We start from the raw sequence: 46,313 nt of genomic DNA, 5'->3' as shown, positions 1-46,313 counted from the left end.
TGATATGATAAGAATTCAAGAATAAAGTTTCAAGAACTGTTTTCGAGAATCGCAATGCCTTGATTTCCCGTGCCGCGCCAGAGGGTTGAGCGGGCTTGTCGCAAACCTACGTTTTCAAGAAGAAGGAAACCGCATGCCCCGCCGTTCGATCCTCTCCGCCGCCGAGCGCGAAAGCCTGCTGGCGTTGCCGGACACCAAGGATGAGTTGATCCGTCACTACACGTTCAGCGAAAGCGACCTCTCCATCATCCGGCAGCGGCGCGGCCCGGCCAATCGGCTGGGCTTCGCGGTGCAGCTCTGCTACCTGCGCTTTCCCGGCGTCATCCTTGGCGCTGATGAGCCACCGTTCCCGCCATTGCTGAGACTGGTCGCCAACCAGCTCAAGGTCGGCATCGAAAGCTGGGACGAGTACGGGCAGCGTGAGCAGACCCGACGCGAGCACCTGGTCGAGCTGCAAACGGTGTTCGGCTTCCAGCCGTTCACGATTGGCCACTACCGGCAGGCTGTCCAGTTGCTGACCGAGCTGGCCATGCAAACCGACAAGGGCATCGTGCTGGCCAGAGCCTTGATCGAGCACCTGCGGCGGCAGTCGGTCATTGTGCCCGCCCTCAACGCCGTCGAGCGGGCGAGCGCCGAAGCGATTACCCGCGCCAACCGGCGTCTCTACGACGCCTTGGCTGAGCCGCTGACGGACGTGCATCGCCGTCGCCTCGACGATCTGCTCAAGCGCCGCGACAACGGCAAGACGACGTGGCTGGCCTGGCTGCGGCAATCCCCGGTCAAACCGAACTCGCGGCACATGCTGGAACACATCGAACGCCTCAAGGCGTGGCAGGCGCTCGACCTGCCCTCCGGCATCGAGCGGCTGGTTCACCAGAACCGGCTGCTCAAGATCGCCCGCGAGGGCGGCCAGATGACGCCCGCCGACCTGGCGAAGTTCGAGCCGCAGCGGCGTTACGCGACCCTGGTGGCGCTCGCCATCGAGGGCATGGCCACCGTCACCGACGAAATCATCGACCTGCATGACCGCATCCTGGGCAAGCTGTTCAATGCCGCCAAGAACAAGCATCAGCAGCAGTTCCAGGCATCCGGCAAGGCGATCAATGCCAAGGTGCGGCTGTTCGGGCGCATCGGCCAGGCGCTGATCGAGGCCAAGCAAGCGGGCCGCGATCCGTTCGCCGCCATCGAGGCCGTCATGTCCTGGGATGCTTTCGCCGAGAGCGTCACCGAAGCGCAGCGGCTCGCGCAACCCGAGGACTTCGATTTCCTGCACCGCATCGGCGAGAGCTACGCCACGCTGCGCCGCTACGCGCCGGAATTTCTCGACGTGCTCAAGTTGCGGGCCGCGCCCGCCGCCAAGGACGTACTCGACGCCATCGAGGTGCTGCGCAGCATGAACAGCGACAACGCCCGCAAGGTGCCCACCGACGCGCCGACCGAGTTCATCAAGCCGCGCTGGCAGAAGCTGGTGATGACCGACACCGGCATCGACCGGCGCTACTACGAACTGTGCGCGCTGTCGGAGCTGAAGAACGCGCTGCGCTCCGGCGACATCTGGGTGCAAGGCTCGCGCCAGTTCAAGGACTTCGAGGACTACCTGGTGCCGCCCGCGAAATTCGCCAGCCTCAAGCAGGCCAGCGAATTGCCGCTGGCCGTGGCCACCGATTGCGACCAGTACCTGCATGACCGGCTGACGCTGCTGGAAACGCAGCTCGCCACCGTCAACCGCATGGCGCTGGCCAACGAGCTGCCGGACGCCATCATCACGGAGTCGGGCCTGAAGATCACGCCGCTCGATGCGGCGGTGCCCGATACCGCACAGGCCCTGATCGACCAGACGGCGATGATCCTACCGCACGTCAAGATCACCGAATTGCTGCTGGAGGTAGACGAATGGACGGGCTTCACCCGGCACTTCGCCCACCTGAAGTCAGGCGACCTGGCCAAGGACAAAAACCTGTTGCTGACCACGATCCTCGCCGACGCGATCAACCTGGGCCTGACCAAGATGGCGGAATCGTGCCCCGGCACGACCTACGCCAAGCTGGCCTGGCTGCAAGCCTGGCACATCCGCGACGAAACCTACGGGGCGGCACTGGCCGAGCTGGTCAACGCGCAGTTCCGACATCCCTTCGCCGAGCATTGGGGCGACGGCACCACGTCATCGTCGGACGGCCAGAACTTCCGCACCGGCAGCAAGGCCGAGAGCACCGGCCACATCAATCCGAAATACGGCAGCAGCCCAGGGCGGACGTTCTACACCCATATCTCCGACCAGTACGCGCCGTTCCACACCAAGGTCGTGAACGTCGGCGTGCGCGACTCGACCTACGTGCTCGACGGCCTGCTGTATCACGAATCCGACCTGCGGATCGAGGAGCACTACACCGACACGGCAGGGTTCACGGACCACGTCTTCGCGTTGATGCACCTGCTGGGCTTCCGCTTCGCCCCGCGCATTCGTGACCTGGGCGACACCAAGCTCTACATCCCGAAGGGCGATGCCACCTACGAGGCGTTGAAACCGATGATCGGCGGCACGCTCAACATCAAGCACGTCCGCGCCCATTGGGATGAAATCCTGCGGATGGCCACCTCGATCAAGCAGGGCACGGCGACGGCCTCGCTGATGCTCAGGAAGCTTGGCAGCTACCCGCGCCAGAACGGCCTGGCCGTCGCCCTGCGTGAGCTGGGACGCATCGAGCGCACACTGTTCATCCTGGACTGGCTGCAAAGCGTCGAGCTGCGCCGCCGCGTGCATGCCGGGCTGAACAAAGGCGAGGCGCGCAACGCGCTGGCCCGCGCCGTGTTCTTCAACCGCCTGGGGGAAATCCGCGACCGCAGCTTCGAGCAGCAGCGCTACCGGGCCAGCGGCCTCAACCTGGTGACGGCGGCCATCGTGCTATGGAACACGGTCTATCTGGAGCGGGCCGCGAACGCCTTGCGTGGCCACGGTCAAGCCGTCGATGACGGCCTGTTGCAGTACCTGTCGCCGCTCGGCTGGGAGCACATCAACCTGACCGGCGATTACCTCTGGCGCAGCAGCGCCAAGATCGGCGCGGGCAAGTTCAGGCCGCTACGGCCGCTGCAACCGGCTTAGCGTGCTTTATTTTCCGTTTTCTGAGACGACCCCACCATGGGCGACAAGGTCTCGGCCAAGCAGGCGATGATCGAATCAGGCGTGCCCTGCGTGCCGGGATCGCCCGAGGCGCTCGGCGACGATGATGACAAGACCCGGGCGCTGGCCGCAGCCATCGGCTACCCCGTAATCATCAAGGCCGCGGGTGGCGGCGGCGGGCGCGGTATGCGCGTGGTGGACGACGAGGCCGCGCTGCTGCAGTCCATCGCCATGACCAAGGCCGAGGCGAACGCCGCGTTCGGCAATGCGGCGGTCTACATGGAAAAGTACCTGCTCGCGCCACGCCACATCGAGATCCAGATTCTCGCCGACACGCATGGCAACGCCGTCTGGCTCGGCGAACGTGACTGCTCCATGCAGCGACGTCATCAGAAGATCATCGAGGAGTCCCCGGCACCGGGCATCGACTCGGTGCGTCTCGCCGAAGTCGGAGAGCGCTGCGCGCGCGCCTGCGAGCGCATGGGCTATGTCGGCGCAGGCACCTTTGAATTTCTGTTCGAGAACGGCGAGTTCTACTTCATCGAGATGAACACCCGCGTTCAGGTCGAGCACCCGGTCACCGAATGGATCACCGGCATCGATATCGTCGAGATGCAACTGCGCATCGCGGCGGGCGAGCCGCTGCCATGGTCGCAGACCGAGATCGTCTGCCAGGGCCATGCCATCGAATGCCGCATCAACGCCGAAGACCCGCACAGCTTCAAACCGTCCCCCGGAGTGCTGCGCGAATGGATCGCCCCCAGCGGCCCCGGCGTGCGTGTCGACTCGCACATGTACAGCGGCTACGAGATCCCGCCGTTCTACGACTCGCTGGTCGGCAAGCTCATCACCTACGGCCCGTCGCGCGAAGACGCAATGGCCCGCATGCGCGTAGCGCTCGGCGAGCTCGTCGCCGATGGAATACAGACCAACGTGCCACTGCATCAGCAACTGATGCAGGACCCCGCATTCATGGAAGGCGGCACCAGCATCCACTATCTGGAGCGTTGGCTGGCGGACCGGGTTTGATCTGACCTGACCGGGAGTGCTTGTCATGATGGGACGGTGTTTCTGCCGTCCCGTCGATCGATATGCCAGAGCGCCGGTTTCACGTTGCGCAGCATGCCCTGATTGTTGGATACGATTTTGATTATGTTAATTCGTTATTGTGGGGAAACAAGCGAACCCTGAGTTTCTCTCCGTCACGCAAGGAACCACAAGGCACGGCACCGTCTTCGGGGAGCGGCATCACTTTCTCAACCGCTTCTTCGGCGGAATGACGGGAGCCTTTGCGCGCAGCCGGCCGCTGCGTGGCAGCGCTTCGGATCCTGGACTTTGAGCCGAAGCGGCCTCCGTCTGCAGTCGCTGCAACTGATCCTTGGCTTTCAGCAAGTCCTTCAGCAGTCCCGCTTTTTCTTCCTGCGTGGCGAGCAGTCGGTCGTCCATCGACCTGACTCGTTCTTCTGAATCCGCGAGCTGACGCGCCGCCTGTTTCTCTTGTGCGTCCAGCAGCGCCTCCACGGCTTTGGTGGCCTGGCGGGCGCGGTCGATTTCCGACAGCAGGCGACGCTCCTGGGACTTGGCTCGCTCCTCGATGCGTTCGCGTTCCTTGCGGTGTTCTTCGTCCTTGACCTGGGTGAACTGGCGCATGGCATCCATCGCGATGCGCTGCTTGGAGAGGTCCGAGCGCAGCAGTTCGGCCTCGTCGGTCTTGGCCTGAAGCATGTGCTTGACTTCCTCGAGCTGGCGCCCAAGCTGCAGGATCTGCTGGTCCTTGGCGAACATGGCAGCCTCGAGTGCCGAAGCGCGCTCAGCGAAGCGCTGTTTCTCGACGGCGAACTGCTCCTGCTGCGCCTGCAGTTCCATGGCCTCCTGTGCCAGCGCCAGTTTCTGCTCGGCCACGCCCGCCTGCGCCCGCTCGCCCGCGAGTTGCTCCGCACGCCCCCACAGCGCCTTGGCGGCTCGCATGACCGGTGCAGGCAACTGACCGGAGACAACTTCTTCAGCGTAGCCGGATGCAATGTCGATCGATGCGGAGGACCCGCCCAGTCCGGATTTCAGGCGCTTCCCGAGTGTCGCGTACCAACTGTCGAGCATCGGCCCCACGGTATTGGGCGAGCCACGGCCCAATTGCAGGCGAATGCGCTCGATGGTCGGGCGCTCGCCGCGCTCAAGAACCGCATCGGCGGCGGCGCAGACGTCCTCCAGCTGAACCCCGCGCGGTCCTCTTACGCTGCTCGGTTGCAATTCCATGGCGCTTCCTTTTTGACTACGATAATTGAATGTTATCGGAATATATTATTATAATTCGTATTATATCTTATGTGATACATGCGTTATTAAATTAATCATGGCTCGGTGCGCGCCGGATGGCCCATCTCTCGCGGTGCTCAATGAAAATCTCGACTTCCATTGAGCACCGCGCCCAGGCGCCCGAGCAGCGGGGTGAGGTCTTTCACTCGCTCGACGATCAGGTGCCGCGTGGCATGTTGCGGGGCGCTCTCGTTCGGGCGGCTGCATTGCCATAGACCTTCCACCGCGAGCAGGCGGGCGCGCAGCAGTGTGTCGCGCCATTTCTCGAGCATCGACGGCCAGACGACCACGTTGACCGTGCCGGTTTCGTCTTCGAGCGAGACGAACATCGTGCCCTTGGCCGTGCCGGGGCGCTGGCGCACGGTGACGATGCCTGCGGCGCGCACGCGGCGGCCGTTAGGCATGTCCAGCAGTTGGGCTGCGGTGCGGATCTTCCAGCGGTCCAGTCGTGCGCGCAGCAGGGTCAGCGGATGGTTTCGCAGCGTGAGGCCGGTGGCGCTGTAGTCGAAAAGGATCGCCTCGCCTTCCTTGGCCTGCGGCAGTTCGAGGCGGTCTTCGTGCGTGGGCGTCTCGCGCAGCAAGGGCGGTGCGCGCCATTGGGCTGCGGCCTCCCACATCTGCTGGCGGCGGTGGCCCGAGAGGCTGGTGAGCGCGTCGGCCGCAGCGAGCGCCTGCAGGTCGTGGCGGTCCAGCTGCGCGCGAAGGGCCAAGTCCTGCGTGCTTTCAAACGGCGCTTGCGCGCGCGCCTGCAGCAGACGCTGCGCCGCCGAAGTCTCCAGATGCGCCACGAGGTGCAGACCCAGCCGCACGGCAGGCTGCGGCTGCGCCACGCCGCGCATGGGTTGCAGCGGCGCTTCGAGCGTGCTGAGCCGGTCGCTGCGCGTGACGTCCACCGGCAGCACGCGCACGCCGTGCCTGCGCGCGTCCTGCACGAGCTGCGACGGGGTGTAGAAGCCCATCGGCTGCGAGTTGAGCAGCGCGGCCAGAAAGCATGCGGGCTCGTGTCGCTTGAACCATGCGCTGGCATAGGCGAGCATGGCAAAGCTGTAGGCGTGGCTTTCGGGAAATCCGTATTCGCCAAAACCCAGCATCTGCTGGAAGATCTGTTCGGCGAAGGCTTCGCGGTAGCCGTTTTTCACCATGCCGCCAATCACGCGATCACGGAAGTGATGGACGCCGCCGTGGCGCTTCCACGCTGCCATCGAGCGGCGCAGCGCATCGGCCTCGGCGGGGGAAAAACCGGCGGCCGCCATGGCGATCTGCATGACCTGCTCCTGAAAGATGGGGATGCCGAGCGTGCGTTCGAGTGCGGGTTTGAGCGCCGGCTTTTCGAGTCTCAGCTCCTGACCTTTTCGCTGGCGTTCTCTGGCAAGGAGATACGGATGCACCATGCCACCCTGAATCGGACCGGGCCGCACGATGGCGACTTCGACCACCAGGTCGTAGAACGTGCGCGGCAGCAGGCGCGGCAGCATGCTCATCTGCGCGCGGCTCTCGATCTGGAAGGTGCCGATGGTGTCCGCCGCGCAGATCATGTCGTAGGTGGCGGAGTCCTCACGCGGAATCTCGCTGAGCAGCGTCCATGGCCGCTCGCGGATCGCGTTGCGCATGTCCAGACAGCGGCGCAGTGCGGTGAGCATGCCGAGCGCCAGCACATCCACCTTGAGCAGATTCAGCGCGTCGAGATCATCCTTGTCCCATTGGATGATCGTCCGCTTTGCCATGCTGGCGGGCTCCACCGGAACCAGCCGCGTGAGCTTGTCCTGCGTGAGCACGAAGCCGCCCACATGCTGGCTCAGGTGGCGCGGAAAGCCGTGCAGCTCTCTCGTCAGCCTGAACCACCAATGCGCCGTATGCGCGCTGATGTCCTCGCCCACGTCCCGGGCCAGACCCAGCAGGCGATCTTCGGCCGCCGCGTCGTCAAACCAGTGATGGTCTTTTGCGAAGGCGTCGACCAGTGCCGGCGCCACGCCCAGCGCCTTGCCGACATCCCGCAGGGCGCTGCGCAGTCGGTAGGTGATGACGACGGCGGTGATCGCCGCACGGTCATGACCGTATTTGTCGTAGATGTACTGGATGACTTCTTCGCGCCGTTCGTGCTCGAAGTCGACGTCGATGTCCGGCGGCTCCTTGCGTTCCTTGCTGATGAAGCGCTCGAACAGCAGAGTGCCCACCTCCGGATTCACGGCCGTGATGCCCAGGAAATAGCAGATGACGGAATTGGCCGCAGAGCCACGCCCCTGGCAGAGAATCCCCAGTTTGCGTGCCTGCCGCACGATGTCGTGCACGGTGAGAAAGTACATCTCATAGCCCTGCTCCGAGATCAGATCGAGCTCCTTGTGGATCTGTCCCCTGAGCCATTCGGGCATGCCGCCATTCGGGTATTTTTCCCGCACGCCTTCCCATGCCAGTTCGCCAAGCCTCTGCATCGCAGTCTTGCCGGAGGGAACCGTCTCCAACGGGTAGTTGTAGCGAATCTGATCCAACTTGAAATGGCAACGGCCTGCCATCGCCACCGTCGCTGCCAGCAGGCGCGGCGCGTAAATCCTGGCCAACTGCGCACGGGAGCGCAGACGGCGCTCGCCATTGGATTCCAACGCGTGACCACATTCCGCCACACTGCAGTTCATGCCCACTGCGGTGATCACGTCCAGCAGCGGTTTGCGCATGCGCGAATGCATGAGCACACCGCCCGCAGCGACCAACGGCACATTCAATTGCGCGCCCGCCTGCTGCAGCATCTGCAGCCAAAGGCTGTCGCCCGAGCCCTTGTGCAGCTCCACTGCAATCGAGAAATCACAGCCCAGCATCGCCCGGGCGCTCTCCAATGCCTGCACAAGACAAGCCACGCCCTCATCCTCCTTCATGAAGGCAGCGCGATGCGGCGCAATCAGCAATTCGCAGCCATGCAGCAACCGCCAGGGAGACTCGGACGTCAGCCGATAGGAACCCTTGAGCGCCGCCCCGCGCGCGGCCGTGATGAATTCACACAGATCCCCCCAACCTTGCAGATCGCGCGCAATCGCGACGATGCACAGGTCGCCGAACTGGAACTCGCTGCCGTAGAGCAAGGGCAGCTCAAAGTCCCGCAGTGCTTCGCCTCGTTCCTGGGCCTCCTTGCGCTTTGCCGCCTGATGCCGCACGGCCAGCCATGCGCGCACCACGCCCGCCACCGAGCACTCATCCGTGATGGCCAGCGCCGCATAGCCCAGTTGCTCTGCGCGCTCGACCAGCTCGCCGGGATGCGAGGCCCCGCGCTGAAAGCTGAAATTGCTCAGGCAATGCAGCTCCGCATAGCCCGGCAGGGCAAGCGTTGGCGGCGCGGTTTCAGTGATCTTCCGAGCCATGGCGTTCATCCGTAGAACCCGTGCAGATACCAGTCGTGCGTGCCGGTCTCCCGAAAGATCCAGACCCAGCCTGCAGCGGCGTTGTGGGCGACGAAGTAGTCGCGGCTGCAGTATCCCGGCCTGGCCTGCCGGCCAACGCGCCCCTCCTTCGGCAATGCCTCTTCGGCCTCCCACCAGCCGCTTTCCAGACGTTCTGGCCCGGCCTTCAGACTCAGCGCCAGCCCCTGCAGACAAGGCCGATGTCGCTGGGTTGTGAGCAACTGAGGCTCGGGCAAAAGCCAGGCGGGCCACAACGCGGCGCGCGGGTCGGCCTCCGTGTCGGGCTTGCTGCGCACGTCCCTTCTCAACGCATGGCTGGCGCTTTGCCAGATCTGCATGTGCTCCGGTCGATGATCGGTCTGCCGCTCCGGCACATGCAGACAGTCTTCGCCAAAGCGCGCACTCACCCGCTCCACCCACTGGCTCCATGGCTCGCCGCCGCGTTCATCACCGGCCTTGGGCAGCAGGCTTTCATTCATCTGCCTGACGGCCTGCACCTCCAGCGTTTTCAGCATGAGCCGATGGACCGGTGCGGCCAGCCGCTCATGTGCCATGTGCTCCGCCAGCAAGCGCCGCAGATGCGACAGCTCCTGCAGCGGCTGCGCCGTGCGCAGTTCCATCTCGCCCCAAGGCGCCAGATCGACGCCATCGAGGCGCCGCAAATCGTGCCGCCAACGCAGCCCAAGCCGCAGCACGCCCAGATGACGCGCGCGCAACCAGCCTTGCAGGGCGCTCAGAAGATGCTCTGCTGCATGCAGCAGATCGGCGGACGAAGCCGCGACGCATGGCAGCTCCAGCTCCAGATCGAACTGCTCCGGCAGTTCGATCCAGACCAGCGGGCAGGCACGCTCGCCCCACAACTGATCGAGCGCCAGCAGGCACTCCTGCCCCAGCCTGCGCGCCACGCCCGTTCGCGGCAGGGCGCGCACATCGCCCAACGTGCGGCAGCCCAGATTGTTGAGCGTCGACAAATGCGGCTTCAGCGCCGTCAGCGCATGCATCGGCAAGCCTTGAGGAATCTGCGGCGGACGCGGCCTGCCGCTTTGCTTGAGACGCAGCAGCGCCAGCGCCTGCAAGGCCGTTGGCCCTTCGGCCCAGCGGCTGCGCGCATCGGTGGACTCATCCGGCATCGCAGGCGCAGGCGATGGAGCATGAGCCAGCAGCAAATGCCTCAGTGCAGCGCGCCCGCCCCATAGGCGCTCGGCGCTTTGCACCTCGAGCAGCAAGGCCTCGTCCAGCACGGCCACATTGGGTGTGAAATGCAGCGCCCACCAGCCACAGGCTTCGATGGCCGATGCGGGCATGCTTGCAAGCTGCTCATCGTCCAGCGGCAAACGCCATGCCATCCAATGCATGAGACGCCTCCTTGTGGGGTGGCCTGAGCGCGCCGAGCATCGCGGTGGCTTCCGCATGTGCACGCTCCTTGCGCCATGCCTGAGCGGCCAGCGCGGCCATCAGGTGCCCGTGCAGCAGCGGCAACTCCACCGGCGCAGCCGAAGGCGGCCCACGCCGCTTGATCACCTGCACCTGCAGCGACGTCTCCTGCGTCCGCACCCACAGCCGCAGCGGCGCGGGCGACGACTGCAAGCGCGCCTGCTCGGGCCGGAACACCCACAGCAATTGCCGCTGCTGCGCCGCCAGCAACTGCAGTCGTCTGAGCGCCTGCGACTGCGCATGCGGCAGCCACGCGAGCACCGCGCACACATCGCGGCAACGCAGCGCCTGCTCGCTCACCCAGACGCTGTCCGCATCGGCAAGCGGTCCCTGCCTTTTCTTCAGCCGGCCAACCGATGCCTGTCCGGGGTGCACGCAGCACAGCTGCCGCACGGCCACGCCAGCCCTTTCGGCAAACGGCACAAACACCTGCAGCGGTGGCGCCACCAACACCGCATGCTGCCGGGCCCCGCCCTCCGAGAGCGCCCGTGCCAACGCCCCCGCCACCAGACTCCACTCCGGGTGTGACGAGGCCGGCAGCAGAATCTCCGACATCCCACCCACCGGCCAGCCCCCGCCGGGCAGCTCCGCATCCAGCGCTACATGCCCCGACGCCAGCGCCCGCACCGCCCCATCGTCATTCGCCGATTGCCAGTCGCCCCCCTTCCACACGCCCAGCCGCGACAGGCTCGCGGGCTCCATGCCGGCAAGCCTGTGCGCTCCGGCCACGGCGGCAAAGGGGGATGGGCTGGTGGCGGTCATCTGGCATGGGTAGAAAATGATTTACTGTATAAATATACAGTATCTCATTGATATCCGTCTCGGATGCCATGCCGACAGCCTCGCACCGGGATGTGGGTTGAGTACGCTCTAAAAGTCTCCCGCCTTGAATCTGGACGCCTCTCCCGCCAAGTCAAACAGCCACCGCGCCTGTCCATCGACATGGTCCGCGATGCGGCTCACGAACGCACGCTCGTCCTCGTTGTAGATCTCGGCACGCGCGAGCTCCGGCGCATATTGCCGCGCGGCGGACGCCAGCTTTTGCGCTTCCTTTTTGAGCAACGCCGGGGCAATGCCGCACAGCTGCGCGAAGTGCGCGAGCTCATAGGCCGTGAGTTCCGCATCCGCAAACGCGTCGCCGAACGCCATGGCGTATTCGTTCGCGATGCTGGGGTACATGGCGACCGAGAGCAGGTCATACCAGGGGCATGGGGCGAGCCCGTCCGCATGCACATAGAACGAGAAGTTCTTGCCATGCGCATCGTAGTTGCCGAGCAGCAGCTGGAACAGGCTCCAGCGCAGCAGCATGAGCCGAGTGCGCGCGGGTTGCTGCGCGTGGCCGCTGGCGCTGAACAGACGCGGCAGACTCATTCCGTCGCGGTAGAGGCGATTGGGACCCGTGTTCAACTCATATTTGGATGCCACCGGGAAGTCGAGGGCCTGGCACCCGTCGATGATGTGCAGGCGCTGCACCAACGGGCTTGCGTCCGATCGCATGCGGTCAAAGCGCTCGATGAACAGTACGGGCTCGGGCACGCGGATGATGTCGACGCGGGCCACCTCGAACTGCAGCCCCTTGTCCTGCCCCATGCGTGCCGCCAGTCGCATGCAGAAATGCTCGTTGGCGACGAGAAAGGGAATCTTCGGGTCTTGCGACTCCGGCTTGAGGAGATGGGTGGAGGTGTATGGCGCATCGGGCAGCACGAGCCGCATGTCGCCCGCGTGATCCGCCGCGCCGCGCTGCACATGCAGCGCCAGCTTGTCCTGCTGCCCGGCCACGGACAGACGCAGCCGCCCGTCCCAATTGGCGAACGGCTGCCATTGGCGATGGCGGATCCGCTCGGACAGCTCGGCCAGCGACACTTCCCGCGCAGGCTGATCGACCGCTTCGTCCCCGGTCGCATCGATGGGCAGAAACCGGAACGCGCCGGTCGTCTCCGCGCCCAGCGCCTGCACCAGGCCGTAGACATTCGCCTTGCTCAATCCGCAGGCGCGGGCGATGTCGTCCAGTTGCGGGCCTTCCGGCAGCAGGTTCTGCAAAAAGCGCCGCACCGCCGAAGACCCATGCCCTTCGGGCGGCGTCTGCAGAGGCAGCTGCGGCGACAGCGGGAACGCGGCCCCGTTGGCCAGCCACGTTGGCGAGTACTGCAAGCCCCAGCGTTCATCACCGTGATCGAACTGGATGCTTCCCACCCGTTCGCCGCCGCACCAGATGCCGAGTGCCGATGCGTTTGCCTCCGTCATGACCGAATGCCTTGGGGCTGGATAGCCTGCGCGGGACGCTTCTTGCGCACGACCAGCTCCAGACCCAGCCCGTCCATGATCGCCAGAAGCCGGTCCGAGCCCACTCCGCCCACGCCCCGCTCGAGGCGCGAAAAGCTGTCGGGCGAGACCCCCATCAACCCGGCGGCATCATCGATGGCCAGTTTCTGGCTTTTGCGCACGGAACGCACGAGCTGTCCCAGCCCCTGCAGAGAGCGGACGGGGAATTCCTCCATCGCTTTCGAAGAGGACGGCTTGTCGGATGGAACCTCAACAACGTGGCTTGTGTCAGCGTGATCGTCTGGGCGAGAGGACATGCGATGCTCCAAACACATGGAATTCCGTAATTCTGCCCTATTTTTAAGCGATCCACCAATTATTACGGAATATCGTAATTTTCCCGAAAAACACTCGCATTGCTTGATTATTCCGAAATTCCGTAATTTCGACGACGGCGATCCGCCTTGCCTGCAGCGCCACGGCCACACCCGTTCAACGCAAGTCACGTACGATTCCCTGACTCCCCGTGTCCTTGTCGAAAGCCCGTCCATGCCCGTCAACGCCACCCATCATTGCGGCGCGCGCCACAAGCGCCTGCTGACCACGCTGCTCGCAGCCGCAGCCGCGGCCTTGCTCCTGCCCGCCGAAGGCCAGGCCACCGTGCTGAAGCCCATCGACACGAGCACCCATCGCATCCATCTGGAGCGTCTTCCCGGTGCACCGTCGTCGTGGCCGGTCGATACCTATCGATGGCTTGTGGGGGAGGAAAAAGAGGTGTATCGCGGCGACACCTCGCCAACCGGCTCGGTGGGCATCAAGCGCCTGCCCGGGCAGACCCGCTATCGGCTGGAGACCATGAGCTTCAAGATGGAGTACGACATCGCCGATGCGTGCTGGGCGTTGGACGAGGAAGCGTTTCAGGGCTGCATCAAGCCGCTGACGCCCTTGCCCGCCGATTGGCCGAACGAGGTGAATGCGCACAGAAACATCCGGGAGCAATCGGAGCACGAGCGCGAGGAGGAGCGGCTCCGATACGAGCGCGCCGTGGCGGCCAACGACGATGAATTCGCATGGCTGGGGCCCCTGCCTCGGCACTGGCGCAATCCCGGTGTGGATTTCTCCGGAATCCATCGGAAGCTCAACGCCTTCGACGAGATGGATGTGGACGTCGCCCAGTTCACCTGTCTCTCGCCGCAGCAGATCGGACCGACCCCGCATCAGGCCGCAGTCACCCGATACTTGCAATCCGCGCAACAGGTCCGCAGTTGGCTGTTCATCCGGGAACTGGCCTTCCAGGGCAAGGTGTCATGGGATGCCAGGACCCAGTATCTGGAAGCGCAGAAACTGTGGAGCGACCTGCTGATCGCCGCCGGACAGGGCAACTGGATGGCGGTCTTTCTGGCGACACGCGCCCTGAAACAGACGCAGAGCGCCAATCCCGTCGTCAGCGCGCGGATCAGCCAGCTTCAGGGCTGGATGATCCAGCGCTCAGTCGCTGATTTCTATCTCGACGAATCCGGCCTCTTCGACCGGCCCTACCCGAGCGACAAGGCCGCCCGGCTGTTCAACTACCTGGCCCTCGACGGCAGCTATACCGCCATGCTGCATGCGGGCGCGTTGCTGAAAAACGAGGCCGATCCCGGCAGGCGTGCCGTCGGCAGGCGCATGCACGAATGCGTTCGCCGCATGGTGCCGAGCCTGCCGATGCAGCAGTGATGCGCTGAACCGCGCTCAATGCAGCTTGAGTCGCCCGGACACCCGCTGCTGCAGCAGCCGCGCAAGCGCCAGCACGGCGGTCTTGCCGATGCCGAGAATCGCGCGGTGGTGCATGAGGTGCAGCGAGATGTACATCCACTTGGCGATCAGGCCCTCCACGAAGAAGTTCTTGCCCGCGAGGCCGCCCATCAGATTGCCCACGCCCTTGTTGTCGCCCAGCGAAACCAGCGAGCCGAAGTCCTGATAGACGTAGGCCTCGTCGACCTCGTGCTCGCGCAGCATCGCGCCGAGCACCTTGCACAGATACGTGGCCTGCTGGTGCGCGGCCTGGGCGCGTGCGGGGACGGTCTTGTCGTCGCCCCAGGGCGCGGCGGCGCAGTCGCCGAGGGCGTAGATCTCGGGCACGCTGGTGCGAAGGTGGTCGTCGACCACGAACTGGTTGATGCGGTTCACCGTGAGGCCAAGCTGGGCGTTGGCATCCGCCGCCTTGATGCCGGCCGCCCAGACGATCATGTCCGCCGCGATCTCCCCGGACGAGGTGATCAGCACGCCTTTCTTTAGCTCCTGCACGCGGGTGTCGAGCAGCACCGTCACCTGCTTGCGCCTGAGCGCCACGGTCGCCTGCTCCGAGATGCGCGGCGGCAGCCCGCCCAGAATGCGATCGCCGCCCTCGACCAGCGTGATGTCGAGCCGAAAGCGCTGGTTGCTGCCAAGGCTCTCGAGCAAGGCGGCATGGGCCTCGAGCAGTTCCGCTGACAGCTCCACACCCGTCGCGCCCGCACCGACGATCGCGATCGACAGCGAACGGTTGCTCGCGAACGAGGCGCGCGCGCTGGCGCTCAGCCAATCGGCGTGAAAGCGCTGGGCGTCGCGCACGTTCTCGAGCAGATAGGCGTTCTCGATGCCCGGCGTGCCGAATGAATTGGAGCCGCTGCCCAGCGCCAGCACCAGCCGCTTGAAGCTGATGGTGCGCGAAGGCACGATCTCTTCACCGTCGCTCTTGTGAATGGCCGCGAGCGTGATGGTCTTGCCACGCGTGTCAAGCCCGCTGAACTCGCCCATCGTGAAGCTGAAGTGATTGCGCCGGGCGAGCACCGTGTAGGAGAGACCTTCCTGGTGCGCGTCGAGCGTGCCCGCCGCCACCTCGTGCAGGGTGGGCTTCCAGATATGGAACGGGAACTTGTCGATGAGCAGGACGCGCTCGCCTCCAAGCGTCTTGCCCAGCCGCCTGCCGAGCTGGGCCGCCAGCTCCAGCCCGCCGGCACCTCCGCCAACAATCACTATGTCGAAATGCATTCACGCCTCCAGCGCAATTTTTGATGTAACTTAGTTTCAGAGTTTAGCGCTCCGAATGAAACCAGCATCCCTTGTCGGAAAGAAGTTTGCCAAGCCAATCAAATCATTGGCGTGATCGTTTCTTGTCGGCACCTGCGAGGTTAGTGGAGACTTTGCAAACCGGCAATCGGAGGGATGTTTCCAATTTCAGACACTCATCCACGCGCCTTGTTGTGAGCGTTCAGCGCCGAATTGCCATAGGTGAATTTCACGATATGGTTTTTCATTGCGCCGCAACATTCGTGAGATCCATGTTGCCGATGCCACAATGGCGACCCGCATTCCCACACCTCGCGCCCGCCGTTGCCTCCGAATTCCGTCCAGCCCTCCCCGCGCAGGCCGCTCTGTGAACGCTGCCTGCGGCCCGCCTCTGCATGTATCTGCGGAACAGCGCGCGAGGTGAGTCTGAGCACCGAGGTGCTGATCCTCATGCACCCGGCCGAGGTCGGTCACGCCAAAAACACCGGGCAGCTGCTGCACCTGTGCCTGCCAAACAGCCGCGTGCTGATCGGCGAGCGGTTTGAGGAGGGCCTGTTGCAGACGGCTTTGACTGGCGCATGGAGCGGCCAGCAGAGGCCGCTTCACACCGTTCTGCTCTATCCCGGCGAAGACGCTTCGCCACACACGCCATGCGACGCCGACACCCGCATCCGCCTGGTCTTGATTGACGCCACATGGCGCCAGAGTCGTCAGATGGTGGGAGCCCATTCCCAACTGCAGAGCCTGCCCCGCCTCGCGCTGCAGAACACACCCGCCACGCGCTACGCCATCCGCAAGGCGCACGAGCCGCACCAGCTCTCCACCCTCGAAGCCGCGCGGCTCGCGCTGGAGGTGCTGGAGCCCGAGCGCGGCCCGCAGATCGCCCTGCTCGATCAGGCCATGGACGCCTTCATGACGCACCAGCGCAGGTTCTGGCCGCACGCGCGAGAGATGGGAAAATAGAGAAAAGGCACGCGCACCGCATCGCGCTATGCTCGGGTGATCCGTCCATTCAGTTCAAAACACCCAAGGAGACAAACGCCATGGCCGCGCGCTACCCACTCGCCGATCTGAACACCCTTCCCGAAGACCTCAAGACCAAGATTCTCGAAGTGCAGGAGAAGGCAGGCTTCGTGCCCAACGTGTTTCTTGCCCTCGCCCGCCGCCCCGCTGAATGGCGCGCGTTCTTCGCCTACCACGACGCCCTCATGGACCCCGAAAGCGTGGGCCGCACCAGCCACCTGACCAAGGGCGACCGCGAGATGATCGTCACCGCCACCAGCGCGGCCAACCAGTGCCTCTACTGCGTGGTCGCGCACGGCGCGCTGCTGCGCATCTACGAGAAGAAGCCCCTCGTCGCCGACCAGGTCGCGGTGAACTACCTCAAGGCCGACATCACGCCCCGCCAGCGCGCCATGCTCGACTTCGCCATGAAGGTCTGCAACAGCGCCCACGAAATCAACGACGCCGACTTCGCGCCGCTGCACGCCCATGGCTTCGACGACGAGGACATCTGGGACATCGCGGCCATCACCGCATTCTTTGGCCTGTCCAACCGCATGGCGAGCTTTTCGGACATGCAACCGAATCCGGAGTTCTTCCTGATGGGGCGTCTGCCACGTGAGAAGAAGGCCTGAGATGAGAGTGAGAGCGCGGCGCTGGCTGCCGCGCCTGATTCAGTTCTTCTGATCAGGAGCCTTGCATTGGGGTGCATCCATCAGGATGCGTCTGATGGCATTTTTGTTCATTTTCCGGAAGTCCTTGCCGTTGATTTTTGCATGCCCGTTGTAATCGACAAACATCTGAAAATCATCGGCATCGACCTTCAGACGAACATTGCCCGACTCGTACACTTCTTCTTTCCGCGATTTCGCTGATTTGTTGGCAAGTACGATGAGTTTGTCGATGACCGCTCTTTCAACATAGAACGGCTTGACGTCAGAAATTCGATCCTCCGAAATGGGTACAACGCGCTCGATCTCGAAATCGAAAAAGTGCACGGCGAAACATGTACTGCTGCCTCCGGCATAAGCCCAAGAGGCAGCAAGCATGGCAGAAACGAAAAAAAAGGTTTTTTTCATTCCTTGGGCCGCCATTCGTCATATGGACCGATTTGCAACGTATGGGGAACAAGGCTTGTTCTAGGAGGAATTCCCAACTCGGCACGTATCGGATTTTCGTTCCTGATTACATTGTCCATTCCATTGCGCCCTGCATCTCTTGTACCCGTCGCATGACCCAACTCGTGCCCCATGATCACTTCCATGGTCGGGAAGATCAAATAGTCACCTTCAGGCAGAGCCGGGGCATTTTCAGTATCCATGTACACCGTATTCCCTCCATGTGGACACGCTGCCTTGTTGGCAGGATTGGCAGCCGCTTTCACCGAACAATAATGCCAACTGTTAGCCAGTGGGCGGATGTAGTAGTTCGTTTTCGAGTTTTCCAGCGTCTTGCAGATTTCCCCCCCTCTTTTGGTTTTCTTCACCCTTGCATAGGCTTCTTCCAGTTTCTTGATCTGCTCAGGATCTCCCCCAAGTATGGTGACCTTCAACCCCAGCGGATCCACCAATTGCGCCGGATTGAGCGGATACGCATAGAAATTCACCCCGCCCGACAATCCAATCGGATCCTGCGTGATGTACCGTCCCAACGAGGCCGAATAAAAACGCAGGTAGTTGTATGACAGGCCGGACTCTTCATCCCAATGCTGTCCCTGGAGACGAATGGACTGCTTCGATGAGTCCGCATCTGCCGCATCGGCAACGGTCCGTCCCCAGACATCGCTGTCGCCTATCCAGGTTCTGGTCCCATTTCCAGCAAACAGCGAAATCGGCTGTCCTTTGTGGTCATTGAGATAAGCATTCCATTCCAGCGCAGGCTGCTGCGCGATGGGCTGTCTGGCTTGCTGGTGCGAATCGATCAGCTGTATCTGGTCACGCGTCAACGGAGCGCCCAGACTCTCTTGAACTGACGTGGACAGGCTCGTGTCGGCAACGGCGCTGAATCCATCGACACGCAGCATCGGAACAAACCCATGGGGCTGGTAGAGCGTGTGCTCGTACTTTTCACCGGCGGCGTTTCCGGTCGCAATCAAACGCTGGCCATCCCACCCATAAAACAGCGTCTTCATTTCACCAGTGAGTTGGCCATCGCCGTCCGCGTTCTGGACTTGCTTGCACACCCGTCGCCCCAAGGGGTCGTAGTGGTAGTTCGCCCCACGCACGGCTTGATCCGACTCCAGTGTGTAGCGCACCAGTCGATGGACGCTGTCATAGAAGAAATGATGTTGCTCGCTGCCCTGCGGCTTGTACTTGCGGCGCAGATTGCCCCAGTCATCGTATTCGTAGCGGTACTCTCCGTCGTCGAGAATCCGGTTGTCCAACCAGCGCTGCTCGCCGCCACCCACTTCGGCCACGGACGCCTTGCCGAGCACGTTGAAGCCCGCCTCCGCGACGTTTTGGCGCACGGTTTCTTCCCAGTTGTCGGCTTCGGTGGATTGGATCTGCGCGGAAAAAATACGGTTGCCGGCGGGGTCGAAACGATAGTCCACCGCCTCGCGCCCGGGCAATGATTCCCGGATGAGTCGACCCGCGGGGCTGTAGCCATATTCAAGAGGCCCCTGAGCCGTGTCGATGCGCACCAGTTGCCCACGCGCGTCGTAGTGATGCGTTCTGCTCTCCGCGTCGGAATCTTGAATCAATGGGCTGTGGACCGACAGTTCCATGAGGCGGGACAGCGCGTCATAACTGCGACCGACACTGACTTCGCCAAACGTGCGGCGCGTTTCCCGATGCAGTTTGTCGCGCTCGAAGTCGATCACGCTGCGACCATCCAGCAACACGCCGTGCAGATGACCCGAGCCATAGGTCTGCCATGTCACCGCAGGCAATCCGTCGTACTCGGTCCGCGTCTCGACGCCAATCGCATCGTATGCATGCGCAACGCTGTACCGCCACACCGGCTCACCAGCAGGCCCCTTGATCGCCTGCGTCTCGCGAAGCACGCGGCCCAGCTTGTCGCGCTCGAACTGGACGCTGATCTCGTTGCCGCCCAGTTCGGTGCGGTGCCAAGCCTTGATCAGTCGCCCGTCCTGCGCATAGGAAAAGCCCTGCTGATACAGCGTCTCGCCCTCGCCCGTCTGGTGCGAGATCAGTCGTCCGCCCTTGTCATAGGCGAACCGATGTACCCGCCCTGCATCAATGGTTTCGATGACCTCACCGGCTGCATTGAAGCGCTGCTGCTGCACGCGCCCGTCCAAGTTGCGCTGGGTGACGAGACGATCCATCACGTCATGTTCAAAGTCGATGTGCGCGCCGTTTTCGTTGGTCAGCCTGGCCAGACGACCCGCCGCATCGTAGAGGCAGCGCTGAACAAGTCCGCCATAGCCATACGCCAGAACCCGCCCCTGGGCATCCCGCTCGAAACTCAACTCCACTGCGCCGGGCATCGTCTGGCGCAACAGATCCCCCGCCTCGTTGTAGGCATAGGAGGTGCGTTGTCCGGCTGCATTGACATGCGCAGTCAGGCGACCGAGACCATCAAACTCGTTCGAATGGCCTGATCCTTCTTCACCCTGCACCTGCAGCAGTTGACCAAAGCGGTCATACCGATAACGGGTCACGCTGCCCGAACAGTCCGTCTGGCGGGTCAAAAGGCCCGCGGCATTCCATTCCATGCGCTTCTCGCCGCCACGCGCATCCTGAATGAGGTGAGGCTGCTCCGTGCGTTCATCCGGATAGGACATGCGCGAGACATGTCCCAGCGCGTCGGTGGTGGCAATGGGCCGCGAAAACTGGTCGTATTCAAAGGATTCAGATGCACCGCCCGGCGCATGGCTTGCGATCAACTGCCCCTGATCGTCGTACCGCCAATGATTCTGCGCACCATCGGGAGCGGTGACGGAAATCAGATCGCCTGTCGCGACGTCCAGCTCAAAACGCGTTTCGCGCCCCAGCGCGTCGATGGACGCCACGAGCCGCCCGCTGGCGTCGTAGCGCTGGCGCGTGATTGAGCCATCTGCGCGCTCCAGCCCGACCACCCGGCGCAACCCGGCCTCGCCCTCGAAATGGTATGTCCGCTTGCGCCCCAGACTGTCCGTGACGATGGTCGATTCAGCCAAATACTCGAAACGCAGAGAAGGCTCGCCCTGCCTGCGCTGCTCAACCACCTTGCCGTGTTGGTCGTAGAGGTAGCTCACCTCCGGCCTGCCTGGATAGGCATGGGCGGTCATCCGTCCCGGCGCCTGCTCGTGATAGCGAAACTGCCTCAGGCGGTCTCCCTCACGTCCATGAACGGCCGTCAACTCACCGCGAGGGCTGTACTCATATCGGACCAGCGGCTGCACGGGCAACGGCTGATCGGGGAACAACGGATCACGCACCAGATGGACAGCCGCAAGGCGAACGCCGCTGTCAGCGCCCCAGCCGTTCATGCCCTCATTGCGGAGCAGCGGAAAGACTTTCAGCTCCAGGCGAAACTGCCTGCCGCAGCCATCCTGCACGGCCGTCATTGCGCCCGTCTCGTCCCGGTGAATGTGGTGCGTATGCCCCAGCCGATCAGCCAGGCCGAGCAGGTGAAGGCGCTGCCCTTCGATCTCCGAACGTGCCGGACGCGGGCCAAAGATCCACCACGGACCCTGAGGCTGATGACAGACAAAGAAGAGCGATGTGTTGAGCCGGTCATCTCGGTGCAGACCTTCCCATGCCGCGCTGAGTCGGGAGACCGGCAACTGCGGAACCTTGTCCAGCCGCTCCAGCCCGCCGCGAACAATCCAGAGGTTCTCGCTGCGACTGAACGTGGACTGCCCCGGCGCCAAGGCACCAAAACGGATGCTGCGGCCCTTGCTGTCGTTGAGCGTCAGGATGGATTCCGCCTGCCGCATGGAGGCTTCCGCTGGCAGCCACCACCCGGGACCCAGCAGGCCCACCGGCGCGGGTGTATCGGTCTGGTGACTGGAATACTCACGGGATACGGCAAAGGGCAAGGTGCCGGGGAGCAGCACATCGATTTCCGCCGTCTGGACCTTGGCGCCGAGCAGCGGATTGACCGGATTTCCCTCTGCCACCCCACCGGGGCAAGCAGAGCAGGCGACGCCACCTGCCGACCCTATATACACCGTCAATGAGCCTTGCGTGATCGGACCGCCGTACATCGTCATGTCCGTCTGCCGTGCGGCTGGCTTGCCTGTCATCTTGGTAGTCCTCCCGCTGAGCGTCAGCCCACGAGAGCCCTCCACTCAACGACGCACGCCGGCGTCTGTTTGTTAAATTAACAATCGAAATGAAATTTCGATAGATATAACAAACAATACCAAACATCAGCACCGTTGTCGGCAAGGAATGCAAGTGCAAACTTAAATTACAAAATGTGATTTCTCTGGCAGTCCTGCACCGTGCCAGTCAGCAGATCTACCCCCTGCACCCCGCAAACATATCCAGCTTCGCCTCATAGCTTGGCGACTTCACGTCCAGCAAGCCCAGCATGGAGTGATAGAGGTTGTCGTGCGTGTAGGTCGCATCGGCCGTGCCGCGCACGCAGCCCATGGAGAGCTTTTCGCGGCTTTCGAAGGAGGTCGAGAGCCAGCTGACCATGGGCACGTGCTTTTGCACCTCGGGCGCTATGCCGTATGGCAGACCGTGCAGGAACTGGCCGTATTCGCCGAGGGATTCGCCGTGGTCGCTCAGGTAGAGCATGCCGGTGTCGTAGCGCTGGGATTCAAGTTTGAGCCAGTCGATGGTCGCGCCGAGAAAGCGGTCGGTCTCGACGATGGAGTTGTCATAGGCGTTCATCAGTTCGGAGTGCGCGCAGTCGGCCAGCACCTCCGTCTTGCATTCGGGAGTAAAGCGCTTGGACTCCTTGGACGAGCGCTTGGAATAGGCGGGGCCGTGGCTGCCCATCTGGTGGAAGACCAGCAGCACGCCCTTGTCGCGTTTGTTTGCAGGGATGGCGTCGAGGCGCTGCTGGAGGTTCTCGAGCATCGCCATGTCACGGCACTCGCCGCTCGCGTCGCAGAATTTGCTACGCTGCTCGGCGCTCAATCCTTCCGACGCGAACGCATGCGGCACGCGGTCGCACACGCCCTTGCAGCCGGACTGGTTGTCGATCCACAGCACATTCATGCCCGCGGCCTGCACCACGTCGAGCAGGGTTTCGTAATCATCCTTGCGGGCTTCGAAGTCCTTCTTGCCCAAGGGCGAGAACATGCAGGGCACCGAAGCGAGCGTGCTGGTGCCGCAGGAATGCACGTTGGTCCAGTTCATCACGTTGCGCGCGGCGAGCTGTTCGGTGGTGTTGCGGGCATAGCCATTGAGGCCGAAATGGTCGGCGCGGCCTGTCTCGCCCACCACCAGCACGAACAGCATGGGCTTGCTCTGACTGGCGTGGCTGGCGCCGAGCGCCGCTCCCGCGCCCATGGGGATGAGCTTTTTCTTGCGGGTGACGAGTGGGCGGATCGCGGAGGTGCTGGTCGAGTACAGACTCGCGATGGGGTTGAGCATGTATCGCAGCTGCGGGTGATTGCGCATCAGCGGCGCCAAGTCACGCGACATGGTGGCGATCACCACCGCCGCGATGCCCAGTGCCGCCAGCAGCAGCATGGCGTTGCGCGCGATCTGTTTGACGGGACGCATCGCCGGAATGCGCACTCGCGTCAGCCACCACAGCGGAATCGCCATCACCAGCGTCACCGCCAGCAGCATGCGCCAACCGAGCAGATCGGCGACTTCGCGGGCATCGGTCTGCAGCACATTGGCGGCCATGCCGGGGTCCATGACCACGCTGTAGGTGAGCATGTAGTACTGCGACATCGCCGCCGTCATCGCGACGGCGAGCCAGATCACTTTCATCCAGCGCGTCCATGCGGTGAAGGCCAGAATGGCCGCCGTTCCACAGGCATTGAGCACCCCCAGCACCAGTGCGGTACGCACCAGCACCGCCGGCGCGCCGCCGATGCGCTCGAGCTGGAACCACAGCGCCCAGTTGGCCGCCAGCGTCAGATAGACGGACAGGAAAATGACGATCTTCTGCGCCGACATCGGCGTCGAGAACCAGTCATCAATCCTGCGCAGCAACTGCCCCGCTCGGGTCTGCGAGACGCCGCTCCACCATACGGCGGATGGGGTGCCCCATTTGATTTCTGCGGAACTCATGCTTGCACCTCGTGGGCGGAATGGAGGGGATCGGTGGGCTCGGAGCGGGAGATGAATGCCTTGCAGGCCACGTCGACGACCAGACCGAAGGTCCAGCAGATCCAGGCGGTCCAGAGCGTGTGGCTCATGTAGTGCGCACCGCGCACTTGCTGCGCGAGACCCAGCGCCAGCCCGAATGCCAGCACCGTGACCAGCCAGCGCGTGGCCACCTGCGGCCCGAGCCTGCGGATCACGAACCAACCCGCGAGAAAGCCGAAAGCCGACGAGGCATGCCCCGCCGGAAAGCAATGCCCCGGTCCGAGGTCACGCACGCCCAGTGCCCAATGCGAGACATAGAGGGCACGCCCACCGAACTCGTTCACGTCCCAGGGGCAGCTCGTATGGTTCGCCTTCTTGAGCAGCGTGATCAGCAGCATGCCGCCGAGCACCGACAGCACGAGCTGCACGCGCTCGCGGCGATCCAGACGCTTGAGAAAACTCCATGGCTTGAAAATGCCGCCCAGCAAAGCCACCACGATCAGGCTGCTGAGCGTGCGCGGGATTTCATGGAAAGCGATCACGAACCCGTGATTCGAGCGCAGCGCAAAGCCATCCGCATTGCCGAAGAGACGGGCAAAAGGCAGATCGAGACCGGAGAAATCCCAGAGAGCCACCAGCAGAAAAAGGAAAACGGTCAGGCCGAGCAGGCGGCGCGGGGTCCAGGCGGTCATGGAAACAGCGGAGAAAACTTCATCAGACCTTGAAGACTATTGAGGTGACCTGAACAATTGCTGAACGAAACTCCTGCCCAAGCTCCCCTACACTGGAGCCCTCCCCGAGCTCCCATCAGCCATCCATGCGTGTATTGCTTGTAGAAGATGACAAGGCCCTGTCCGACGCCGTGTGCGGCTATCTGCACGCCAAGGCGTTCGTGGTGGATGCGGTGCCGAACCTGGCGCTGGCCAGCACGGCGCTGATGACCACGCAGTACGCCGCCGTGCTGCTCGACCTGCACCTGCCCGACGGGGATGGCCTCTCGCTGCTGCCGCAGATCCGGGCGACCAAGGACCGGCCCATCGTCATCGCCCTCACCGCCAAGGACCAGGTCAGCGACCGCATCCATGGCCTCGATGCCGGAGCAGACGACTACCTCGTCAAGCCGTATGACCCCGCCGAGCTGCTCGCCCGGCTGCGCGCGGTGGAGCGCCGCCGCAATGCGGTCGCCACGCCGGTGCTGACGATCGGCGATCTGCAGATCGATCTGTCGATGGAGCAGGTGCGGCGCGCGGGCGTGCAGATTCCGCTCACGCCCAAGGAATGGGCGCTGCTGCGCGTGATGGCCACGCGCCCCGAGCGCAACCACACGCGCGAGCATCTGCAGGATGCCCTCTACAGCTTTGACAACTCCACCGACAGCAACACGCTCGAGGTGTTCATCAGCCGCCTGCGCCGCAAGCTGGGGCGCGAGCACATCGAGACCGTGCGCGGCATTGGCTACAAGCTGGCCCACAACGCCGGCACCACGGGAAGCGCGCAGTGAATCGGCGCCGGGACACGCTTGCGGGGCGGCTGACCAAGACACTGATTCTCTGGGTCGGCTGCGTCTGGTTGCTCTGCCTGCTCGCCGTGGTCTGGTACACCGGGCGGGAGATCAACTACAACTTCGACAATGAACTTGTCGAGGTGTCGCACCGCATGTTCGACATCGCGCTCGACCATCTGGACGAAACGCGCAAGCCCGCCTCCGAGCAAAAACCGCTGATCATCCCCGGACCCGGCTCGTTCGCCGACGCCGAGGTCTACTACCGGCTGGTCTCCTCGGACAACAAGGTGCTCGCACAATCAGAAGAAGCCAGGGACCCGATGTTCGACGTCTCGCTGGCGCCGGGTTTCGAGAACAACCGCGAATGGCGCGTCTACACCCAGCGCCACCCCACGCGCGGCATCTTCCTGCAGGTGGCCGATCCGCTTGAGGAGCGCAGCGAAACCGTCAACCGCACGCTGCTCGGACTGATCGTCCCCTTTCTCGTGCTGTTGCCCGCGCTGGCGTGGCTGCTGCGGCGCATCGCACGGCAGGAGCTGCGGGTGCTGGACGACCTCTCGGGCGAAATCGCCAAGCGCGACGGCCGCCAGCTCGAACCCATCCAGCTGACGACGCCGCCCCGGGAAATCGCCCAGGTGCAGGAGCACATGAACCGCCTGCTGGATCGACTCTCCCAGGCTCTGGACGTTGAACGCGCGCTCGCCGCCAACGCCGCCCACGAGCTGCGCACGCCGCTCACCGCCGCGCGCCTGCGCCTGCAGACGGCGCTCGAGCATGGGCTGGACCATGCCGACGTCGAGGCCGCCATCGCTTCCCTGCAGACGCTGAGCCAGCGCACCGAGAAACTGCTGCAGCTCTCGCGCGCCGAATCGAGCGCGCCATTCACCCGCGACAGCATCGATCTGGTCAAGCTCGCGACCACGGTGATGCGCGAGTTCTGGCTGGACGACGAGGCTTCGGCGCGCATCGAGCTGATCACCCCGAGCGCCGCCGAACTCGCAGCCAAGCCGCTGACCTGCAAGGGCGACTTCGACGCGCTCGCGATCGCGCTGCGCAATCTGGTCGAGAACGCCCTCGCCTATTCGAACGCCGAGAACATCGAGATCATCGTCGGCCCCCACAGCGAGCTCACGGTGCGCGACGACGGCCAGGGCGTGACACCTGAGCAGCTCGACAAGCTCAAGCACCGCCATGTGCGCCAGAGCGCCCAGCGCACCGGCTACGGGCTGGGCCTGTCCATCGTCTCCAGCATTGCGCAGAAGCACGATGCGCAATTCCTGCTCTCTTCACCTCCGCAGGGTCAAGCGCACGGTTTCGAAGCCCGTCTGGTGCTGCAGCCTGGCGACTGAACGGCAAAAAAAAGCAAAATGATTAGCACAAAACGGCATCCTGCTCTCCCCGCATTCAGAGGCTGAAGCGAATAGAGTTTCCTGTTTTAATGCATTTCACGCAAAAGACTCAAAGACATAATTTCCGGCGACGTGGCGACAAACTCATGACTGCCATCTGCACCCCGGCGGACCCTTTTCCTATACCGTCCGCGCATATTGCACTGCCACATTTATGACAGCAAATGGCACGCGCGCTCCAATATGCTTGCCGGTGATGAATACAATCTCCGGATTGTCCAAGCCGCGACAGACGGCAGCAGGCACCAGATTTCCAATTTAAATACGTTTACGAGACACCCATGACGAACGACGAAATCCTCGCCCAGTACGGTCCCCGAGAGGCCATGGAATATGACGTAGTGATCGTCGGGGCAGGCCCCGGCGGTCTGGCCACCGCGATTCGCCTGAAACAACTCGCCGCCGAGAAGGGGCAGGAAATTTCGGTCGTCGTGCTCGAAAAGGGCTCGGAGCCCGGTGCTCACACGCTGTCCGGCGCGATCATGGATCCGCGCGCCATCACCGAGCTGATCCCCGACTGGAAGGAAAAAGGCGCACCGCTGAACCAGCCCGTCACCGACGACGCGATGGTCTTCCTCTCCGAGACCGGCTCGTTCCGCACCCCCAACATGGTGCTGCCCGCCTGCTTTCAGAACCACGGCAACTACATCGTGGCCCTCGGCAACGTGGTGCGCTGGATGGCGCAACAGGCCGAAGAACTGGGCGTCGAGATATTCCCGGGCTTCGCTGCCGCTGAAGTCGTCTACAACGAAGACGGCTCGGTCAAGGGCGTGGCCACCGGCAACATGGGCGTGGGCAAGGACGGCGAGCCGACCGGCGAGTTCCAGCTCGGCATGGAACTGCACGGCAAGTACACCATCTTCGCGGAAGGCGCGCGCGGCAACCTCGGCAAGCAGCTGATCTCCAAATACAAGCTCGACGAGGGCCGCGATCCGCAGACCTACGGCATCGGCATCAAGGAACTCTGGGAAATCGATCCCAAGCGCCACCAGCCCGGCTTCGTGCTGCACACCGCCGGCTGGCCGATGGACAACAACACCTACGGCGGCGCCTTCCTCTACCACCTCGAGGACAACAAGGTCACGCTGGGCTTCATCACCGGCCTCGACTATTCCAACCCCTACCTCTCCCCGTTCGAGGAGATGCAGCGCTGGAAGACGCACCCGAACATCCGCTACTACCTCGAGGGCGACGAATCCAAGGGCATCAAGCCCGCCAAGCGCCTCTCGTACGGCGCACGCGCGATCACCGCGGGCGGCCTGATGAGTCTGCCCAAGTTCGTGTTCCCGGGCGGCGCGCTCGTGGGCTGTGATGCCGGTTTCCTCAACGTCAGCCGCATCAAGGGCAGCCACGCCGCCATCAAGACCGGCATGCTGGCCGCAGAGGCCGCGTTCGAGGCCATCGGCGCCGGTCGCCAGAGCGACGAGCTGTCGGCCTACCCGGTCGCGTTCGAGAACAGCTGGCTCTATGAAGAGCTGAACAAGGCCCGCAACTTCAAGGCCTGGTTCAAGAAGGGCCTGGTCACCGCGACGATCATGAACGGCATCGAGCAGTTCGTGCTGCGCGGCCACATTCCATGGACGCTGCACCGCGACAAGCCCGACCACGCCTACCTCAAGCCCGCAGCGGACTGCAAGCCCATCGTCTATCCCAAGCCCGATGGCAAGCTGACCTTCGACCGTCTCTCGAGCGTGTTCATCAGCAACACCAACCACTCGGAAGACCAGCCTGCCCACCTGACGCTCAAGGACGCCAGCGTGCCGGTGAACATCAACCTCGCCAAGTACGCCGGACCCGAGTCGCGCTACTGCCCGGCCGGCGTGTACGAATTCGTGCCCGACGAGGCCAAGGGCGGCAAGGCCGAGCGCCTGCAGATCAACGCGCAGAACTGCGTGCACTGCAAGACCTGCGACATCAAGGACCCGACGCAGAACATCGTCTGGGTGACACCCGAAGGCGGCGGCGGCCCGAACTACTCCGGAATGTAAGCATCGCCCGCGAAGGCACATGGGCCCGATTCGGGCGCATGTGCCTTTTTTGCGTCATGAAACCGTCATTTTGTCGCGAATCCCACAAAATCATTGTTTCGGATTTACCAATACAGGGATTAACCACGGTTTCTCCAACGACTTGGTGCGCGCATACTAGAAGATTGCGTGACAGGTTGTAGACTTCTGCCTCCGTGCAGAAACGAAACCCCGAAACACCGTTCCCGGCCTGCACGACATCAGGAATTGACAACCTTCCGACTGGAGATCAAAGAGAATGAACAAATTGTCTTGGGCACCCCTTGGCGCACTGGCGCTTGCAATGGCCGCCATCGCCCCCGTGGCACAGGCACAGGAGAAGTCCGTTGCCGTGACCGCCATCGTCGAGCATCCGGCGCTGGACGCCATCCGTGACGGTGTGAAGGAAAGCCTGAAGGCCGCCGGTTACGAAGAAGGCAAAAACCTGAAGTGGCAATACCAGAGCGCCCAGGGCAATCCGGGCACCGCCGCTCAGATCGCGCGCAAGTTCGTGGGCGACAAGCCTGACGCCATCGTGGCCATCGCCACCCCGTCCGCGCAGGCCGTGGTGTCCGCCACCAAGGACGTGCCGGTGGTGTTCTCCGCCGTGACCGACCCCGTCGCCGCCAAGCTGGTGAAGAACTGGGAACCCTCCAAGACCAACGTGACCGGCGTGTCCGACCTGCTCAAGCTCGAGCCGCAGATCGACCTGATCAAGAAGGTCGTGCCGAACGCCAAGAAGGTCGGCATGGTCTTCAACCCCGGTGAAGCCAACTCCGCCGTGGTGGTCAAGGAACTCAAGACGCTGCTGCCCAAGCACGGCATGACGCTGGTCGAAGCCGCCGCTCCCCGCTCGGTGGACGTGGGCACCGCTGCCCGCAGTCTGGTCGGCAAGGTCGACGTGATCTACACCAACACCGACAACAACGTCGTCTCGGCCTACGAGTCGCTCGTGAAGGTGGGTCAGGACGCCAAGCTGCCGCTGATCGCCTCGGACACCGACTCCGTCAAGCGTGGCGCGATTGCCGCTCTGGGCGTGAACTACAAGGATCTGGGCCTGCAGACCGGCCAGATGGTGGTTCGCCTGCTCAAGGGTGAAAAGCCAGGCACGATCAAGCCCGAAGTCTCCAACAAGACCGAGCTGTACGTGAACCCGACCGCCGCCGAAAAGCAGGGCGTGAAGCTCTCCGAAGAGCTGATCAAGTCCGCCGCTCAAGTGGTGCAGTAAGCACTTACGGCTACAGTCATGACTTACCCCGTCATGACTGCGGCGAATCCATGCAGGAGCCGTGCACACATGGCTCCTGCTTTGTTTTTTTCAGACACTACCGTCCATGTCTCTTTTTTCACTGTTGGGCGCCGTTGAGATCGGCTTGATTTACAGCCTGGTCGCGCTGGGCGTTCTCATCTCCTTTCGCCTGTTGCGCTTTCCCGACCTGACAGTGGACGGAAGTTTCCCGCTGGGTGGCGCAGTCTGCGCCGTGCTGATCGCCGGCGGCTACAACCCCTTTCTCGCGACGCTGGCGGCTGCCGCAGCGGGCGCGATCGCCGGCCTCATGACCGGCTGGCTCAACGTGAAGCTCAAGATCATGGATCTGCTGGCTTCCATCCTGATGATGATCGCGCTGTACTCGGTGAACCTGCGCATCATGGGCGGCCCGAACGTGCCGCTGATCAACGACGCCACCATCTTCACCATTCTCCAGCCCGAGAGCATGCCCGACTACTGGGCGCGCCCCGCCCTGCTGCTGCTGATCGTGATCGCCGCCAAGCTGATCATGGACTGGTTCTTCTACACCGAGCGCGGCCTCGCGATCCGCTCCACCGGCTCCAATGCCCGCATGGCGCGCGCGCAGGGCATCAACACCGGCGCCATGGTGCTGCTGGGCATGGCCGTGTCCAACGCGCTGGTCGCGCTGGCCGGTGCGCTGTTCGCACAGACCCAGGGCGGCGCAGATGCCTCCATGGGCATCGGCACCATCGTGATCGGTCTGGCCGCCGTGATCGTGGGCGAATCCATCCTGCCGTCGCGCCGCCTCGTATACGCGACTCTGGCCGTGATCATCGGCGCCATCGTCTACCGTTTCTTCATCGCTCTCGCTCTCAACAGCGACTTCATCGGCCTGAAGGCTCAGGACTTGAATCTGGTCACCGCCGTGCTCGTGACCATCGCTCTCGTCATTCCGCAGCTCAAGCGCAAGCTGGCCAAGCGCGGCTCCTGATGCTTTCAGAACAACGATAAAAAGGAAGTCATCATCATGCTGAGCGCAAAAGACCTCTTCATCACCTTCAACCCCGGCACCCCCATCGAAACCCGCGCGCTGCGCGGCATGACGCTGGAGATCCCGGCCGGCCAGTTCGTCACCGTCATCGGCTCCAACGGCGCGGGCAAGTCCACCTTCCTCAACGCCATCTCGGGCGACCTGGGCGTGGACACCGGCACCATCAAGATCGACAACGAGGACGTGACCCGTCTGCCCGTCTGGTCACGCGCCACCCGCGTGGCCCGCGTGTTCCAGGACCCGATGGCCGGCACCTGCGAAGACCTGACCATCGAAGAGAACATGGCCCTGGCCCACCAGCGCGGCACGCGCCGTGGCCTCTCGGGCGCGGTCAAGAAGTCCAACCGCGAGCTGTACCGTGAGCGCCTGTCCATCCTTGGCCTTGGCCTCGAAAACCGCCTGACCGACCGCATCGGTCTGCTCTCCGGCGGCCAGCGCCAGGCGGTGAGTCTGCTGATGGCGGCGCTCCAGCCCTCGCGCATTCTGCTGCTCGACGAGCACACCGCCGCGCTCGATCCGCGTACCGCCGATTTCGTGCTCAAGCTCACCGACCGCATCGTCGCCGAGAACAAGCTCACCACCATGATGGTCACCCACAGCATGCGTCAGGCGCTCGACGTCGGCCAGCGCACGGTGATGCTGCATCAGGGCCAGGTGGTGCTCGACATCTCTGGCGAGGAACGCGCGCGCACTGACGTGCCCGATCTGCTGCAGATGTTCGAGAAGGTGCGTGGCGAAAAGCTGTCGGACGACGCGCTGCTGTTGAGCTGACGCACCCTCAACCCGCGCGGCACTCCTTGGCGAGCGCATCGTGCGGCACCGGACTGGCAGCCCTTCGCGGCTGCCTTTTCATTTTCAGGGTGATCAGGCAACCCGCCAGCGCGAACAGCGCCGCACCCCATTCGGCATGCTGCAGACCGCGCGCCACCGCCTGCAACCGGGCAGGCGCTTCGGCCGCGCCGTCTCCCAGCGCGGCGACCGGCGAAGTCGCCACCATCACCAGCACAGCCAACCCCAGCGCCGCGCCCACCTGCTGCGCCGTCGCCGCGATGCCGGAAGCAACGCCCTGCCGCTCAGGCTCAATCCCCTGGCCCGCCACGATCCACATCGCGGTCCAGCTCGCCCCCTGCCCGACGCTCAGCACCACGAAGCCCGGCACCAGCCACCAGTAAGTGCTTCCGTGCGGCAAGGCCCATGCAATCCAGCCCATGCCCAGCGTCCCCGCCACCCAGCCGCCCAAGAGCACGCTGCGCACTGAACTGCGCAGCAGCCAGCGCTCCGCCCAGCGGATGCCGAGGGTGCACAGCGCCGTCGGCAGCAGAAATGCCGACCCCGCCTGCAACGGGCTCCAGCCGTAGATCTGCTGGAAGTACAGCGCCAGAAAGTAGTACTGCACGCCATAGCTGCTCATGAACACCATCGTGAGCGCCATCGCCGTGCGCAGGCCCGGCACGCGCAGCAAGGCCATGGGAACCAGCGGCGAACGCGAGCGGGTTTCGATGAAGGCGAACAAGCCCAGCAGCGCCAGCGCGGCCAGCAGGGTGGCGATGAGCTCCGCGCTGCTCCAGCCCCATTCCGGCCCCTGCACCAGCGCCGCGACCAGCAAGGTGCTGCCCAGCGTGACGGTGATGCAGCCCGCCAGATCAAAGCCTTGTCCGGGCCCGCTCTTCGCATCACGCGGCAGATAGCGCAACGCCGCCAGCGCGCAGGGCCAGGCGAGCAGCACCATCACCCAGAGCACCCAATTCCAGCCCAGCCACTGGGTGAGCACTCCGCCCAGCAATGCCCCGGCGGCGAGGCCTCCCGCCGACGCCATGCTCCAGACGGCCAGAGCACGATTGCGCGCCGGCCCTGCCTCGCACAGCGTGTTGATCAACGACAGCGTGGCGGGAAACAGCATCGCCGCGGCCACGCCCTGCGCCGCACGCGCCAGCACCAGCTGCAGCGAATCCGTCGAATAGCCGCCGAGCAGCGACGCCAGCCCGAACAGCGCCATGCCGACGAGGTACATGCGCCGCTTGCCCAGCACATCGGCACAGCGCCCGCCCAGCAGCAGGCAACCGCCAAAGGCCACGCTGTAGCCGCTGATCACCCATTGCAGGTGCCGCGCATCCACCTGCAGGTTCTGGCCGATGGCATCGAGCGCGACGAAGACGATGGTCGCGTCCAGCGCGATCAGCAGTTGCGACAGCGACAGCAGCGCCAGCGCCATGCGGGGATGGCGCAGCGCCGATGCCGGAGATTTGGAAGAAGAAAGCGTCATGAATCCAGAGCCCAAGAAAGCCAAAACGGCGATGGGATTCATGCTAATTAATTCACTTTAAAAGATAAATTCGATATTTTTCTTTCACTAATGCAAAATTGAATCAATCTATTCATCGAACCGACACCCATGGATCTCAACGCCGTCCACATGCTGGTCAAGGTGGCCGAATGCAAAAGCTTCACCCTCGCCGCCCAGCAATTGGGCACCAGCCAGTCGCGCATTTCGCGCAGCGTCGCCCAACTGGAGTCCACGCTGGGGGTGCGCCTGTTGAACCGCAACACGCGCAATGTGTCGCTCACGCCCGATGGCTGCGAACTCGTGGATCGCTGTACGCCGCTGATCGCCGGATTGGAGGATGCCCGCAAGCTGCTGCTGGACCGACGCTGCGAGCCCAGCGGCATGCTGCGCATGACGGCCCCGTCCCTGTTCGGTCGCGTGATGCTCACCCCCCTGCTGGGTCAGCTCATGCGCCAACATCCGCAACTGCAGATCGACGCGAGCTTCACCGACCGCCTCGTCGACATGGTGGACGAAGGCTTTGATGCCGCCGTGCGCATCGGCCCACTCGAGGACAGCCGCATGATCGCGCGCAGCCTGCCGCCGCTGCGCTGGGTGACGGTGGCCTCGCCCGCCTACCTTGCCGAGCACGGAACGCCCAGCGGGCTGGCCGAGCTGGCGCAGCACACCTGCATCGGCGTCTACAACCACCACCTCGGCCGCCGGGTGCATTGGCAGTTCCTCAATGAGCAAGGCCAGCCCGAAGACTGGCCCGTGCCGCAATCCATCCATTTCGACAGTGGCGATCCCCTGCTTGAGAGCGCCCTGCACGGACTGGGCGTGGTGCAGATCATGGAATTCGCGGTGCACGAGCACCTGCGCGCGGGCCGTCTGGTGCGGCTCCTGCCCCGCCACGAGGGACGCAGCCGCGAACTGGCGCTGGTCTACCCGCGCTCGCGGCAGGCCTCGCCCAAGATCAAGGCGCTGGCAAAGCTGCTGCTCGAGCAGGCCAATTGGTGACATGAATCGGTGGCACGAATCGGCGCCACGTGGGGCCGCCCAGACCCGCATCCACACTGCGTCTTCCAAAACCGGGAAAATAGAGGGTTTCCCCGTAGCGTGGAGCGGCCAGATCAGATGATCGGGCCGTGACCCAAGACCCCCATGAGCGATAGCGGCCTTTCTTCTTCCACCAGCGGCGAGTTGCGCCGCACCCTCAAAGCCCGACACATGTCGATGATCGCCATTGGCGGCTCCATCGGCACCGGGCTGTTCGTCGCCTCGGGCGCCACGATTTCCCAGGCCGGCCCCGGTGGTGCGCTGCTGGCCTATATGGTGATCGGCTTGATGGTCTACTTCCTGATGACCAGCCTCGGCGAAATGGCCGCTCACCTGCCGGTGTCGGGCTCGTTCGCCACCTATGGCGCGAAATACGTCGACGAAGGCTTCGGCTTCGCGCTGGGCTGGAACTATTGGTACAACTGGGCGGTGACCATCGCGGTCGACCTCGTGGCCGCGCAGCTGGTGATGGCCTACTGGTTCCCCGACGTGAACGGCATGCTCTGGAGCGCCCTGTTCCTTGCGCTGATGTTCGGGCTCAACGCCCTGTCGGCGCGCGGCTTCGGCGAGTCCGAATTCTGGTTCGCCACCATCAAGGTGGTCACCGTGCTGGTGTTCATCGGCATTGGTCTGCTGATGGTCTTCGGCATTCTCAAGGGCGGTTCGCCCGAAGGCCTGTGGGGCAACATCGCCAACTTCACGAACGGAGACGCGCCTTTTGCCGGCGGCTTCGCGGCGCTGATCGGCGTGGCGATGGTGGTGGGTTTCTCGTTCCAGGGCACCGAGCTGATCGGCATCGCCGCAGGCGAATCCGAAGATCCCGCCAAGAACGTGCCGCGCGCCGTGCGCAAGGTGTTCTGGCGCATTCTGCTGTTCTATGTGTTCGCCATTCTCATCATCGGCTTGCTGATCCCCTACACCGATCCCCAGCTGCTCAAGAACGATCTGGGCGATATCTCGGTCAGCCCCTTCACGCTGGTGTTCGAGCACGCAGGCCTGCTCGGCGCGGCGGCGGTGATGAACGCCGTGGTGCTCACCTCCGTGCTGTCGGCGGGCAACTCGGGCATGTACGCCTCCACCCGCATGCTGTACGCACTGGCACAGCAAGGCATGGCGCCCAAGCTGTTTGCGCGTGTGAATCGGCGCGGCGTTCCCGTGATGGCGCTCATCGCCACCACGGTGATTGCCGCGATGTGCTTCTTCACCAATATCTTCAGCCCCTCCACCGTCTACATCTGGCTGCTGAATCTCTCGGGCATGTGCGGCTTTGTGGCGTGGTTGGGCATTGCCGTGAGCCACTATCGCTTCCGCAAAGGCTGCGAGGCGCAGGGCTACCCCTTGAGCAACCTGCCCTACAAGGCCCCCGCCTTCCCGATCGGCCCGGTGTTCGCGTTCGTGCTGTGCATGATCATCACGCTCGGCCAGAACTACGAGAACTTCATGGCCGACAAGATCGACTGGGTCGGCGTCGTCGCCACCTACATCGGCCTGCCGCTCTTCCTGATCATCTGGTTCGGCTACAAGTGGGTCAAGGGCTCGCGCATCGTTTCGTACCAGGAAATGGACGTGCAGGGCTTGCAGCCTTCAGACCACTGACACTGGTCCTACAGCGGCAGATCCGCCCGTTTCAGCGTCCGCAGCACAAAGCTGGAGCGGCTGTGGCGAATACCGCGGATCTTGTAGAGCTTCTCGCGCAGCAGCCTCTCGTAGTCGCGCGTGTCCTTCACGACGATGCGCAGCAGGTAGTCATAGTCTCCTGACACCAGGTGCGCCTCCACCACCTCGGGAATGGTGGCCAGCACTTCGCCGAACTTCTCCAGCGTGTTGTCGGAGTGGCTGTCCAGCGTGACCTGCACCAGCACGGTGTCCGACAGACCCAGCGCCTGCGGGTTGAGCCGCACGGTGTAACCCTCGATCACACCCGCCTCTTCCATCTTCTTGATGCGGCCCCAGCAGGGTGATGCGCTCAGCCCCACCGCCGCGCCGATCTCCTGCAGACTGGCGCGCGAGTTGGCCTGAAGTACGGAAAGAATTTTCCTGTCGATGCGATCCATATGACGATTGATCCAAGAATTTCGAACGATTTCAGAAAAATATTCTATCTCGACAGAAATCTGCGGAAGATTCAGAAACTTCTTCTGCACTCACAAGCGCATACTTCTTCCATCGAAACACTTTTACCGAAGCCCCTTTCCCGCAGAGCCCGTTTACCGACATTCCCTCTCACGCACAGCCCCTCTGGATGGTTACCGCCGTCCAAGGGGCTTTTGCTTTGAGGGCGCGAACCATAAAAACCCCAATACCGCCGCTGATAGCTTTCTTCAAAATGCTCACCAGAGTGGATTTCCGCTTCTGCTTCCGCTTCGAACGAACCGCTGCGGCTCGTTTGACCATCCAATTGGAGACAACTTCGGCACCGCCGATGAGAGGAACGAACGTTATGCGACTTCAATCGATTGCTCTGGGTGTTGGCTTGATGATGGGCAGCTTATTGGCCCCCGGCCTGGCGAACGCGCAGACCACCATGCGCATCAGCATCTCCGTGGCGCAGAACTCTCACCAGGGCGTGGCCATCGACACCTTTGCCAAAGAGGTGGAAAAGCGCACCAACGGCCGCTACAAGATCCAGACGTTCTACAACGGCGCGCTCGGCGGCGAGCGTGAATCCATCGAAGCCGTGCAGCTCGGCACGCAGGAGCTGGCGTTCAGCTCGTCCGGCCCCGTGCCCAACTTCGTGCCGGAAACCAAGATTCTCGACGTGCCCTTCCTGTTCCGCGACAAGGCGCACGCGCGTGCCGTGCTGGATGGCCCCATCGGCGATGAGCTGCTCGCCAAGTTCGACGCCAAAGGCTTCAAGGCGCTGGCATGGGCCGAAAACGGCTTCCGCCACATGACCAACAGCAAGCGCGACGTGAAATCGCCCGACGACCTCAAGGGCCTGAAGATGCGCACGATGGAGAACCCCGTGCACATCGCCGCGTACAAGGCGTTCGGCATCATCACCACGCCGATGGCCTTCCCTGAAGTGTTCACCGCGCTGCAGCAAGGCACGGTGGATGGTCAGGAAAACCCGCTGCCGGTCATCATTTCCGCCAAGTTCGATCAGGTGCAAAAGCACCTCTCGCTCACCGGCCACGTCTATTCACCGTGCATCTTCGTGATGAGCAAGGCGGCGTTCGACAAGCTCTCGGCGGACGACAAGAAAGCCTTTCTCGAAGCCGCCAAGGAAGGCACCAAAGCCAACCGCGCGCGCGTTGACGAGGACGACGCCAAGGGCGTGACCGATCTGCGCGCCAAGGGCATGACGGTGATCGACAACGTGGACAAATCCAAGTTCGTTTCCGCGCTCACCAACGTGAACGCGCAGTTCGAGAAGGATTTCGGCAAGGCCAATCTCGATCGCATCCGCAACTTCAAGTGAACGGCGACTGACCCGCCGCCTCACCCCACCCGCCCCCATCTCAACGCAACCTCGCCGCGCCCGCCTCCAGCGGGTGCGTCCCAGCGCATGAAATCCCTCTTCCTGTCTCTCGAGCGATGGACAACGGCCATCGCAATGGCTGGCGCATGTCTGATGCTCCTGGTGGCATCGACGCTCGGGATTTTCCAGATCCTGATGCGTTTCGTGCTTGAGCAACCTGCCGAATGGACCGAAGTGCTGATCCGCTTCAGCCTGATCTGGATGGTGTTTCTCGCCATTCCGATGGCGTTTCGGCAAGGCGCGATGGTAAGCGTTGACGTGCTCTACCGCTGGAGCCCGCCGGGCATGCGCCGCGTGCTCGACTGGGTCGTCAGCCTGGCCGCGCTCGCGCTCATCGGCGTGCTGATCTGGTGGGGTTTCGACTACGCCAAGCGTGGCGGCGTGCAATCCATGGCCGGACTCGAATCCGTGTCCATGTTCTGGGCCTATCTGGCCATTCCGGTGGGGGCGCTGTTCTGCATTCCCGGCATCATCGGCAACCTGCTCGATCCCAAGCGCCTCGAACTGGAGACCGCCCAATGACTCCAGTGATGATCATCACCATGGTGCTGTGCTTTGCGCTCAGCGTCTCGGTCGCCGTCTCGATCGGCCTTGCCTCGATCGCAGGCATCCACATGTCCAACGCCAACATGCTGATTTCCGTGAAGGAGATGTTCGGCGCCATCAACCGGTTTCCGCTCGCCGCGATTCCGTTCTTCATCCTCGCGGGCAACCTGATGGAAACCGGCGGCATCTCGCGCCGCCTGGTCGAATTTGCCAAGAGCATCGTCGGCGGCGTGCAAGGCGGCCTGCCCATGACCTGCGTGCTTACCTGCATGATCTTCGCGGCGGTGTCGGGCTCGTCCGTGGCGACCACGTTTGCCATCGGCGCGATCCTGATTCCCGCGCTCATCAAGCACGGTTACCCCACCAGCTTTGCCGCCGCACTGCAAGCCACCAGCGCCGAGCTGGGCGTGATCATCCCGCCCTCCATCCCGATGATTCTGTATGGCGTGAGCGCCGAAGTTTCCATCGGCGAACTGTTCATCGCAGGCTTCGGCCCAGGCATTCTCATCAGCCTGGCGCTGATGCTGTTCGTGTGGATCTACTGCAAATGGAAAGGCTGGGGCAAGAACGACGGCGAAGGCCGCATGTCCTTCGGCCGTGCGCTGCTGCAGGCCAGCTGGGCGCTGCTGATGCCGGTGATCATTCTGGGCGGCATCTACGGCGGCGTCTTCACGCCCACCGAAGCCTCCGCCGTGGCGGTGTTCTACGCGCTCATCGTCGGCACGCTGATCTACCGCGAAATCAAGATAAAGGACCTGTACGCCATCTTCCGCAAATCGGCGCTCTCGTCCGCGGTGATCATGTTCATCATCGCCAACGCGGGCCTGTTCGCCTTCCTCATCACCCGCGCAGGCGTGCCGGACGCCATCGGACACTGGCTGGAAGAAGTGCTCAAGTCCCCCGCCATGTTCCTGCTCGGCGTGAACGCCGCGCTGTTCATCATCGGCATGTTCATCGAAACCAGCGCCGCCATCATCGTTCTGGCACCCATTCTCGCCCCCGTCGCGCAGCACTTCGGCATCGACCCGGTGCACTTCGGCCTGATCATGGTGGTGAACCTGGCGCTCGGAATGATCACCCCGCCCTTCGGCGTGAACCTCTTCGCCGCCTGCACCGTGGCCCGCATTTCTCTGGACCGCATCGTCACCCAGTTGTTGCCCTTCGTGCTCGTGATCCTGACGTGCTTGATGGTGATTACGTACGTGCCGGGGATCTCGCTGGGATTGCGCGATCTGGTCTATGCCAAATGAACTTGTTGAACGTACGCGTGCCCACTCACGCGTCCTTTTGATACTGCGCCTCGCGCCAGCTTGTTGTACAAATCCAGCCCGCCACCATCGCTGGTTCGCCCGGTGAATGAACAAGCTGGTACGAGCGGCGCAACAACGCAACAAACTGAAATGCCTCAAAAGCAGCATCAACGCCGCTCGCCAGTCCTCCGCGCCCCCGGATGAACTTCCCGATTGAAATGATCCGCAAGGTGATGCAGACCCTTTTCGTCCTTGAGACCCGCGCGAAGAGCGACCTGCGCAGGTGGTGTGCCCTCGTTGATCCAGCGGACGATGCGGGTGTTTCTGATGACCTGTGGGCCGAGACGCATGGCCGGGTCGCTCTCCGACGCGGCAGCGACCTGCAGCAGGTGTTCGCGCACGAGCAGATGCAGGTTGTCTGCGCTCATCATTCGGCCGTGCGTCGAGCAGAAAAGATGCTCGGTCTTCCCGGCGTTCGGCATGTGCTTGCGATGGGTGACCCAGTCTGAAAGCGCGGCTGCGACCAGGGGCTCGAGATGAAAGCGGCGCCGTTGGTTCACGCCGGAGCCGTCGATCTGGAGATGCGTCCAGGTGTTGGCCTCTGGGTTGCCCTGCAGCGCGTCGAGATTCAGCGAGCGCAGCTCAAGCGGTGTGATCCCCAATTCATAGAGGCACAGCAGAATCGCCAGATTGCGGGCATCCGTCGCGTTGTCCGGCTCTCGCCTCTGACAAGCGGACTGGAGCAGACGTTTGCCGCGCTCCCATTGGTGGCTGGAGAGCACGGCCCCCTTGGGGTTCTCCGCACGCGGTTTTTCCCATTCGTTGATGGCACGTGCAGGATTGGCGACGATCCAGTGTTTTGACAGCGCGAACTCGTAGATCCGGTCCAGCAGACGCCAGTATCTGCGGCGCGTGATCGCGCTGACACCCTCCTGCGTTTTTCTCGGGGACGTGCCGGCGTTCAGAAAATGCAGCACGGTCGATGCGTTCGCGAGCGTCCAGCGGTGCTCATCGGTGGATGCACCAAGATCCGCAAGCACCAGGTATTGGTTCCAGGTGTTCCAGAAGTACCGATACGAGTCCTCGTCCGTGATGCCCATGGAACGACGCAATTCCTGAGGACATGCGTTTAGCCACAGGTCGAGAAGAATGCCAGAACTCGGGACGTTGTGTTGCGCAGGAGCGCCCCTCGTGGTTGATGAAGGTGTGGACTTTGAGGATGTGGAAGACGTCGATCTCATGTAATCCGAATTTAATGCTTTTGATTGTCAGCGGCAAACATGGACACAAAGGATCAAATTATCATTTCAAAGCAAAAATGCCGAAATATTATCAAATTCGTGCTGCAATCAATGGATTTTTCGGTTGAAAATATTGTTTTCGCATACTATTGGTTTGTTTTTATTGTTTTCCACAGCAATTAGGGCATTCAACAATGCAGGTAGGCTTCAGAGCATTGGCCGAGCGTTACGGTATCGCGCTTGCACAACCGCTGCGCGTCGAATCGATGATCGGGACGACGCGGGTCAGCCGCGAAAGCGATGGTCGTACCGAGAACAAGTATCCCGGCAGCTACCTGCCTGCGGACAGCTTTGCCGGGCATTTCGAGTTCGGGCTCAAGTATGAGGAGATTCACCTCGAGTTTTTCGCCCGCCTGTTCTCAGCGATCGGCCCAGAGCCCATCGAGAATTGGTGCCGCGAAGCGCCGTTCGGCCAGTATGCGCGGCGCACCGGTTTCCTGTTCGAATGGCTGACTGGCCAGACGCTCGACGTGCCGGATGTCACCAATGGGGGCTACATCAATGCCGTGTCTCCGCAGAGATACCTGACCCGTGTGGCGCAGCAAAGGAATCGGCGCTGGCGCATCAACGACAACCTGCCCGGCACACCCGGCTTCTGCCCACTGGTGCGACGAACCGGCTTGGTGCAGACGGCGCTGCAGTTTGATCTGCAAGCGGCACTGCACGAGCTCGATCAGACGTTCGGGCCGGACATTCTGATGCGTACGGCCAGCTGGCTGACGCTCAAAGAGTCGCGCGCGAGCTTTCTGATCGAGAAGGAAGCGGACAAGGCCGACAGAATCCAGCGCTTTGCCCATGTGATCGCCAAGTACTGCGGACACATCGAAGATCCCCTTGGCGGCGACAGCCTGCGCACGCTGCAGGCCGGCATTCTGGGGCAGGACGCGCTCGGACTCGGCCTCAGGCGCTCGCCGGTCTTCGTGGGACAGGCGACGATGCGCGAGGACATCGTGCACTACATCGCCCCGCCGCATGAGACGTTGCCGGCACTGCTCGACGGATTGAAGGCCTTCGAGCTGGCCACCCGCGGAGCCGAGCCTCTGGCCCGGGCGGCCACTCTCGCCTTTGGCTTCGTGTACATCCATCCGATGCGCGACGGCAATGGCCGGATTCATCGTTTTCTGGTCAACGACACGCTGATCCGTGACAAGGCCGTGCCGCATGGCGTGATCCTGCCGGTATCGGCCACCATCACGAGCTCGATCGATTTCCGTGCCCGATATGACCGCACGCTTGAGGTGTTCTCGCGCCCCTTCATGCAGCGCTACGCGAACTCCTACCGCTTCGGCAAGCTCGTCGAATATGAAGACTGCACCTCCAGCAACCTGGATTTCGACGACTATCCGGACGCGCAGTTCGCATGGCGCTATCCCGACCTGACCGAGCATGTCCTCTACATCGCAGAGATCGTGGCGCACACCATCCGGGTCGAGATGGCCGACGAGGCGCGGGTCCTGATCATTTTCCAACGCGCCCAGGAGCGGCTCAAGGACGTACTGGAAATGCCGGATCAGGATGCCAACTGCATCATCCGCTCGCTCAAGGAAAACGGCTGGCAGGTTTCGGGCAAGCTGAAAAAAGCGTATCCGCAACTGGACGACGCACATCGCGCTGATCGCGTGGTGGAGGCCGTGCGCTCGGCGTTTGAAGAGCGGGACATGCATGATGGCGACGAGTAGCCCATACGGATGGCTTTGGGCCGATGCACCACAGATCCTGGTCAATCAAGACGATGCCAACCCATCGGCCCCAGGTACTCTCACCGGGATCGGCAAGACAGGCCACGAAAAGAAATTGAAATGAACGAGTTGATGAACACTGCGGCCCAAACGCTCGACCGCCACCAGATACGCGAACTGATCTCCGCACACCAAGGCAAGCCCCTCTCGTTTGAGGGCTGCCGCTTCGACGACTGCGACCTTCGCGAGCTGGATCTCGCCGGAGCCCACTTCGTCGACTGCTCATTCACATCGGCGCGATTGGAAAAATCGCTTCTGTCGAGGACGCACTGGACAGGCTGCCGCGCGCCCCAGGCGCGCTTTGACATGGCCGACCTCACGGAGGCCAAGTTCGAAGGGGGCGACTACAACAACACCTCCTGGTCACGCGCCAGGCTGTCCGCCGCCTCGTTCAATGAGGTCAAGCTGACGGGCGCAACGTTTCTGAACGCTCAGACTCTGGGCCTGAGTTTCAAAGACTCGATCCTCGTGCACGCAGACCTTCGTGGAATCTCGTTCCGCAAGATGCGGGTCGAAGGTCTCCATATGAGCGGCGCCGATCTGGGCGGCTGCGACTTCTCGTCGGCCACCATCGCGGGCGGAACCCTGCAGGACGCCAACCTCAAAGGCACGAACTTCAAAGGCGCCGACCTCAGTGCGACGGAGCTCGGGCAGGTGAGCGTTGGTGATCTTCAGCAGCACTTCAAAGGATGCACCCTGTCCACCGCGCAGGCCGCCGCGATCATCGCTTCGTTGAGGGTGCGGGTGGTCTGATCAAGGCCTGCATGTGGATGGTCTGCCAGACCGGATCGGCATCGCGGCACAGCAGCTCGAACCCCTGCATTCGCCAGAAGGCTTCCGCTCCCGCCAGAAATGGATGGGTGTGCAGATAGAACACCTGAACGCCTTGCTCCAATGCCAGGCGCCTGAGTTCAGCGTAGAGCCGCGCCGCCAGCCCCTGGCGACGCCACGCCGGATCGACATAGAGCCGCACCACCTCGACCACCTTCCCTTGCATCAGATTCAAATGCGGAAAGCGACCGTCATAAGGCCGGTAAGCAATGCTCGCGACCACGCGGTCATCCTCGGCCCATGCCGCCAGCATGCACCCGTCACCCGATGCATAGACCTCGTTGAAACGCCGCACATCTGCGGGAATCTCGTCCACATCCACGCGCTCGGCGAACATGTCGGTGCGCGCGTTGTGCAGGAATTCCGATACCTGTGAAACGTCTTTCACACACTGGATCAATGGCGAAGGGGAGTGGTTCAAACGGGCACCTTATCTACGGTCAGCTCCAGCGTCACCGCCGCGAGACGCTGTGAAATGGGCTACATTAACGCATCTTTTGGTTCCGCAAGGACGTGCATCGGCGGTCGCCCGTGCATGAGGGAATCCATCGATCGAGCCCTTCAGGCGCGATCCGCGAAATGGAACTGCCCCCGCAACTGTAGGCAATGAGCACGCCATCAAAGAAGCCACTGAACACGCGTTCGGGAAGGCGATGGCGCAGCGAGGATTTGTCAGTCAGGAGACCTGCCTCAAGTACCACCTATTCATTGCCGGCGGGGTGTCCGGGAAGTGAGCAGTACCTCTCCCCTTCCGGCTGGCACACGCGCTACCTCGCGCACTTGCGGGCCCATCGGCATGTGGCGCGCTTCGCTTTCAGATCCCTTTTCGGCCGGACCGAAAGGAAGATTCTGATGTCGATTCAAACTTTGTTTGCCACCTCGCTCGTCGCCGCCGTTGCCGTCGTCTCTCCCATGGCGGCGCAAGCCACCCAGTATCCGGTGGAAGTGCAGAACTGCGGCTACGCCGTCAAATTCGACAAGCCCCCCGCTTCCGCAGTCACCATCGGTCAGGCCGGCACCGAGATGCTCTATGCGCTGGGGCTGGGCTCCAAAGTCGTCGGCACGGCGCTCTGGTTCAATCCGGTGCAGCAGCGGTTCAAGGCGGTCAACGACAAGGTGCCACGCCTTTCGGACAATGCACCGAGTTTTGAATCCGTCATCGGTAAGCGCCCCGCCCTGCTCGTGTCGCAGTTTGAATGGATGGTCGGCAAGGACGGCGCAGTCGGCACGCGCGAGCAGTTTCACGACCTGCATATCGCCACCTATGCCATGCCGTCGGACTGCGAAGGCAAGAACAACCTGAGCGGCGCGGACGGCACCCGCACCGCATCGTATGACGTGCAGGCGCTCTACAAGAGCGTGCGCCAGCTGTCTCAGATCTTCGACGTCGAAGCCAAGGGCGATGCGCTGGTCAAGGACCTCCAGCAGCGTCAATCGAAGGCCATCTCCAAGGTGGCGTCGGCCAGACTCCAGAGCCTCTCGGCCGCGCTCTGGTTCTCGAGCGCCGACCTCGCCATCGACCCCTACATGGCGGGCCAGAAGGGCGTCGCGGGCTACATGATGCAGTCGCTCGGCCTGCGCAACATCGTGACCTCCGCCGAAGAATGGCCCACCGTGGGCTGGGAAACCATCGCCAGAGCCAACCCGTCGGTGCTCATCATCGCGCGCATGGATCGCCGCCGTTTCCCCGCCGATGACTATCAGAAGAAACTCGAGTTCCTCAAAAAGGACCCCGTCGCCCAGCACATGGACGCGGTGAAGAACAGCCGCATCGTCATCGTCGACGCCGACGCGCTGCAGGGATCGATCCGCATGGTCGACGGCATGGAGCAGATCGCCGATGCGGTGCTCGTGCTCGAGAACGCTGGCAAATAGGCGCGCCTCTTCTCCAATTCCAACCGCATTCAACACGAGGAACCACGCATGCGATTGTGTTCGGCCGGCGGCTGGCTGCGCCTTGGCTCGATAACGATGGCGCCGGTGCTGCTCATCACCGTCTCCATCGCGCTGGGCATCGCCATCGGCGAAACGGACATCTCGGCGACCACCGTGCTGCAGGTGCTGTCGAACAAGCTTCTGGGCGGCCAGCATGCGCTCGACCCCATCACCCAGGGCATCGTGTGGAACTACCGGCTGCCGCGCGCTCTGGTGGCGGCCAGCTGCGGCGCGGGTTTGGCGATTGCGGGCGTGATTCTTCAATCCCTGCTGCGCAATGCTCTGGCCGAACCCTATCTTCTGGGCATATCCGCCGGTGCGTCCACCGGCGCGGTGCTGGTGTCCGTCGCGGGTCTGGGAGCCGGTGCCATCTCGATGACGACCGGTGCCTTCTTCGGCGCGGTCTGTGCGTTCGCGCTGGTCGCGCTGCTGGCGCATGCGGCGGGCGGCGGCGGGCTGCGCAACAGCGGGCAGATCGTGCTCGCGGGCATCGCCGGATCGCAGCTGTTCAACGCCCTCACCTCGCTGATCATCACCAAGTCCGGCAGCGCCGAGCAGGCGCGCGGCATCATGTTCTGGCTGCTGGGCAATCTCAGCGGCGTGCGCTGGCCCGACACCTGGCTGACTGCATCGATGGCGCTGGCCGGTCTGCTCATCTGCCTGCTGCATGCACGCGCGCTCGACGCCTTCACCTTCGGCGCGGAATCGGCATCGGCGCTGGGCGTGCCGGTGCGCCGGGTCCAGATCGTGCTGCTTCTGGCCGCCGCGCTGATCACGGCCGTGATGGTTTCCATCGTCGGCGCCATCGGCTTCGTCGGCCTCGTCATTCCCCACGCGGCACGCCTGCTTGTGGGCGTGCGCCACCGTCACCTCATTCCTGCCAGTGCGCTCATGGGTGCCATCTTTCTGATCGCCGCGGATGTGCTTTCGCGCACCATGATTCCGGGACAGGTGCTGCCCATCGGCGTGATCACCGCGCTGGTGGGTGCTCCAGTC

Annotated in this window: 34 protein-coding genes, 1 pseudogene and 1 riboswitch (1 of these 36 only partly in view); of the genes and pseudogenes, 20 read left to right on the top strand and 15 right to left on the bottom strand. The window is 63.1% G+C overall.

The window, feature by feature from the left end; all coding sequences use genetic code 11:
• Positions 1 to 133 precede the first annotated feature (133 nt).
• A complete protein-coding gene (locus ISG32_RS24355; protein WP_003100881.1) occupies positions 134 to 3,100 on the top strand; it encodes a Tn3-like element ISPa38 family transposase in 2,967 nt (988 codons plus the stop codon).
• Between the two features lie 33 nt (positions 3,101 to 3,133).
• A pseudogene (locus ISG32_RS24350) lies at positions 3,134 to 4,147 on the top strand (ATP-binding protein); the annotation flags it as partial.
• Between the two features lie 219 nt (positions 4,148 to 4,366).
• Here ISG32_RS24350 and ISG32_RS24345 read toward each other — a convergent pair.
• From ISG32_RS24345 to ISG32_RS24320, 6 genes are all read right to left on the bottom strand, one after another.
• Positions 4,367 to 5,371 carry a DNA-binding protein gene (locus ISG32_RS24345; RefSeq protein ID WP_194773601.1) on the bottom strand — a complete coding sequence of 335 codons (1,005 nt, stop codon included), beginning with the start codon at positions 5,369 to 5,371 and terminating at the stop codon, positions 4,367 to 4,369.
• A gap of 137 nt (positions 5,372 to 5,508) precedes the next feature.
• The gene (locus ISG32_RS24340) at positions 5,509 to 8,778 is read right to left on the bottom strand and encodes an error-prone DNA polymerase (protein WP_228530081.1); all 3,270 of its coding nucleotides are present in this window, start codon (positions 8,776 to 8,778) and stop codon (positions 5,509 to 5,511) included.
• A gap of 5 nt (positions 8,779 to 8,783) precedes the next feature.
• Positions 8,784 to 10,172: a DNA polymerase Y subunit UmuC family protein gene (locus ISG32_RS24335; protein ID WP_194773599.1), complete on the bottom strand. Its 1,389-nt coding sequence runs from the start codon at positions 10,170 to 10,172 to the stop codon at positions 8,784 to 8,786.
• Positions 10,135 to 11,013 carry a translesion DNA synthesis-associated protein ImuA gene (imuA, locus tag ISG32_RS24330; protein WP_228530080.1) on the bottom strand — a complete coding sequence of 293 codons (879 nt, stop codon included), beginning with the start codon at positions 11,011 to 11,013 and terminating at the stop codon, positions 10,135 to 10,137. The genes ISG32_RS24335 and imuA overlap by 38 nt, the downstream gene beginning before the upstream one ends.
• Positions 11,014 to 11,121: 108 nt before the next feature.
• Positions 11,122 to 12,495, bottom strand: coding sequence for a HipA domain-containing protein (locus tag ISG32_RS24325; RefSeq protein WP_194773598.1), 1,374 nt, complete (start codon positions 12,493 to 12,495; stop codon positions 11,122 to 11,124).
• Positions 12,492 to 12,830, bottom strand: coding sequence for a helix-turn-helix domain-containing protein (locus tag ISG32_RS24320; protein WP_228530079.1), 339 nt, complete (start codon positions 12,828 to 12,830; stop codon positions 12,492 to 12,494). The genes ISG32_RS24325 and ISG32_RS24320 overlap by 4 nt, the downstream gene beginning before the upstream one ends.
• Before the next feature lie 232 nt (positions 12,831 to 13,062).
• Here ISG32_RS24320 and ISG32_RS24315 point away from each other — a divergent pair, with 232 nt between their 5' ends.
• A complete protein-coding gene (locus ISG32_RS24315; RefSeq protein WP_194773597.1) occupies positions 13,063 to 14,229 on the top strand; it encodes a hypothetical protein in 1,167 nt (388 codons plus the stop codon).
• A gap of 15 nt (positions 14,230 to 14,244) precedes the next feature.
• Here the strand turns inward: ISG32_RS24315 and ISG32_RS24310 are convergent, their stop codons facing one another.
• Positions 14,245 to 15,525, bottom strand: a complete 1,281-nt coding sequence (locus ISG32_RS24310; RefSeq protein WP_194773596.1) for an NAD(P)/FAD-dependent oxidoreductase — start codon at positions 15,523 to 15,525, stop codon at positions 14,245 to 14,247.
• Positions 15,526 to 15,867: 342 nt separating this feature from the next.
• Here ISG32_RS24310 and ISG32_RS24305 point away from each other — a divergent pair, with 342 nt between their 5' ends.
• Together ISG32_RS24305 and ISG32_RS24300 are read left to right on the top strand one after the other, a co-directional pair.
• The gene (locus ISG32_RS24305) at positions 15,868 to 16,506 is read left to right on the top strand and encodes a tRNA-uridine aminocarboxypropyltransferase (RefSeq protein WP_194773595.1); all 639 of its coding nucleotides are present in this window, start codon (positions 15,868 to 15,870) and stop codon (positions 16,504 to 16,506) included.
• An 80-nt stretch (positions 16,507 to 16,586) separates the two neighbouring features.
• Positions 16,587 to 17,180, top strand: a complete 594-nt coding sequence (locus ISG32_RS24300; RefSeq protein WP_194773594.1) for a peroxidase-related enzyme — start codon at positions 16,587 to 16,589, stop codon at positions 17,178 to 17,180.
• Positions 17,181 to 17,219: 39 nt separating this feature from the next.
• Here the strand turns inward: ISG32_RS24300 and ISG32_RS24295 are convergent, their stop codons facing one another.
• From ISG32_RS24295 to ISG32_RS24280, 4 genes are all read right to left on the bottom strand, one after another.
• Positions 17,220 to 17,624, bottom strand: coding sequence for a hypothetical protein (locus ISG32_RS24295; protein ID WP_194773593.1), 405 nt, complete (start codon positions 17,622 to 17,624; stop codon positions 17,220 to 17,222).
• The gene (locus tag ISG32_RS24290) at positions 17,621 to 21,736 is read right to left on the bottom strand and encodes an RHS repeat-associated core domain-containing protein (RefSeq protein WP_194773592.1); all 4,116 of its coding nucleotides are present in this window, start codon (positions 21,734 to 21,736) and stop codon (positions 17,621 to 17,623) included. Before ISG32_RS24290 ends, ISG32_RS24295 begins: the two co-directional genes overlap by 4 nt.
• 217 nt (positions 21,737 to 21,953) lie before the next feature.
• A complete protein-coding gene (locus tag ISG32_RS24285; RefSeq protein WP_194773591.1) occupies positions 21,954 to 23,693 on the bottom strand; it encodes a phosphoethanolamine transferase in 1,740 nt (579 codons plus the stop codon).
• Positions 23,690 to 24,403, bottom strand: a complete 714-nt coding sequence (locus ISG32_RS24280; RefSeq protein WP_194773590.1) for a phosphatase PAP2 family protein — start codon at positions 24,401 to 24,403, stop codon at positions 23,690 to 23,692. The genes ISG32_RS24285 and ISG32_RS24280 overlap by 4 nt, the downstream gene beginning before the upstream one ends.
• Before the next feature lie 125 nt (positions 24,404 to 24,528).
• Here ISG32_RS24280 and ISG32_RS24275 point away from each other — a divergent pair, with 125 nt between their 5' ends.
• The 6 genes from ISG32_RS24275 (at position 24,529) to ISG32_RS24250 (ending at position 31,683) form a co-directional block, all read left to right on the top strand.
• Positions 24,529 to 25,212, top strand: coding sequence for a response regulator (locus tag ISG32_RS24275; RefSeq protein ID WP_194773589.1), 684 nt, complete (start codon positions 24,529 to 24,531; stop codon positions 25,210 to 25,212).
• The gene (locus ISG32_RS24270) at positions 25,209 to 26,564 is read left to right on the top strand and encodes an ATP-binding protein (protein ID WP_194773588.1); all 1,356 of its coding nucleotides are present in this window, start codon (positions 25,209 to 25,211) and stop codon (positions 26,562 to 26,564) included. The genes ISG32_RS24275 and ISG32_RS24270 overlap by 4 nt, the downstream gene beginning before the upstream one ends.
• Before the next feature lie 341 nt (positions 26,565 to 26,905).
• Complete coding sequence (locus ISG32_RS24265) at positions 26,906 to 28,612, top strand: electron transfer flavoprotein-ubiquinone oxidoreductase (RefSeq protein WP_194773587.1); 1,707 nt, start codon at positions 26,906 to 26,908, stop codon at positions 28,610 to 28,612.
• Positions 28,613 to 28,889: 277 nt separating this feature from the next.
• Positions 28,890 to 29,858 carry an ABC transporter substrate-binding protein gene (locus ISG32_RS24260; protein WP_194773586.1) on the top strand — a complete coding sequence of 323 codons (969 nt, stop codon included), beginning with the start codon at positions 28,890 to 28,892 and terminating at the stop codon, positions 29,856 to 29,858.
• 106 nt (positions 29,859 to 29,964) lie between these two features.
• Complete coding sequence (locus ISG32_RS24255) at positions 29,965 to 30,852, top strand: ABC transporter permease (protein WP_194773585.1); 888 nt, start codon at positions 29,965 to 29,967, stop codon at positions 30,850 to 30,852.
• A 36-nt stretch (positions 30,853 to 30,888) separates the two neighbouring features.
• The gene (locus tag ISG32_RS24250) at positions 30,889 to 31,683 is read left to right on the top strand and encodes an ABC transporter ATP-binding protein (RefSeq protein WP_194773584.1); all 795 of its coding nucleotides are present in this window, start codon (positions 30,889 to 30,891) and stop codon (positions 31,681 to 31,683) included.
• A gap of 7 nt (positions 31,684 to 31,690) precedes the next feature.
• On the opposite strand, the gene ISG32_RS24245 is transcribed toward ISG32_RS24250, so the two are convergent.
• Positions 31,691 to 33,175 carry an MFS transporter gene (locus tag ISG32_RS24245; protein WP_194773583.1) on the bottom strand — a complete coding sequence of 495 codons (1,485 nt, stop codon included), beginning with the start codon at positions 33,173 to 33,175 and terminating at the stop codon, positions 31,691 to 31,693.
• Positions 33,176 to 33,304: 129 nt separating this feature from the next.
• On the opposite strand from ISG32_RS24245, the gene ISG32_RS24240 reads away from it, so the two are divergent.
• On the top strand, positions 33,305 to 34,195 hold the full coding sequence (locus tag ISG32_RS24240) for a LysR family transcriptional regulator (protein WP_194773582.1): 891 nt from the start codon (positions 33,305 to 33,307) through the stop codon (positions 34,193 to 34,195).
• A gap of 144 nt (positions 34,196 to 34,339) precedes the next feature.
• Positions 34,340 to 35,830, top strand: coding sequence for an amino acid permease (locus ISG32_RS24235; RefSeq protein WP_194773581.1), 1,491 nt, complete (start codon positions 34,340 to 34,342; stop codon positions 35,828 to 35,830).
• A gap of 8 nt (positions 35,831 to 35,838) precedes the next feature.
• Here the strand turns inward: ISG32_RS24235 and ISG32_RS24230 are convergent, their stop codons facing one another.
• Entirely contained in the window at positions 35,839 to 36,288 is a 450-nt protein-coding gene (locus ISG32_RS24230) for an Lrp/AsnC family transcriptional regulator (protein ID WP_194773580.1), read from the bottom strand.
• Positions 36,289 to 36,674: 386 nt separating this feature from the next.
• Between ISG32_RS24230 and ISG32_RS24225 the strand changes: the two genes are divergently transcribed.
• The 3 genes from ISG32_RS24225 (at position 36,675) to ISG32_RS24215 (ending at position 39,511) form a co-directional block, all read left to right on the top strand.
• Positions 36,675 to 37,655, top strand: a complete 981-nt coding sequence (locus tag ISG32_RS24225; protein WP_194773579.1) for a TRAP transporter substrate-binding protein — start codon at positions 36,675 to 36,677, stop codon at positions 37,653 to 37,655.
• Positions 37,656 to 37,742: 87 nt separating this feature from the next.
• The gene (locus tag ISG32_RS24220) at positions 37,743 to 38,237 is read left to right on the top strand and encodes a TRAP transporter small permease (protein ID WP_194773578.1); all 495 of its coding nucleotides are present in this window, start codon (positions 37,743 to 37,745) and stop codon (positions 38,235 to 38,237) included.
• On the top strand, positions 38,234 to 39,511 hold the full coding sequence (locus tag ISG32_RS24215) for a TRAP transporter large permease (protein ID WP_194773577.1): 1,278 nt from the start codon (positions 38,234 to 38,236) through the stop codon (positions 39,509 to 39,511). Before ISG32_RS24220 ends, ISG32_RS24215 begins: the two co-directional genes overlap by 4 nt.
• A 167-nt stretch (positions 39,512 to 39,678) precedes the next feature.
• Here ISG32_RS24215 and ISG32_RS24210 read toward each other — a convergent pair whose 3' ends face one another.
• Positions 39,679 to 40,611, bottom strand: coding sequence for a tyrosine-type recombinase/integrase (locus ISG32_RS24210; RefSeq protein WP_194773576.1), 933 nt, complete (start codon positions 40,609 to 40,611; stop codon positions 39,679 to 39,681).
• Between the two features lie 335 nt (positions 40,612 to 40,946).
• Between ISG32_RS24210 and ISG32_RS24205 the strand changes: the two genes are divergently transcribed.
• Positions 40,947 to 42,491: a Fic family protein gene (locus tag ISG32_RS24205; protein ID WP_194773575.1), complete on the top strand. Its 1,545-nt coding sequence runs from the start codon at positions 40,947 to 40,949 to the stop codon at positions 42,489 to 42,491.
• A 120-nt stretch (positions 42,492 to 42,611) separates the two neighbouring features.
• Positions 42,612 to 43,304 (top strand): pentapeptide repeat-containing protein, encoded by a 693-nt coding sequence (locus ISG32_RS24200; protein ID WP_228530078.1) that lies wholly within the window; start codon positions 42,612 to 42,614, stop codon positions 43,302 to 43,304.
• Here the strand turns inward: ISG32_RS24200 and ISG32_RS24195 are convergent.
• A complete protein-coding gene (locus ISG32_RS24195; RefSeq protein WP_323745988.1) occupies positions 43,273 to 43,770 on the bottom strand; it encodes a GNAT family N-acetyltransferase in 498 nt (165 codons plus the stop codon). The two genes, ISG32_RS24200 and ISG32_RS24195, sit on opposite strands and share 32 nt — an antisense overlap.
• 93 nt (positions 43,771 to 43,863) lie before the next feature.
• Positions 43,864 to 44,089, top strand: a riboswitch (cobalamin riboswitch).
• Between the two features lie 145 nt (positions 44,090 to 44,234).
• On the opposite strand from ISG32_RS24195, the gene ISG32_RS24190 reads away from it, so the two are divergent.
• Positions 44,235 to 45,257, top strand: a complete 1,023-nt coding sequence (locus ISG32_RS24190; protein ID WP_194773574.1) for an ABC transporter substrate-binding protein — start codon at positions 44,235 to 44,237, stop codon at positions 45,255 to 45,257.
• A gap of 48 nt (positions 45,258 to 45,305) precedes the next feature.
• Positions 45,306 to 46,313, top strand: partial view of a FecCD family ABC transporter permease gene (locus ISG32_RS24185; RefSeq protein WP_194773573.1) — the 5' portion only. Its footprint extends 42 nt past the window's final position; the window shows 1,008 of its 1,050 coding nt (coding positions 1–1,008); the start codon lies at positions 45,306 to 45,308; the stop codon falls past the right edge of the window.

Source organism: Diaphorobacter caeni, from assembly GCF_015354245.1.
Taxonomy (GTDB): Bacteria; Pseudomonadota; Gammaproteobacteria; order Burkholderiales; family Burkholderiaceae_C; genus Diaphorobacter_A; species Diaphorobacter_A caeni.
Note: the sequence above shows the minus strand (reverse complement) of the source record. Positions and strands in the feature narration are given on the sequence as shown.

Excerpts from the sequence above, each read along its gene's own strand:
- ISG32_RS24355 (WP_003100881.1), top strand. The coding sequence starts at position 134 with ATGCCCCGCCGTTCGATCCTCTCCGCCGCCGAGCGCGAAAGCCTGCTG.
- ISG32_RS24345 (WP_194773601.1), bottom strand. The coding sequence starts at position 5,371 with ATGGAATTGCAACCGAGCAGCGTAAGAGGACCGCGCGGGGTTCAGCTG.
- ISG32_RS24340 (WP_228530081.1), bottom strand. The coding sequence starts at position 8,778 with ATGGCTCGGAAGATCACTGAAACCGCGCCGCCAACGCTTGCCCTGCCG.
- ISG32_RS24335 (WP_194773599.1), bottom strand. The coding sequence starts at position 10,172 with ATGCATTGGATGGCATGGCGTTTGCCGCTGGACGATGAGCAGCTTGCA.
- imuA (WP_228530080.1), bottom strand. The coding sequence starts at position 11,013 with ATGACCGCCACCAGCCCATCCCCCTTTGCCGCCGTGGCCGGAGCGCAC.
- ISG32_RS24325 (WP_194773598.1), bottom strand. The coding sequence starts at position 12,495 with ATGACGGAGGCAAACGCATCGGCACTCGGCATCTGGTGCGGCGGCGAA.
- ISG32_RS24320 (WP_228530079.1), bottom strand. The coding sequence starts at position 12,830 with ATGTCCTCTCGCCCAGACGATCACGCTGACACAAGCCACGTTGTTGAG.
- ISG32_RS24315 (WP_194773597.1), top strand. The coding sequence starts at position 13,063 with ATGCCCGTCAACGCCACCCATCATTGCGGCGCGCGCCACAAGCGCCTG.
- ISG32_RS24310 (WP_194773596.1), bottom strand. The coding sequence starts at position 15,525 with ATGCATTTCGACATAGTGATTGTTGGCGGAGGTGCCGGCGGGCTGGAG.
- ISG32_RS24300 (WP_194773594.1), top strand. The coding sequence starts at position 16,587 with ATGGCCGCGCGCTACCCACTCGCCGATCTGAACACCCTTCCCGAAGAC.
- ISG32_RS24295 (WP_194773593.1), bottom strand. The coding sequence starts at position 17,624 with ATGAAAAAAACCTTTTTTTTCGTTTCTGCCATGCTTGCTGCCTCTTGG.
- ISG32_RS24290 (WP_194773592.1), bottom strand. The coding sequence starts at position 21,736 with ATGACAGGCAAGCCAGCCGCACGGCAGACGGACATGACGATGTACGGC.
- ISG32_RS24285 (WP_194773591.1), bottom strand. The coding sequence starts at position 23,693 with ATGAGTTCCGCAGAAATCAAATGGGGCACCCCATCCGCCGTATGGTGG.
- ISG32_RS24280 (WP_194773590.1), bottom strand. The coding sequence starts at position 24,403 with ATGACCGCCTGGACCCCGCGCCGCCTGCTCGGCCTGACCGTTTTCCTT.
- ISG32_RS24275 (WP_194773589.1), top strand. The coding sequence starts at position 24,529 with ATGCGTGTATTGCTTGTAGAAGATGACAAGGCCCTGTCCGACGCCGTG.
- ISG32_RS24265 (WP_194773587.1), top strand. The coding sequence starts at position 26,906 with ATGACGAACGACGAAATCCTCGCCCAGTACGGTCCCCGAGAGGCCATG.
- ISG32_RS24260 (WP_194773586.1), top strand. The coding sequence starts at position 28,890 with ATGAACAAATTGTCTTGGGCACCCCTTGGCGCACTGGCGCTTGCAATG.
- ISG32_RS24255 (WP_194773585.1), top strand. The coding sequence starts at position 29,965 with ATGTCTCTTTTTTCACTGTTGGGCGCCGTTGAGATCGGCTTGATTTAC.
- ISG32_RS24250 (WP_194773584.1), top strand. The coding sequence starts at position 30,889 with ATGCTGAGCGCAAAAGACCTCTTCATCACCTTCAACCCCGGCACCCCC.
- ISG32_RS24245 (WP_194773583.1), bottom strand. The coding sequence starts at position 33,175 with ATGACGCTTTCTTCTTCCAAATCTCCGGCATCGGCGCTGCGCCATCCC.
- ISG32_RS24240 (WP_194773582.1), top strand. The coding sequence starts at position 33,305 with ATGGATCTCAACGCCGTCCACATGCTGGTCAAGGTGGCCGAATGCAAA.
- ISG32_RS24235 (WP_194773581.1), top strand. The coding sequence starts at position 34,340 with ATGAGCGATAGCGGCCTTTCTTCTTCCACCAGCGGCGAGTTGCGCCGC.
- ISG32_RS24230 (WP_194773580.1), bottom strand. The coding sequence starts at position 36,288 with ATGGATCGCATCGACAGGAAAATTCTTTCCGTACTTCAGGCCAACTCG.
- ISG32_RS24225 (WP_194773579.1), top strand. The coding sequence starts at position 36,675 with ATGCGACTTCAATCGATTGCTCTGGGTGTTGGCTTGATGATGGGCAGC.
- ISG32_RS24220 (WP_194773578.1), top strand. The coding sequence starts at position 37,743 with ATGAAATCCCTCTTCCTGTCTCTCGAGCGATGGACAACGGCCATCGCA.
- ISG32_RS24215 (WP_194773577.1), top strand. The coding sequence starts at position 38,234 with ATGACTCCAGTGATGATCATCACCATGGTGCTGTGCTTTGCGCTCAGC.
- ISG32_RS24210 (WP_194773576.1), bottom strand. The coding sequence starts at position 40,611 with ATGGGCATCACGGACGAGGACTCGTATCGGTACTTCTGGAACACCTGG.
- ISG32_RS24205 (WP_194773575.1), top strand. The coding sequence starts at position 40,947 with ATGCAGGTAGGCTTCAGAGCATTGGCCGAGCGTTACGGTATCGCGCTT.
- ISG32_RS24200 (WP_228530078.1), top strand. The coding sequence starts at position 42,612 with ATGAACGAGTTGATGAACACTGCGGCCCAAACGCTCGACCGCCACCAG.
- ISG32_RS24190 (WP_194773574.1), top strand. The coding sequence starts at position 44,235 with ATGTCGATTCAAACTTTGTTTGCCACCTCGCTCGTCGCCGCCGTTGCC.